Annotated in this window: 51 protein-coding genes, 2 tRNA genes, 1 pseudogene and 1 riboswitch (1 of these 55 only partly in view); of the genes and pseudogenes, 38 read left to right on the forward strand and 16 right to left on the reverse strand. The window is 63.9% G+C overall.

Annotated elements, in window-relative coordinates; translation table 11 throughout:
- Positions 1-739: 739 nt before the first annotated feature.
- From B6V73_RS20555 to B6V73_RS17520, 3 genes are all read right to left on the reverse strand, one after another.
- The gene (locus B6V73_RS20555) at positions 740-1,561 is read right to left on the reverse strand and encodes a hypothetical protein (RefSeq protein WP_143597937.1); all 822 of its coding nucleotides are present in this window, start codon (positions 1,559-1,561) and stop codon (positions 740-742) included.
- A gap of 200 nt (positions 1,562-1,761) precedes the next feature.
- Positions 1,762-3,381 carry a DUF6538 domain-containing protein gene (locus B6V73_RS17515; protein WP_143597938.1) on the reverse strand — a complete coding sequence of 540 codons (1,620 nt, stop codon included), beginning with the start codon at positions 3,379-3,381 and terminating at the stop codon, positions 1,762-1,764.
- 79 nt (positions 3,382-3,460) lie between these two features.
- Positions 3,461-3,535: transfer RNA gene (locus tag B6V73_RS17520), tRNA-Thr, on the reverse strand.
- Positions 3,536-3,653: 118 nt separating this feature from the next.
- Between B6V73_RS17520 and B6V73_RS20875 the strand changes: the two genes are divergently transcribed.
- From B6V73_RS20875 to B6V73_RS21185, 15 genes and pseudogenes are all read left to right on the forward strand, one after another.
- Entirely contained in the window at positions 3,654-3,824 is a 171-nt protein-coding gene (locus tag B6V73_RS20875; protein ID WP_167733383.1) for a hypothetical protein, read from the forward strand.
- Position 3,825: 1 nt separating this feature from the next.
- Entirely contained in the window at positions 3,826-5,094 is a 1,269-nt protein-coding gene (gene murA, locus B6V73_RS17525) for a UDP-N-acetylglucosamine 1-carboxyvinyltransferase (RefSeq protein WP_088725951.1), read from the forward strand.
- A 51-nt stretch (positions 5,095-5,145) separates the two neighbouring features.
- On the forward strand, positions 5,146-5,625 hold the full coding sequence (locus B6V73_RS17530; protein ID WP_088720320.1) for a DUF2948 family protein: 480 nt from the start codon (positions 5,146-5,148) through the stop codon (positions 5,623-5,625).
- 137 nt (positions 5,626-5,762) lie between these two features.
- On the forward strand, positions 5,763-7,076 hold the full coding sequence (gene hisD, locus B6V73_RS17535) for a histidinol dehydrogenase (RefSeq protein ID WP_088725952.1): 1,314 nt from the start codon (positions 5,763-5,765) through the stop codon (positions 7,074-7,076).
- Positions 7,076-7,552, forward strand: a complete 477-nt coding sequence (locus tag B6V73_RS17540; protein WP_075775990.1) for a UPF0262 family protein — start codon at positions 7,076-7,078, stop codon at positions 7,550-7,552. The genes hisD and B6V73_RS17540 overlap by 1 nt, the downstream gene beginning before the upstream one ends.
- Positions 7,553-7,557: 5 nt before the next feature.
- A complete protein-coding gene (locus B6V73_RS17545; protein ID WP_075775991.1) occupies positions 7,558-8,010 on the forward strand; it encodes a low molecular weight phosphatase family protein in 453 nt (150 codons plus the stop codon).
- 4 nt (positions 8,011-8,014) lie between these two features.
- The gene (locus B6V73_RS17550; RefSeq protein WP_075775992.1) at positions 8,015-8,422 is read left to right on the forward strand and encodes a ketosteroid isomerase-related protein; all 408 of its coding nucleotides are present in this window, start codon (positions 8,015-8,017) and stop codon (positions 8,420-8,422) included.
- Positions 8,422-9,003 carry a GNAT family N-acetyltransferase gene (locus B6V73_RS17555; protein WP_088725953.1) on the forward strand — a complete coding sequence of 194 codons (582 nt, stop codon included), beginning with the start codon at positions 8,422-8,424 and terminating at the stop codon, positions 9,001-9,003. The genes B6V73_RS17550 and B6V73_RS17555 overlap by 1 nt, the downstream gene beginning before the upstream one ends.
- An 8-nt stretch (positions 9,004-9,011) precedes the next feature.
- Complete coding sequence (locus B6V73_RS17560; RefSeq protein WP_088725992.1) at positions 9,012-9,905, forward strand: carbon-nitrogen hydrolase family protein; 894 nt, start codon at positions 9,012-9,014, stop codon at positions 9,903-9,905.
- An 82-nt stretch (positions 9,906-9,987) separates the two neighbouring features.
- On the forward strand, positions 9,988-10,206 hold the full coding sequence (gene infA, locus B6V73_RS17565) for a translation initiation factor IF-1 (protein WP_010397442.1): 219 nt from the start codon (positions 9,988-9,990) through the stop codon (positions 10,204-10,206).
- Positions 10,203-10,772, forward strand: coding sequence for a Maf family protein (locus B6V73_RS17570; protein ID WP_088725954.1), 570 nt, complete (start codon positions 10,203-10,205; stop codon positions 10,770-10,772). Before infA ends, B6V73_RS17570 begins: the two co-directional genes overlap by 4 nt.
- Positions 10,772-11,824 carry a ribonuclease E/G gene (locus B6V73_RS17575; RefSeq protein WP_088725955.1) on the forward strand — a complete coding sequence of 351 codons (1,053 nt, stop codon included), beginning with the start codon at positions 10,772-10,774 and terminating at the stop codon, positions 11,822-11,824. The genes B6V73_RS17570 and B6V73_RS17575 overlap by 1 nt, the downstream gene beginning before the upstream one ends.
- A complete protein-coding gene (yacG, locus tag B6V73_RS17580; protein WP_088720315.1) occupies positions 11,821-12,012 on the forward strand; it encodes a DNA gyrase inhibitor YacG in 192 nt (63 codons plus the stop codon). Before B6V73_RS17575 ends, yacG begins: the two co-directional genes overlap by 4 nt.
- Before the next feature lie 99 nt (positions 12,013-12,111).
- Positions 12,112-12,187, forward strand: a tRNA-Phe gene (locus B6V73_RS17585).
- Between the two features lie 209 nt (positions 12,188-12,396).
- Positions 12,397-12,516 (forward strand): annotated as a pseudogene (locus tag B6V73_RS21185) (integrase); the annotation flags it as partial.
- A gap of 142 nt (positions 12,517-12,658) precedes the next feature.
- Here the strand turns inward: B6V73_RS21185 and B6V73_RS17595 are convergent.
- A complete protein-coding gene (locus tag B6V73_RS17595) occupies positions 12,659-13,312 on the reverse strand; it encodes a hypothetical protein (RefSeq protein ID WP_143597939.1) in 654 nt (217 codons plus the stop codon).
- Positions 13,313-13,489: 177 nt separating this feature from the next.
- On the opposite strand from B6V73_RS17595, the gene B6V73_RS17600 reads away from it, so the two are divergent.
- From B6V73_RS17600 to B6V73_RS17635, 8 genes are all read left to right on the forward strand, one after another.
- The gene (locus B6V73_RS17600; RefSeq protein WP_088725957.1) at positions 13,490-14,842 is read left to right on the forward strand and encodes a sigma-54 dependent transcriptional regulator; all 1,353 of its coding nucleotides are present in this window, start codon (positions 13,490-13,492) and stop codon (positions 14,840-14,842) included.
- Between the two features lie 3 nt (positions 14,843-14,845).
- Entirely contained in the window at positions 14,846-16,786 is a 1,941-nt protein-coding gene (locus B6V73_RS17605) for an ATP-binding protein (protein WP_088725958.1), read from the forward strand.
- A gap of 247 nt (positions 16,787-17,033) precedes the next feature.
- Positions 17,034-18,755, forward strand: coding sequence for an OFA family MFS transporter (locus tag B6V73_RS17610; RefSeq protein ID WP_075777247.1), 1,722 nt, complete (start codon positions 17,034-17,036; stop codon positions 18,753-18,755).
- A gap of 68 nt (positions 18,756-18,823) precedes the next feature.
- Positions 18,824-19,708 (forward strand): LysR family transcriptional regulator, encoded by an 885-nt coding sequence (locus B6V73_RS17615; RefSeq protein WP_088725959.1) that lies wholly within the window; start codon positions 18,824-18,826, stop codon positions 19,706-19,708.
- A gap of 89 nt (positions 19,709-19,797) precedes the next feature.
- A complete protein-coding gene (locus B6V73_RS17620) occupies positions 19,798-20,274 on the forward strand; it encodes a formate dehydrogenase subunit gamma (protein ID WP_088725960.1) in 477 nt (158 codons plus the stop codon).
- Positions 20,271-21,779 (forward strand): formate dehydrogenase beta subunit, encoded by a 1,509-nt coding sequence (locus B6V73_RS17625; RefSeq protein WP_088725961.1) that lies wholly within the window; start codon positions 20,271-20,273, stop codon positions 21,777-21,779. The genes B6V73_RS17620 and B6V73_RS17625 overlap by 4 nt, the downstream gene beginning before the upstream one ends.
- Positions 21,776-24,670 (forward strand): formate dehydrogenase subunit alpha, encoded by a 2,895-nt coding sequence (gene fdhF / locus B6V73_RS17630; protein ID WP_088725962.1) that lies wholly within the window; start codon positions 21,776-21,778, stop codon positions 24,668-24,670. Before B6V73_RS17625 ends, fdhF begins: the two co-directional genes overlap by 4 nt.
- Before the next feature lie 192 nt (positions 24,671-24,862).
- Positions 24,863-25,066, forward strand: coding sequence for a formate dehydrogenase subunit delta (locus B6V73_RS17635; protein ID WP_088720615.1), 204 nt, complete (start codon positions 24,863-24,865; stop codon positions 25,064-25,066).
- Positions 25,067-25,265: 199 nt separating this feature from the next.
- On the opposite strand, the gene B6V73_RS17640 is transcribed toward B6V73_RS17635, so the two are convergent.
- Positions 25,266-26,267: a LacI family DNA-binding transcriptional regulator gene (locus B6V73_RS17640; RefSeq protein ID WP_168174930.1), complete on the reverse strand. Its 1,002-nt coding sequence runs from the start codon at positions 26,265-26,267 to the stop codon at positions 25,266-25,268.
- A gap of 152 nt (positions 26,268-26,419) precedes the next feature.
- On the opposite strand from B6V73_RS17640, the gene B6V73_RS17645 reads away from it, so the two are divergent.
- From B6V73_RS17645 to B6V73_RS17660, 4 genes are all read left to right on the forward strand, one after another.
- Complete coding sequence (locus tag B6V73_RS17645) at positions 26,420-27,523, forward strand: sugar ABC transporter permease (protein WP_088725964.1); 1,104 nt, start codon at positions 26,420-26,422, stop codon at positions 27,521-27,523.
- The gene (locus B6V73_RS17650; protein WP_088720603.1) at positions 27,520-28,359 is read left to right on the forward strand and encodes a carbohydrate ABC transporter permease; all 840 of its coding nucleotides are present in this window, start codon (positions 27,520-27,522) and stop codon (positions 28,357-28,359) included. Before B6V73_RS17645 ends, B6V73_RS17650 begins: the two co-directional genes overlap by 4 nt.
- A 37-nt stretch (positions 28,360-28,396) precedes the next feature.
- The gene (locus B6V73_RS17655; protein WP_088725965.1) at positions 28,397-29,683 is read left to right on the forward strand and encodes an extracellular solute-binding protein; all 1,287 of its coding nucleotides are present in this window, start codon (positions 28,397-28,399) and stop codon (positions 29,681-29,683) included.
- 72 nt (positions 29,684-29,755) lie between these two features.
- Complete coding sequence (locus B6V73_RS17660) at positions 29,756-30,847, forward strand: cellulase family glycosylhydrolase (RefSeq protein WP_206185604.1); 1,092 nt, start codon at positions 29,756-29,758, stop codon at positions 30,845-30,847.
- A 2-nt stretch (positions 30,848-30,849) separates the two neighbouring features.
- Here B6V73_RS17660 and B6V73_RS17665 read toward each other — a convergent pair whose 3' ends face one another.
- The 4 genes from B6V73_RS17665 to B6V73_RS17680 all read right to left on the reverse strand — a co-directional run bounded on the left by B6V73_RS17665 (position 30,850) and on the right by B6V73_RS17680 (position 36,316).
- The gene (locus B6V73_RS17665; protein WP_088725967.1) at positions 30,850-31,821 is read right to left on the reverse strand and encodes an oligopeptide/dipeptide ABC transporter ATP-binding protein; all 972 of its coding nucleotides are present in this window, start codon (positions 31,819-31,821) and stop codon (positions 30,850-30,852) included.
- A complete protein-coding gene (locus B6V73_RS17670; protein ID WP_088725968.1) occupies positions 31,818-33,704 on the reverse strand; it encodes a dipeptide/oligopeptide/nickel ABC transporter permease/ATP-binding protein in 1,887 nt (628 codons plus the stop codon). Before B6V73_RS17670 ends, B6V73_RS17665 begins: the two co-directional genes overlap by 4 nt.
- Entirely contained in the window at positions 33,701-34,648 is a 948-nt protein-coding gene (locus B6V73_RS17675) for an ABC transporter permease (protein WP_075777258.1), read from the reverse strand. The genes B6V73_RS17670 and B6V73_RS17675 overlap by 4 nt, the downstream gene beginning before the upstream one ends.
- 78 nt (positions 34,649-34,726) lie before the next feature.
- Positions 34,727-36,316: an ABC transporter substrate-binding protein gene (locus B6V73_RS17680; protein WP_075777259.1), complete on the reverse strand. Its 1,590-nt coding sequence runs from the start codon at positions 36,314-36,316 to the stop codon at positions 34,727-34,729.
- Positions 36,317-36,363: 47 nt separating this feature from the next.
- Here B6V73_RS17680 and B6V73_RS17685 point away from each other — a divergent pair, with 47 nt between their 5' ends.
- Complete coding sequence (locus tag B6V73_RS17685; protein ID WP_276206804.1) at positions 36,364-37,125, forward strand: DUF1028 domain-containing protein; 762 nt, start codon at positions 36,364-36,366, stop codon at positions 37,123-37,125.
- A 187-nt stretch (positions 37,126-37,312) separates the two neighbouring features.
- Here the strand turns inward: B6V73_RS17685 and B6V73_RS17690 are convergent, their stop codons facing one another.
- On the reverse strand, positions 37,313-38,068 hold the full coding sequence (locus B6V73_RS17690) for an FCD domain-containing protein (RefSeq protein WP_075777261.1): 756 nt from the start codon (positions 38,066-38,068) through the stop codon (positions 37,313-37,315).
- Positions 38,069-38,164: 96 nt separating this feature from the next.
- Between B6V73_RS17690 and B6V73_RS17695 the strand changes: the two genes are divergently transcribed.
- From B6V73_RS17695 to B6V73_RS17705, 3 genes are all read left to right on the forward strand, one after another.
- Positions 38,165-39,385 carry a M20 family metallo-hydrolase gene (locus B6V73_RS17695; protein WP_088725970.1) on the forward strand — a complete coding sequence of 407 codons (1,221 nt, stop codon included), beginning with the start codon at positions 38,165-38,167 and terminating at the stop codon, positions 39,383-39,385.
- Between the two features lie 200 nt (positions 39,386-39,585).
- A complete protein-coding gene (locus B6V73_RS17700) occupies positions 39,586-41,952 on the forward strand; it encodes a Tex family protein (RefSeq protein WP_075777263.1) in 2,367 nt (788 codons plus the stop codon).
- Positions 41,953-42,239: 287 nt separating this feature from the next.
- Entirely contained in the window at positions 42,240-43,178 is a 939-nt protein-coding gene (locus B6V73_RS17705) for a cation diffusion facilitator family transporter (protein WP_088725971.1), read from the forward strand.
- Positions 43,179-43,239: 61 nt separating this feature from the next.
- Here B6V73_RS17705 and B6V73_RS17710 read toward each other — a convergent pair whose 3' ends face one another.
- The 4 genes from B6V73_RS17710 to B6V73_RS17725 form a co-directional block, all read right to left on the reverse strand.
- Positions 43,240-43,794 carry an exopolysaccharide biosynthesis protein gene (locus B6V73_RS17710; RefSeq protein ID WP_240504171.1) on the reverse strand — a complete coding sequence of 185 codons (555 nt, stop codon included), beginning with the start codon at positions 43,792-43,794 and terminating at the stop codon, positions 43,240-43,242.
- Between the two features lie 241 nt (positions 43,795-44,035).
- Positions 44,036-44,899, reverse strand: a complete 864-nt coding sequence (gene yghU / locus B6V73_RS17715) for a glutathione-dependent disulfide-bond oxidoreductase (RefSeq protein WP_088725973.1) — start codon at positions 44,897-44,899, stop codon at positions 44,036-44,038.
- 334 nt (positions 44,900-45,233) lie between these two features.
- A complete protein-coding gene (locus tag B6V73_RS17720) occupies positions 45,234-45,659 on the reverse strand; it encodes a BLUF domain-containing protein (RefSeq protein WP_168174931.1) in 426 nt (141 codons plus the stop codon).
- Between the two features lie 184 nt (positions 45,660-45,843).
- A complete protein-coding gene (locus B6V73_RS17725) occupies positions 45,844-46,491 on the reverse strand; it encodes a 5-formyltetrahydrofolate cyclo-ligase (RefSeq protein WP_088725975.1) in 648 nt (215 codons plus the stop codon).
- Positions 46,492-46,924: 433 nt separating this feature from the next.
- Between B6V73_RS17725 and B6V73_RS17730 the strand changes: the two genes are divergently transcribed.
- The 7 genes from B6V73_RS17730 (at position 46,925) to B6V73_RS17760 (ending at position 54,864) form a co-directional block, all read left to right on the forward strand.
- Positions 46,925-49,291: a S8 family peptidase gene (locus B6V73_RS17730; protein WP_168174932.1), complete on the forward strand. Its 2,367-nt coding sequence runs from the start codon at positions 46,925-46,927 to the stop codon at positions 49,289-49,291.
- 83 nt (positions 49,292-49,374) lie between these two features.
- A riboswitch (TPP riboswitch) is annotated at positions 49,375-49,495 on the forward strand.
- Between the two features lie 114 nt (positions 49,496-49,609).
- On the forward strand, positions 49,610-51,406 hold the full coding sequence (gene thiC, locus B6V73_RS17735; RefSeq protein ID WP_088725977.1) for a phosphomethylpyrimidine synthase ThiC: 1,797 nt from the start codon (positions 49,610-49,612) through the stop codon (positions 51,404-51,406).
- Positions 51,403-52,371 (forward strand): FAD-dependent oxidoreductase, encoded by a 969-nt coding sequence (locus B6V73_RS17740; protein ID WP_088723035.1) that lies wholly within the window; start codon positions 51,403-51,405, stop codon positions 52,369-52,371. The genes thiC and B6V73_RS17740 overlap by 4 nt, the downstream gene beginning before the upstream one ends.
- Positions 52,340-52,537 carry a sulfur carrier protein ThiS gene (gene thiS / locus B6V73_RS17745; protein ID WP_088725978.1) on the forward strand — a complete coding sequence of 66 codons (198 nt, stop codon included), beginning with the start codon at positions 52,340-52,342 and terminating at the stop codon, positions 52,535-52,537. The genes B6V73_RS17740 and thiS overlap by 32 nt, the downstream gene beginning before the upstream one ends.
- Before the next feature lies 1 nt (position 52,538).
- On the forward strand, positions 52,539-53,306 hold the full coding sequence (locus B6V73_RS17750; protein WP_088725979.1) for a thiazole synthase: 768 nt from the start codon (positions 52,539-52,541) through the stop codon (positions 53,304-53,306).
- A complete protein-coding gene (locus B6V73_RS17755; RefSeq protein WP_088725980.1) occupies positions 53,306-53,899 on the forward strand; it encodes a thiamine phosphate synthase in 594 nt (197 codons plus the stop codon). Before B6V73_RS17750 ends, B6V73_RS17755 begins: the two co-directional genes overlap by 1 nt.
- Positions 53,896-54,864 carry a HesA/MoeB/ThiF family protein gene (locus B6V73_RS17760; protein WP_088725981.1) on the forward strand — a complete coding sequence of 323 codons (969 nt, stop codon included), beginning with the start codon at positions 53,896-53,898 and terminating at the stop codon, positions 54,862-54,864. Before B6V73_RS17755 ends, B6V73_RS17760 begins: the two co-directional genes overlap by 4 nt.
- Positions 54,865-54,912: 48 nt before the next feature.
- On the opposite strand, the gene B6V73_RS17765 is transcribed toward B6V73_RS17760, so the two are convergent.
- Both B6V73_RS17765 and B6V73_RS17770 read right to left on the reverse strand, forming a co-directional pair.
- Positions 54,913-55,515 carry a GntR family transcriptional regulator gene (locus B6V73_RS17765; protein WP_088725982.1) on the reverse strand — a complete coding sequence of 201 codons (603 nt, stop codon included), beginning with the start codon at positions 55,513-55,515 and terminating at the stop codon, positions 54,913-54,915.
- Positions 55,516-55,551: 36 nt separating this feature from the next.
- On the reverse strand, positions 55,552-56,229 hold the 3' portion of the coding sequence (locus B6V73_RS17770; protein ID WP_088725983.1) for a methyltransferase domain-containing protein. 51 nt of this gene lie beyond the right edge of the window; 678 of the gene's 729 nt are visible here — the last part of the coding sequence; its start codon lies off the right edge, out of view — the gene reads right to left on this strand; it ends in the stop codon at positions 55,552-55,554.

A 56,229-nucleotide genomic window follows, 5' to 3' on the forward strand; every position in this document is an offset into this window, starting at 1 on the left:
GCCGCATCGACGAACTTCTCCCGTGGAACTTCAAGCCGTCAAGCTGAACCTGAGGTGGGATGCAGCCGCCGCTTACGTTTTTCCTTGCTCATTCTGGTGATCTCTTCGATTTAAAGGGTCCACGTCGCTGGTCCCAGCCTATGCAAAATGCACAGTCAGTAGCTGCATACCTTCGCTATGGCGAAAGCTCTGCCTCAGGCCCTCACCAGCGGAGCCATGCCCCGGCGAAGAGAACCCGAGGCAGAAGCCAAGGACCAGTTGGAGGGGAAGACATGGGTGACCTCACGCGTCCCCGTCGGGACAGCAACCACCACACGAATCGCCTTTCTCCGATGGTGGGCCGCAATTGTTGGCTCAGACAGATACAGCTTTTCATCGGCCATGATCGAGCCTCCGTCCTTGCGGAGCGGGGCAGCTCCGTCGCTCGGTTTGTGGTGGAGATCTCTTGCTTGAGGATCTCGTCTCGCGGGGGCACGAGATAGAGACTGATCTCACGTACGCAGTTCGTTTGACGGCCCGGAAAACCTGTGAGCGAAGGGGTAATTCCTTTTGCGCGACTGAAATGTGGAAAGGTCGCGGAGTTCTGGTTGTTTTTTGATTGGAAACTGCGAGGGGTGCGGCTGGTCGGTTCTTACACATTTGGGTGGGCGTCACCGTCGGCCGTCGACGCCAGCGGCACATAACGGCGGCCCGCCATCGCTGAATGAAGTTGGCAATAGTGTATCCGTGTCCTTAGCTCTTAACGAGTGCCTGAGAAAACATCACACGCTTTAGTGACGTTTGCCACTGACTTCTTGAGTAAAGCCTCATCATCCATTTGATCGAATCTGAGTTGCAAAGCCCCGAGAGAGAAAACAGCTCGGGCTTTGGTGTCTTGTGAGGTGAAGGTGAAGTCGATGTTTCGGTATGTCCCAATGTTTCTATGCAATTCACGCAGAAAGGCATCAATGAAATCTATATTTGTAACCGCAAAAGCTATCATGTCACCATCATCGAGCCGCATTCCGCTGGCGGAAATTTTTTTCGCGCCCGTGTTCATTACTACATCTTGGAACTGTCCCGCTTCCGGCGTTGTTTGATCCGTTGCGAAGAATAGCATTGGCGTTTCCTGTTCTGAACAAGCGACCTTCATGAAGCCGGTATCGACCTTGGAGCTTTCTCCAGTCTTTTTCCTAATGCTCCGGGTGAGCGGTAGGAGCATCTCCGCGCTTAAGCTGTCGACTTGTATGCCGAAGGGGTAATCGCCTAATTTCGGTGTTACGATGTACCATCTATACCCGTCACATGGGAGAAACGTGAGTTGAGGAGCATCGACTTCTCGCGCTTTGCACCAGCCTTTGGCTTCGATTTGTTTTTCGAGAATCTCCGCTCGACGACAAGTTGCGTCATGCGCCGGATCGTTGAAGTCGAGATCGACGCACTTCTTAAGCGCTGCATTTCGTTCTGATATGCTAGCTAGAATTTCTTGTGGCGGCGAACTAGATGCGCAAGCTTCGCTACTGCCTATAATACCCATAAAAACGATGAGGGCGATTAAGAGAGGAAAGCTCTTTAGGTTCATTCTTCTGGTCCCAAACTAATTATTTTTTTGTATGAGGTCGCACTCAAGCCACAGCTTCTCAAGCTATCTTTCGTATCTCAAGCGTGAATATATACCATTCACCTAGATGTCGTGAAACCGCGGCACTCTCAAGAGTACTCACCTTATGCAGGCCATATGGCCGTAACGCGGAAAGCTTTAGAGTGATTAAAGCGGTGAATTCATCGTTCCGCTGACGTCGAGTGGCGTGCTTGTAGGAGTGAAGGCACTTTCCTTATTTCTCGCGCTAGGCCCGGCAGCATCACGTCGCTTTTCCCGTAGCTCTCAGCCGATCGGCCTGTTGCCCGGCCCGTGATATAGGTCTTCGCGCTATCGCTTACGCCTGCCGACATGGCAACGTCCTCGAAGAGGTGCCGCCAGCCGTGGTTCGGTGCGAGTTCGTCTCGGTCAAGGCCGACCGTATTGCGCACCCAGTCCGATACGTTCTGCCCTGCACGCTTCACGAACAGCCGCTCCTTGTGTCTGCTTTGGTGGCTCGCGGTGAAGCGCATGAGGCCTTCCTCAATGAGAAGTGGGTCGACGGGTACCCGCCTTATGCCGTAAGCGTTCTTGAGGCTCTTCCCGCCCTTCGTCGTCATGCGGTAGAACCAGTCACCCTCGTACTGGAAGAAGTCGGAGGGAGTGAGTTGTGCAACCTCTTCAACCCGCGCCCCCGAATAGGCGCAGAGCCATGGAAGCCAGCGCAGCTCAGGTTTGCCCTCGAGCCTTGCTGCTTGGAGGATTGATTTTGCTTCATCCATTCGGAGCGTTCGATCTTCGCTCGAGACCCCGTTTCTCTCTGTGAGCTGGACGAGGTCCAACGGGTTGCCCTGTGGGAAAAGCTCGCCAAAGGATTGCTTCCTTGCCCACTCAACGATGCTCCGTAAGTTCTGGAGGCGTTGCCGGACAGACGAGTTGGAGAGCTTGCCGGAAGCGAGAAGGTACTGCTGCCATTTGTCAGCTTCTCTCGCCGTGATCGTCGCGACGAGTTCGTTGCCCCGAAAGGCTACAAAATTCCGCGCCACCTTCTGGTACTTGTCCACGGATTTGTCAGGGAGGGGCTTCGATTGCTGACCAGACGCTCGCCGCTCGACTTCGCGGGCAATCGTGTCTGAGAGCGTGGTGCGTGGTTCGGCTTCAACTGACCTCTTCGCTGGTTCGCGCGGGCTGTTGAACTCAGGGTAGCGTGTGGTTTCGTCGCTCTCCGAGTAGTCGCCCTGAGCCTTCGCGATGTTGATGCGGCTCACGTCTTGCATTGCTGCTGCAACCTGCTCGATCAGCTTCCTCCGGCTGGCTTCATCCACCTCAAGCGCCCGGCGGGAAAGCGCGGCATCGACCAACCCGCCAAACCGCTTCTCCATGTCCCGCTCGCGGGTGTGTGGTGTGGGGACCGCCAACGGGTTTGCGGTGCCAGTCACCGCTTGCGCATCCGCCAAGGCCACGTCGTCCCACATCGCGACCTCTCCGGGGTTCTCGTCGAGGAAGCGGATGAAATCGCTTCTTACCTCGCCAGCGAGAGCGAGCGTCTGCCTGTGGCTGAGCTTGACCGTCCCTTGGCGCAATGCATCCCAGCGCTCTTCCAGATCACTCAGCACTTCACTGAAGCGGCGTCGTGCTTCCCCCCTGTCCTTGGTGCGGAGGGAGACCTTCACATGGCTCGTCATCTTAGGGAAGCTCGTGTGTTCGGCGACGTGCACAGGGGCGCTTTTCCCTCGTGCCAGCTCGACCACGTCGCGCGGAACGTGAAGGCGCAGGTAATACGTTGATCCGATTTTGACGGGGTTGGGCATGGTCTGTCTCATGTGTACCACCTTCGTGTACCAGTAGAGGCGGCACGAGTTCCTGTGTGGTAGGAACGCTGGTGATTTCAATGAGTTGTGGTGGTGCTGCTGGAGAGACTTGAACTCTCGACCTCTCCCTTACCAAGGGAGTGCTCTACCGCTGAGCTACAGCAGCGCCGGTTTCGGTCCGTCGCTTCGACCGTGGCGGGGATTTAGACGCAATCGCGCGGGGGTGCAAGGGCAAATCTTGCTCTCTCTCGACAGGATTTCGCAGGCGGGTTAAACGGGGCGCCATGACAGGCGGTAAGAAAGACGGATCGGGCACGTCCCGCGAGGCGGGGTTGAGCCGCGAAGAGCGTCGGGCGCAGGCGCTCCGGGCGAATCTGCAGCGGCGCAAGGCGCAGGCGCGCGCGCGCAAATCCGAATCCAAGCCGCCGAATAACAACGAATCCGAGGGCAGTTGAAATGGACAGCATCGTCGTACGCGGCAACGGGCCTCTTTCCGGCCAAATCCCGATCGCGGGGGCGAAGAACGCCTGTCTCGCGCTGATGCCGGCCACGCTTCTGAGCGATGAGCCGCTGACCCTGACCAATGCGCCGCGCCTGTCGGACATCCGCACGATGACCGAATTGCTGGCCTCTCTCGGCGCGGAAGTGACCGCGCTGCAGGAGGGAAAGGTGCTCGCAACCTCGTGCCATGGCGAGATCAACCCGGTCGCGGATTATGAAATCGTGCGCAAGATGCGCGCGTCGAATTTGGTGCTGGGGCCGCTGCTGGCACGTCTGGGCCATGCGGTCGTCTCGCTGCCCGGCGGTTGCGCGATTGGCGCGCGTCCGATGGATATCCATGTCGATGCGCTCGCGGCGCTCGGCGCGGAGATCGAGCTGAAGGACGGCTATCTGCATGCCGAAGCGAAGGGTGGACTGAAAGGCGCGACGCATGAGATGCGCTTCGCCTCGGTCGGCGCTACCGAGAACTTCCTGATGGCGGCCTCGCTCGCCAAGGGCACATCGGTGCTGAAGAACGCCGCGCGCGAGCCGGAGATCGTCGATCTCGCGAAATGCCTGCGGGCAATGGGGGCGCAGATCGAGGGTGACGGTACCTCGGAGATCGTGATCGAGGGCGTGGATCGGCTGCACGGCGCCACGCACCCGGTGGTCGCCGACCGGATCGAACTGGGCACCTACATGCTCGCGCCCGCGATCTGCGGCGGCGAGGTGGAATGTCTGGGGGGGCGAATCGATCTGCTGGAGAGCTTCTGCGAGAAGCTCGATGCGGCGGGTATCTCGGTCGAGCAGACCCATTCCGGCCTCAAGGTCGCGCGCAAGAACGGCCGCATTCGTGCAGTCGACGTGACGACCGAGCCTTTCCCCGGCTTCCCGACGGATCTTCAGGCGCAGATGATGGCGCTTCTTTGCACCGCCGAGGGCACCAGCGTTCTTGAAGAGAAGATTTTCGAGAATCGCTTCATGCACGCGCCCGAGCTTATGCGGATGGGCGCGAATATAGAGGTCCATGGCGGCCATGCGACGGTCCATGGCGTCGACAAGCTCAAGGGCGCGCCGGTGATGGCGACCGATCTGCGGGCCTCCGTTTCGCTGATCCTCGCGGGGCTGGCCGCCGAGGGCGAGACCGTCGTCAGTCGTGTCTATCACCTCGATCGCGGCTATGAGCGCGTCGAGGAGAAGCTGGCGGGCGTCGGCGCCCATATCGAGCGCGTGAAAGCGAATTGATCGGCTGGCAATCCCCGCCATCTCCCCCATATCGAATGTAGAGGTGACCCAATGACCCGTGACGCGAAATTCGAAGAGGGTGGCGAAGGCGCGATCGCGCTGCGCGCCGAGACCAAGGACGACCTGCCCGTGATTGCGGCGCTGGTGCAGGACGCCGTGCTGCCGATCACCGAGATCGCGTGGGAGGCGAAATCCCGTCGTCTCGCGCTGCTGATCAATCGCTTCCGCTGGGAAGACAAGGCGCAGGCCGAGGCCGAGAAGCGGCCCTACGAGCGCGTGCGCTCTCTGCTGGTGATCTCGGACGTCACCCATGTCGCGAGCATGGGCATCGATCGGTCGGATCGCGACGTGGTGCTCTCGATCCTCGACGTCACCTTCGAGGAGGCGGAAGACGGGGCGGGGCGTGTGACCCTGACGCTGGCGGGCGATGGTGCGCTGGCGGCGGATGTCGAATGTCTCGATGTCGATCTGCGTGATGTGGAGCGGCCTTATCGCGCACCCTCCGGCAAGGTGCCGCATCATCCCGAGTGAGCCGAGTTTTGCCGCCGGGGTTGCCTCCGGCGGAGATATTTTCGCCAAGTCGAATTGGAATTGCCTTTGCGGGCAGCGTCGTGCTTGCGGGGCAGGGCCGGAGTCTCTAATCCGAAAAGCGGAAAAGGAGACTGTCGATGCCGCATTTTCTGGACACGCGCGAAGATGGGTTTGAAGCCCGGTTTGTCGAACTTCTGGGGATGAAGCGCGAGGACAGTCCCGATGTGGATGCTGTCGTGGCCGAGATCATCGCAGATATCCGCAAGCGGGGCGATGCGGCGCTGATCGAGCTGACCGCGAAATTCGACCGGCTGGAGCTGGCGCCCGAGACGCTGGCTTTCTCTCCCGACGAAATCGAGGCCGAGGTCGCGAAAGTGCCTGCCGAGGAGCGCGCGGCGCTGGAACTGGCGGCCGAGCGCATCCGCGCCTATCACGAGCGTCAGATGCCGCATGACGCGCGCTGGATCGATGCGAGCGGGGCGGAGCTTGGCTGGCGCTGGGGACCGGTTTCGGCGGCGGGGCTCTATGTACCCGGCGGATTGGCGAGCTATCCCTCTTCGGTGCTGATGAACGCAATCCCGGCGAAGGTCGCGGGCGTAGAGCGGCTTGTGGTCGCCTGCCCGACGCCGGGCGGGGCGGTGAACCCGTTGGTGCTGCTGGCGGCGCAACTCGCGGGAGTCGATACGGTTTACCGGATGGGCGGCGCGCAGGCGATTGCAGCGCTGGCCTACGGGACCGAGACGGTCACGGCGGTCGACAAGATCACCGGGCCGGGCAACGCTTTCGTCGCGGCGGCAAAGCGCCGCGTGTTCGGGCGCGTGGGCATCGACATGATCGCGGGGCCGTCCGAAATCCTCGTGATCGCGGACGGCACGGGCGATCCGGACTGGATCGCGCTCGACCTGATGAGCCAGGCCGAGCATGACGAGAGCGCGCAGGCGATCCTGATCACCACCGACGAGGCCTTCGGCGAGGCGGTTGTGGCGGCGGTCGAAAAACGGCTCGAGACGCTGGAGCGCCGCGCCATCGCGGGCGCCAGCTGGCGCGATTTCGGGGCGGTGATCGTCGCGCGGGATCTGATGGAGGCAGCCGAGCTGTCGAACCGGGTAGCCCCCGAGCATCTGGAACTTTGCGTCGCCGATCCCGATTGGCTGGCGGAAGCGATCACACACGCGGGTGCCATTTTCCTTGGTGCCTACACGCCCGAAGCGATCGGCGACTATATTGGCGGGCCGAACCACGTTCTGCCCACGGCGCGCTCGGCGCGGTTTTCCTCAGGCCTCTCGGTGATGGATTTCATCAAGCGCACGACCATGGCGAAGATGACGCCCGGCGCGCTGAAGGCGATCGGCCCTTCGGCGGAGATTCTGGCGAAATCGGAAAGCCTCGAGGCGCATGGGCTGTCGGTGCGTGCGCGGCTCGATGCGCTCAATGACGAAGAGGAGGGGTGATGGCCCGGATTTCGCATATCCAGCTGGATACGAGCGGCCTTCCCGCGCCCTCGCCCGAGATCGAGCAGGAGCGCAAGGTCGCGATCTACGACCTGCTCGAGGATAACAGCTTCGACATCCCGGGCCGTGACGGCCAACCCGCGCCGGAAGGGCCGTTCACGTTGACGCTGGCAGTGCGCGACCGGCGGCTGGTCTTCGACACCGAAACCGAGAGCGGCGCGAAAGTGGCGGAGTTCCATCTGTCCTTCGGCCCGTTCCGGCAGGCGGTGAAGGACTATTTCCAGATCTGCGAGAGCTATTTCGAGGCGGTCAAGAAACTGCCGCCCAGCCAGATCGAAGCGATCGACATGGCGCGGCGCGGCATACACAACGAAGGCGCGCGCATCCTGCAGGAACGCCTTGAAGGCAAGGCCGAGATCGACATCGACACGGCGCGGCGCCTCTTCACCCTCGTTGCCGTTCTCGCCCCGAGGTAATCGGAATGGGCGAGATCCCCAACTCCGTTCTTTTTGCGTGCGATCATAACTCCACGCGCTCCCCGATGGCCGAGGGGATGATGAAGAAATTCTACGGCACCGAATGTTACGTGCAGTCAGTGGGCGTGAAGGCCGATCTGGAGATCGACGGGTTCACCATCGCGGTGATGGCGGAGATTGGCGTCAATCTGGAGCGACACCGCGCGCGCTCTTTCACCGAGTTGCAGGAATGGGGCGACGATCTGTCGGCCTTCGATCTGGTGATCGCACTTTCGCCCGCCTCGCAGCGTCAGGCGTTGGAACTGACGCGGTTTTTCCATCTCGACGTGGAATATTGGCCGATTCTCGACCCGACCGGGATTGGCGAGACGCGCGAGGCCAAACTCGCCGCCTATCGCGACACCCGCGACCAGATCCGTCGTCATCTCATCGACCGTTTCGGCCCCCCTCAGGAGTAAGACCATGCCTCGCGCCCGCGCTCTCGACACGATCACGCGTTACTACGATGCCTTCAACGAAGGCGATACCAAGGCGATGGAGCGGCTGCTGGGCGAGCCCTTTGCGCATCATGTGAACGAGGGGAAAATCCGCCACGGGATCGAGGCGTTCCGCGAATTCAACGCGCATATGAGCCGCTGCTATCGCGAGCAACTGACCGACATGGTGATCATGGCGAACGATGCCGGCACCCGCGGTGCGGCAGAGTTCATCGTGAACGGCGTCTATCTGGAGACCGATGACGGGCTGCCCGAGGCGCATGGGCAAAGCTATGTCCTGCCGGCGGGAGCGTTCTTCACGCTCGACGAGGGCAAGATCACGCGCGTGGTCACCTATTACAACCTCGCCGACTGGATCGCGCAGGTCTCGTGATGGAGGTGCGGCGGTTGACCGGTGAGGCGCTGGATGCGGCGCTTGACGACGTGGCGCGGCTGCGGATCGCGGTCTTCCGGGACTGGCCCTACATCTATGACGGCTCGCTGGAGTATGAGCGGCGTTATATCCAGAGCTACCGCGAGAGCGATGCGGCGGTGGTCGTCGGCGCGTTCGACGGGACGACATTGGTTGGAGCGGCCACGGGCACGCCGCTGGAAGATCACGCCGATGATTTCGCGGCACCTTTCGCAGGCACCGGGTTGCAGCTGGAAGACGTGTTCTACTGCGCCGAGTCGGTGCTGCTGCCCGACTATCGCGGGCAGGGGCTCGGTCACGCCTTCTTCGACCACCGCGAGGCCCATGCGCGCCAGCTGGGGCGCTGTCATTCGGTCTTCTGCTCGGTGATCCGGCCCGACGATCATCCCTTGAAGCCCGCCGATTACCGCCCGCTCGACGGGTTTTGGCGTAAGCGGGGCTATGCGCCGATGGAGGGCGTAATCGCGCGGTTCAAATGGACCGATCTAGGTGAGGATCAGCAGACCGAGAAGGCGCTGCAATTCTGGGGACGCCCGCTGTGAGCCGCGATGTGACGATAGCCGCCGCGGCTTATCCGCTCGACTGGTTCGACGACTGGTCGGGCTACGCGGCGAAGGTTACGACTTGGGTGACCGAGGCCGCCGGGCAGGGCGCGCTGCTTCTGGTTTTTCCCGAATACGGCGCGATGGAGTTGGCCAGCCTCGGCGGTGCAGAGGTTGCGGCTGACCTGGAAGCCGCGCTGGCGCATGTCGCCGGATTGCGCGCGGATATGGAGACGCTGTTCGCAAATCTCGCGGTAAAACATGGCGTGCATATCCTCGCCCCCTCCGGCACCGTCATCGAAGGGCCTAAGCGCGTGAACCGGGCGAGCCTGTTCGGTCCCGGCGGGCTGATCGGGCATCAGGACAAGGCGATCATGACGCGGTTCGAGCGCGAGATCTGGCATGTCGATGCGGGCGAGGGGCTGGTGCTTTTCGACACCGCGCTCGGCAAGATCGGCGTCACCATCTGCTACGACAGCGAATTCCCCCTGCTGGCGCGCGCGCTGGCCGAGGCGGGGGCCGAGATCATCCTCGTGCCCTCCTGCACCGACACGCTCGCGGGCTATAACCGGGTGCGGATAGGTGCGATGGCGCGGGCGCTGGAAAACCAATGCGTGACCGTTCAGGCGCCGACCGTGGGCGATGCGCTTTGGTGCCCGGCGGTGGACGAGAACCGGGGCACGGCTGCGATCTTCGCGCCGCCCGATGGGCTTTGGCCCGAAAGCGGGGTCGTGGCCGAAGGGGCCCCCGACTCACCCGGATGGACCTTCGCGACGGTGGACTTGGATCGCGTCGCGCAAAGCCGGACTGCAGGAGCTGTTTTGCCCTACAAACATTGGTCCGAGCAGTCTGAGGCGGCCCAAATAATCCGGATCGCCTCGGAAAACCCCGCCCAGCCTTGACATTCCCCTTGAATTTCGCGGCTTACGGGCGCATTTAAACGCTCGCCCGCAGATGGCGCGGGTAACCATTTACGGAGTGACCATGGCCAAGGAAGAAATGCTCGAATTTCCCGGTGTCGTGAAGGAACTCCTGCCTAACGCGACGTTTCGGGTCGAGCTGGAAAACGGCCATGAGATCATCGCGCATATGGCAGGCAAGATGCGTAAGAACCGCATCCGCGTTCTGGCAGGCGACAAGGTTCAGGTGGAAATGAACACCTACGACCTCACGAAGGGTCGTATCAACTACCGCTTCAAGTGAAGCTGATCCTCGGCTCGGCGAGCCCGCGGCGGCGAGAGCTTCTGGCCCAGCTCGGGCTGGAGCCTTTTGACGTGCGCCCCGCCGATATCGACGAAACGCCGTTCAAAGGCGAGGCCGCGCGCGACTATGTCGCTCGCATGGCCCGCGAGAAAGCGATGGCGCTTGATGTGGCAGACGACGAGGTGCTGTTGAGCGCCGATACCACGGTGACCTGCGGGCGCCGCATCTTGGGCAAACCCGAAGACGAGAAGGAGGCGGCGGAGTTCCTCTGGCTGCTCTCCGGGCGTCGGCACCATGTGTTTACCGGCGTGGCGATCCGCACGGCGCAGGGCCTGCGCGAGCGGCTCGTCGATACGGTGGTGAAGTTCAAACCGCTTAGCGACGAGGACGTGAACGGCTATCTCGCCTCGGGCGAATGGCACGGCAAGGCGGGTGGCTACGCCATCCAGGGGCGCGGCGGCGCGTTCGTGCCGTGGATCCAGGGCTCGTTCACCGCTGTAGTCGGGCTGCCGCTCGCAGAAACCGCAACGCTGCTCGCAAGCGCGGGCATTCGAGGGGAAGTGTAATGCAGGGGCGTGTGGTTCTGCTGGACGAAATCGCCGGTCGCGAAGCGGCGGCGCTGATGGTCGACGGGCAACTCGAAGACCTGATCATCGACACTTCCGACGAGATCAGCTTTGCCCCCGGCGCGATTCTGCGCGGCACGATCGGTCGCCAGATGAAAGGGCAGGGCGGCGTCTTCGTCGATCTGCCCGAAGGCGCGCGCGGCTTCCTGAAAGAGGTGAAGGGGCTCGCCCCCCGCCAGACCGTGATCTGCATGGTCTCCGGCGGCACCGAGCCCGGCAAGGCGCTGCCTGTGACGCTGCGGGTGCTGTTCAAGTCGCGCTACGGCATCGTCACCCCCGGCGCGCCCGGCATCAACGTCTCCCGGCGGATCCATGAAGAGAATCTGCGCGCCGATCTGCAGGCAGCAGCCGAGGCGGTGATGGAAGGCTCGGATATGGGCGTGATCCTGCGCTCTGCCGCGGCCCATGTGTCGCTCGAAGAGGTGGCAGAAGATGTCGCCGCGATGCGCGAGCTGGCCGAGGCCGTGACTAACGATACTGAAGGCGGGCCGGAGTTGCTCGTCGACGCGCCCGATCCGCATGAAGAAGCCTGGCGCGACTGGGCCGAACCCCTGCCCGACGAGGTGATCGAAGGCGGGTTCGACGATCACGGCGTCACCGACGCGATCGAAGCGCTTCTGCACCCGCGTGTCGATCTGCCAGGCGGCGCTCATCTGATGATCGAGCCGACCCGCGCCCTGATCGCGGTCGACGTCAACACCGGCAACGACACGACGCCCGCCGCGGCGCTGAAGGCGAATATCGCCGCGGCCCGAGAGTTGCCGCGTCAACTGCGCTTGCGTGGCCTTGGGGGGCAGGTCGTGATCGACTTCGCCCCGATGCCCAAGCGCGACCGTCAGGCGCTGGAGCAGCAGCTGCGCCGCGCCGTAAAAGGCGAGCCAGAGACCTCGCTCGCAGGCTGGACGCCGCTGGGCAATTTCGAGATGCAACGCAAGCGCGACCGCGTGCCGCTCGCACGTCTCTTGCGGGGCCAGACGACGGAGGCGATATGAGCTGCCCAATCTGCGGCAAGGAGGCCGACCCGAAATACCGCCCCTTCTGTTCAAAGCGCTGTGCCGACGTCGATCTGGCGCGCTGGCTGAACGGCTCCTACGTCATTCCCGGCGATATCGCCGAGGAAGAAGAGCGCGCGCCGACCGGCCTCGCGGGCGATGATTTGCCCCCCGGCAAGCCGCACTGAAAACCTTTCGCAAGATCGCGGAAATTTCTGCGAAATCCCTCTGGACAGCCCCCGCGCCCTCGTCTAGTAACCGCTCCACCAAGACCGAAAGGTCGAAGTGCCCGGATAGCTCAGTTGGTAGAGCAGCGGATTGAAAATCCGCGTGTCGGTGGTTCGAATCCGCCTCCGGGCACCACTTAAATCCCTGAAATTGAGCGAAGCTTTCGCCTTACCTTGTGTTGGGTCAGCTGGCATATTGGCCGTAATCGGCCTGGGACTCCGCCGGGGCTCCTTTTCCCAAACTACCAGATATCCAACACGTCATGCGGGTCGGGCAGCGAATCTTCTGAGAAGTTCGCTTCCCTTGCGCGGCACGTCGAAAGCGAGATTGTCAGATCTGCGCCGCCTGCTTTATTCGGCACGCATTCTTTCCGCCGGATCAAAGTTGCCCGGTTCCACCGTAAGACAGGAAATCAGCGCGCGGTTCGACTGCTCGGTCGCACGAAGATGGACAGCACCCGATAGTCTGGTTTCGAACTCGAAGAAGACCTCGCGATTTCCGAGGCTATAGCGATCTGATTATTTGGGCCGCCGTTCATAGCGCCCGCAGCTGCCATGCGCCGAAGACTTCTAAGTTTCTATGGGCTGAACTTTCTGCGGCTTGTGGCTACTGCCGGATCAGGCGCACCGTGAACCCACCGGCACTCATGGCGAATGTGGCGAGCTTGCGGGCGGTATAAGCAAGCTGCACATCGAACGACTTGAAGTAAAACGGAAAGACATACCCAGGCCCCATGGCAACTTTGTAGGACATGTCGCAGATCACCGTGTCATCGTTTTGCTTCTTCGCCGTCGTGGCCATCTGAACCACGCGTCGGCCATCATACATGGCCATCGGCGAAGGACAGGTTTTACCGTTTGCCAGCTTTGCGAAGAATTCGGTCGGGGAGATCACGCCGGGGGGAACTTTTCCAGCGTCCGTCATCTCGGTCATTTCAGAGTGTGGGGTAATCGTCACGGCAGTCACGGTGTCCGCTTTACGGACGATCGCGATATCGCGTGTTTCGCTGCCCCGGCTCGTCCCAAGGTAATCGACCTCATTACCTTTGGCCTGCGTCACCGCCTCGAAGGTTCCGTCGTCCAAGCCGAACGGCGTGTTGTCGAGCGATAGCCGCAGCGTCGCATTGCTGCCTTGTCCTTCGAATTTCAGCGAGCCCAAGGGGCGGCGGCCCAGCGTGACATTGTAGATTTGCTTTTCGGCCGCAGCCGGTCCGGCCAGCAGGCCGGACAAAGCCGCAGCAAGAAGGAGAATACGTGTCATGAAATATCCGTAGTTTGCCGACATTCGCCGCGAAAGGTAAATCTTGCCGATAAATGCGCTTCCGAAAAAAGGAATGCCAGCCTTGAATTTCTGACCGTTTGGCGCATGAGATATAGTGTGCGGGAAAACTTGCAGGAAATTGCATAGTCTTCTGGCCGCAGCAATTGGGAGGAATGCATGCTGCAAGCGCCCGAGGACGGGAGTGATCCGCTCAGGGCGGCGCGTATTCTCATCGTCGATGACGAGCCGGGGATGCGACATTTCCTCGTCAACACTCTGAATCCCCTCGCACGCCATGTGGACAGCGCAGAAGACACCCGCGCCGCCGAAGCGATGCTCGCGGTGCGCCAATATGACATAATGGTTCTCGACAATATCATGCCGGGGCAGAAAGGTCTCGACTGGCTTCAGGCGCAGCGCTCCAAGGGCGGCTTTACCGATACGATCCTGATAACGGCCTATGCCGATTTGCAGACGGCGATCGAGGCCATGCGTGCGGGTGCCTCGGACTTCCTGATCAAACCTTTCCGCTCGAACCAGATCCTGAACGCGCTGCGCAAGTGTCTGGAACTGGCGAAGTTGAGACGCGAAAATGCGCTTTTGCGGCGGGAACTGGAGACGGCCGCCAGCGGCAATCGCCGCAAGGAACTGATCGGGGCCTCGCCTGTAATTGCTGAGGTCCGAGCGCTGTTGGAGCGTGTGGCACCCTTGTCGACGCCGGTGCTCATCACCGGCCCGTCCGGGTCGGGCAAAGAAGTCGCCGCGCGCCATCTGCATGGCCGGTCCGGGCGCGGCGCGTCCCCATTCGTCGCGATCCAGTGCGGCGCCATTCCGGCGGACATGATCGAATACGAATTGTTCGGTCACGGCGCCGGAGCCTTTAACGGCGCTCAGGCCGGACGCGAGGGATTGCTTGCTCAGGCCTCGGGAGGGACCGTTTTCCTCGACGATGTCAGCGAGTTGAGCGCAAACGCGCAGACGGCGCTTCTGCGCGTGCTTGAAGACGGCATGATCCGACCCATCGGCACCGGCCGCGACGTGCAACTGGATCTGCGTTTTGTCATCGCGTCCAGCAAGTCGCTGCAAAAGGCTGTCCAAGAGGGTCATTTCCGCGAGGACCTGCTGTTTCGCATCAACGTCATCGAGGTGGCCATGCCCCCTCTCAAGGATCGCGGCACCGATGTTCTGGACCTCGCCGAGCTGTTCCAGACCGAAATCGCGGCAGCGCTCAACCTACCGATGGTCGAGATGACCTCCGCAGTCAGGTCGGCCATGCTGCGCCACGACTGGCCTGGAAATATTCGTGAGCTGCACAATTTCGTCGAGCGCGCGCTTATCTTTGGGCGGTTCCCGCTGGAAACGCTCGGGGACGCCATTGCGCCGGGCGAAATCGCGCCTCTGGAGGACATGGAAAAGCGCGAAATTCTTCGCGCTCTCGAGGCGCTTGGCGGTAACAGGGCCGAGGCCGCACGGCGCTTGGGTGTCTCGCGCAAGACGATTGACCGAAAATGCGCGGCCTGGGGCCTGTAGGTAATGCTGCGCGCGCCAAAAGCCTTGCGATCCGTCCGCGTGCGCTTGCTGGTGATCGCGCTGCTGCCGATGCTTGTGCTCTTGCCGGTCTTGCTGGGCGGCACCATCTGGCGCTGGTCGGGCAAGGTGGACGCGATCCTGCTCAACAAGGTCACCGGCGACCTGACCATCGCGGATCAATATCTCGGGCGGCTGGTTGAGACCTCTGGTGAGCATATCGATGCCGTCGCGCGGTCTGTGGCGCTGCAAACCGCGCTCGAGAACGGCACGACCGACGCCTTCCTGGAGCAGGAGCGTGCGCGGCTCGGGCTCGATTTCCTGCATATCACGCGGGATACGACGTGGCCCGTCGTAAAAGATGCGCTCGATGGGAAGTGGCAAAGCAAGATCGACGTGTTCGATGCAGATGCGTTGGCAGCGATATCTCCCGATCTGGCTGCGCAAGCGGAAATTCCCTTGGTTCCCACCCGCGGCGCGGTGCCCACGGAGCGCACCGTCGAGACGCGCGGCATGGTCATTCATTCAGCCGCCCCGCTGACGCTTCCGGACGGGACGCGGGTGGCCTTGGCGGGGGGCGTCCTGCTGAACCGGAACCTCGGTTTCATCGATACGATCAACGCACTCGTCTACCGCGCCGAAAGCCTGCCCGAGGGCAGCCAAGGCACGGCGACGCTGTTTCTGGATGACGTGCGTATTTCCACTAATGTCCGCCTCTTTGAGAATGTGCGGGCGCTGGGAACGCGTGTCTCTGCCGCGGTTCGCGCACGGGTTCTGGGCGAAGGATACATCTGGCTGGATCGCGCCTTTGTCGTCAATGACTGGTATATCTCGGCCTATGAACCCATTCTCGACAGTTTCGGCACACCGGTCGGGATGCTTTATGTCGGCTTTCTCGAAGCGCCGTTCAGCGCGGCCAAGCGCAATTCGGTCATCACGCTGAGCCTTGCGTTCCTGTTCATCGCACTGGCGTCGGTTCCTGTTTTCCTGCGATGGGCCCGGCGTATCTTTCGCCCGCTCGAAGGGATGACCCGCACCATCGACCGGGTGGAAAGCGGCGATCTGGGGGCACGCAACGCTCCGGTCGAAACGGATGGCGAGATCGCACAGGTCGCACGACATTTCGACAGCCTGCTAGACCGGCTCCAACAACGCGACCGCGAGCTGCGACAATGGGGTGAGACGCTGGAGCACCGCGTGGAGGAGCGCACCCGCGAGTTGCACGAGGCCAACCAGCGGCTGGAGCGAACTACCGAACGCCTGATCATCTCCGAGAAACTGGCCGCCGTGGGCGAGATCACGGCTTCTGTCGCCCATGAAATCAACAATCCGGTCGCGGTGATCCAAGGCAATTTGGACCTTGCGCGCAGCAACCTTGGCGAGGACGGCCGCCGGGCCGAAGAAGAGTTCCGCCTGATCGACGACCAAGTCTATCGCATTGGTGTCATCGTCTCGAAGCTGCTGCATTTCGCGCGCCCCGAGGAGTATTCCGGCGCAGACAGGCTGGTGGACCTCTCGCAAGTAGCCCGAGATTGCCTCGTCTTGACCCGGCACCAGATTCAGGCGGCGGGCATCACCAGTGTGGTTGAGACCGAGAGCAAGTCGCAAGTACATATGTCGCGGACGGAATTGCAGCAGGTCATCGTCAACCTGATTCTGAACGCAGTCCAAGCCATGCCCGGCGGCGGGACACTTCGCGTGGCCACGGCCGAGGAGGCCGGTGAGGTCATTCTGAGCGTAGAGGATACCGGCACCGGCATCGACCCGTCGGTGCTACCGCGCATCTTCGACCCGTTCTTCACCACCAAGCAGGCGCAGGGCACGGGACTGGGCCTGTCGATCAGCCAGCAACTCGTGAGTCGCGCCGGCGGACGGATTTCCGTGCGCTCGATGCCCGGAGGTGGCAGCCGGTTTGAAATCGTCCTGCCCGCCGCTGTTGCCGATTGATCCGGACACAATGACCAGATTTCGCGGACCCGCATCGCGTGGGTCGGGACAAAATGTCCAACTTATTCGAAAGCGAGAGAGCGCGGCAGGACATTGTGTCTTCATAAGTAACTGATAACAAATAATAATTTTCTTGACAACGCAAGGACTGAATTGCCTGCTTATGTCCGCGCATGCCGTTGCATGCCGCCGGAGCGGCTCGGGGAGGAGACCGGGGCGTTCCGTCAAGAACATGGGAGGAAACTAAATGAGCAACGCTTCTGGCGGGGCGCTGGGCTTTTTGCACAAAAGCCACATCGTCGCCGAACCCGGTTTCAACCGCTGGCGGGTTCCGCCGGCATCCATCGCCATTCATCTGTGCATCGGCTCCGTCTACGCCTGGTCGGTGTTCAACCCGGCGCTGACCCGCGCGTTGGGCGTGGTCGCGCCCGCAGCCGAAGACTGGTCGCTGAGCTCGGTCGTCTGGATCTTCTCGGTCGCGATCGTGTTTCTGGGCCTCGCCGCGGCCTTCGCGGGCAAGTGGCTGGAAGACGTCGGACCGCGCATGGTCGGCGTGGTGGCCGCGTTCCTTTGGGGCGGCGGTTTCATCATCGGCTCGTTCGGCATCGCCGCGCACCAGCTTTGGCTAATCTATCTGGGTTACGGCGTGCTGGGCGGCTGCGGGCTGGGGCTGGGCTATGTCTCGCCGGTGTCGACGCTGATCCGCTGGTTCCCCGACCGGCGGGGCATGGCGACGGGCATGGCGATCATGGGCTTCGGCGGCGGCGCGATGATCGCGGCTCCGGTGCAAGGGTGGCTGCTGGGCGTGTTCCAGAAGGCCCCCGACTTCCTCGGCGCGCGAGACGCTGTCGCGACCGTGGTCGAGAACGGTCGTGTCTTTGCCGAAACCGCCGCGGGCAAGGTCGAGGTCGTGGTGGCCAGTGCCGCGCAAGCAGCGGATTTCGGCGGTCAGGCGGGTGTCTATGTCGTGGGCACCGGCAATACGGGTGCGGCACAGACTTTCATGACGCTGGGCATCGTCTATTTCATCGTCATGATCCTGGCCTCGTTCCAGTATCGCGTGCCTGCCGAAGACTGGAAGCCCGCCGGATGGCAGCCCAAGCCCGTCGCCTCGGGCATGGTGTCTCAAAACAACGTCCATATCGATCAATCACTGAAGACGCCGCAGTTCTGGCAGATGTGGCTCATGCTGTGCTTCAACGTGACCGCCGGTATCGGCGTGATCGGCGTGGCCAAAACCATGATGTCGGAAATCTTCGGCACGGTGATGCCGTTGGTGGTCACGGCGGCGTTCGCCTCGACCTACGTGCTGATGATCTCGGTCTTCAATATGGTGGGGCGTTTCTTCTGGGCGTCGACCTCGGACTACATCGGGCGCAAGGCGACATACATGTGCTTCTTCGTCTTGGGCACGATCCTGTATCTGTCGATCCCCTATTTCGCCACAGCCGTGGCCACCAACCCGTCGATCGTCTACCTGATCGGCTTCTACGCCGCGACGATGATCATCTTCTCGATGTATGGCGGCGGGTTCGCGACGATCCCGGCATACCTCGCGGACATGTTCGGAACCATGCATGTGGGCGGCATCCACGGGCGGCTGCTGACGGCGTGGTCCACCGCAGGCGTGCTGGGGCCACTGGCCATCACCTCGCTGCGGCAGATGTCGGTGACGAACGCGATCCAGGATCTGGCCGCCAAGGTCGATCCGGCGGCCTTTGCCGAGAAATTCGGCGCCCCGTTGACGCAGTTGGATCAGCTGGCCGCGGCCAAGACCGTGACTATCGCCAAGCTGATGGAAATCGCGCCCGCCGGCACGATTGACCCGACCCCGTCGCTCTACAACACCACCATGTATTGCATGGCGGCGCTGTTGGTCGTGGCGTTCTTTGCCAACCTGATGATGAAGCCCGTCAAGGAACACCACCACCACGACGAACCGGAACTGCAAGCCGTTCCGGGTGAATGATGAAATCGGGCCGGGGCGTGCGTTGCGCGCCCCGGCCTTCTACGAGAGCGCCGCAGGAAAGACCGCCGATGCTGGACAAGCTGGAAATGTTCATCGCGCTGGCCAAAGAGGGGCATTTCGGGCGTGCGGCCGAGCGGATGAATATCGCGCAACCGACGCTGTCCGCCGGGATCAAGCAGCTGGAAGCGCAGCTGGGCGTGCAGCTGGTGCATCGTGGCTCGCGGTTTGGGGGGCTGACACCTGAAGGCCAGACCGCCTTGTCCTGGGCCAAGCGCATCGTCGAGGACGCGCGGCAATTGCAAGACGAGATGCGGAACAGTCGGCACGGCTTGACTGGCGAGGTGCGGCTGGCGGTGATCCCCACAGCGCAGACCTGGGCCGGGCGGCTTTGCACCACCTTCGCCAAGCGTCATCCGGGCGTGCGCTTCACCATACTGTCGCGCAACTCGCGCGAGATCCTGCAAATGCTCGACGATTTCGAGGCCGATGCCGGGATTTCCTACTTGGAAAACGAGCCTCTCGGCCGGGTCGATACCGCAGAACTCTATGACGAAAGCTATATACTCGTCTGTGCCCGCAATTCTCCATTTGCGGATAAGCCCAAGATGTCGTGGTCTGACTTGAAAGGGCAGACGCTGGCACTGCTGACACCTGACATGCAGAACCGGCGGATCATCAATCGGCTCTTTGCCGAAAGCGGCGTGACCCCGGCGACCTGTATCGAGGCGAATTCCATCATCGCGCTGGTCGCGAGCGTGGCGTCGGGCCATTGCATGACCGTGCTGCCCCAGGACGTGGCCGAGTTCGTCGCGGGCGGCAAGGACGTCGCGCTGGTGCCGCTCGAAGGCGCGTCGCGGCCACAGAAGGTCGCGCTGATCCTGCCGCAGCGTGACCCGCGAACCCCCGTTCTGTCGGCGCTTCTAGCCGAAGCCAGGCGCCTGCCCGCCGCTTGATCCAAAATCCCTATCGCCCCACGGAACGCCGTTATTGATCAGCGCTCCCTACCGTGTGCCAACGTATGCCAAATTGGAGGACGACAGCCATGGCCCAGCCTGCCACCGTTATCGACGGCGACGAGATCGCTCGGATCGTCGACGCCCACCGCGCCCTCGAAGGGCCGCTTCTGCCGATGCTGCATGCTTTGCAGGAGGCGTTCGGGTATATCCCCACGCAGGCTCATGGGCCGATCTGTGATGCCCTGAACGTCACCCGCGCCGAATTGCATGGCGTGATTACTTTTTATCATGACTTCCGCGAAAAGCCCGCCGGGCGTCATGTTCTGAAAATCTGTCGCGCCGAGGCCTGCCAATCGGTTGGCGGCGCGGCGGTGGCCGATGCGCTGCTGGCCAAGCTGGGGCTCGAATGGCACGACACCACCGCCAATGGCGCGGTGACGATCGAGCCGGTTTATTGCCTTGGGATGTGTGCGTGTGCGCCCGCCGCGATGGTGGATGACCGGGTGGTGGGGCGCGTCGATGCCGCGAAACTGGACAAGCTGCTGGCGGAGATGGACGCATGAAAATTTACGTTCCGATGGACAGCGCGGCCAAGGCACTGGGGGCCGAGGAAGTGGTTTCCGCCCTGCGGGCTGCGGCCCCCGAGGCACAGATCGTGCGGACCGGCTCACGCGGGATGATATGGCTGGAACCGCTGGTCGAGGTCGAAGTGGATGGCGTGCGCCACGGTTTTGGTCCTGCCGAGCCGTCCGATGTGGCGGGTATTCTGGATGGTAGCAGCGCCAAGGCGCTTGGCCCGGTCGAAAACCTTGACTGGATGAAGCGCCAGACCCGCCTCACCTTTGCCCGTGTCGGCGTGATCGATCCGCTGTCGCTGGCCGATTATCGGGCGCATGGTGGCCTTGCCGGGCTGCGCCGCGCGCTGGCGATGACCGGGCAGGAGATCGTTGACGAAGTCAAGACGTCCGGCCTGCGCGGAAGGGGTGGCGCTGGCTTCCCGACCGGCATCAAGTGGCAGACCGTGCACGATGCTGACGCGCCGCAGAAATACATCGTCTGCAACGCCGACGAAGGCGACAGCGCGACCTTTGCCGACCGCATGCTGATGGAAGGCGACCCCTTTACCCTGATCGAGGGCATGACCATCGCCGGGATCGGCGTCGGTGCCACCAAGGGCTACGTCTACCTGCGCTCGGAATATCCTGACGCGATTGCCGTGATGACCCGTGCGGTGGAGGTCGCCCGGGCCGAAGGGCTGCTGGGCCCTGACGTTCTGGGTTCTGGCCGCGCCTTCGACATGGAAATCCGCAAAGGCGCGGGCGCCTATGTCTGCGGCGAGGAAACGTCATTGCTCAACTCGCTCGAAGGTAAGCGCGGCGTGGTCCGTGCCAAGCCGCCGCTGCCCGCGCTCGAGGGGTTCCTTGGACGCCCGACCGTGGTTAACAACGTCATCAGCCTCGCTACGGTGCCGGTAATCTTCGAAAAGGGCGCGCAGGCCTATGCCGATTTCGGCCTTGGCCGGTCGCGTGGGACCGTGACGCTGCAGATCGCAGGCAACGTGGCGCGCGGCGGGCTGTTCGAAACCGCCTTTGGCATCAGCCTCGGAGAGGTGGTCAACGATCTCGGGGGCGGCACTCTGTCGGGCCGTCCGGTCAAGGCGGTGCAGGTTGGCGGGCCGCTGGGGGCCTACATGCCGCTCAGCAAGTTCGACACACTGCTGGGCTACGAGGAGTTCGACGCGGCGGGCGGGTTGATCGGCCATGCGGGCCTGACCGTCTTTGACGACACCACCGACATGCTGGGCATGGCGCGCTTCGCGATGGAGTTCTGCGCCGTCGAAAGCTGTGGCAAATGCACCCCCTGCCGGATCGGCGCGGTGCGCGGTGTCGAAACCATCGACCGCATCGCACAGGGCGACGCCGCCGCGCTGCCGCTGCTGGCCGACCTGTGCGAGACGATGAAGGACGGTTCGCTCTGCGCGCTGGGAGGCTTTACGCCGTTTCCGGTCATGTCCGCCGTCACCCATTTCCCCGACGATTTCGCTCGCCTGAAGGAGGCCGCCGAATGAAGGATTTCATCATTCCAGTCGACCGCGACATGGGCACGCCCGCCAGAAAGGGCAAGCCGGTCACCCTGACCATCGACGGGTTCGAGGTCACGGTGCCCGAGGGCACGTCGGTGCTGCGCGCCGCTGCCGAAATCGGCATCCAAATTCCAAAACTCTGTGCTTCGGACAATCTTGAGGCGTTCGGATCCTGTCGCCTTTGCGCTGTGGAAATCGAAGGCCGCCGGGGCACCCCGGCCTCCTGCACGACGCCGGTCGCGCCTGGCATGGTGGTGGACACCAACTCGACCAAGGTGCGCAAGATCCGCAAGGGCGTGATGGAGCTTTATATCTCCGACCATCCGCTGGACTGCCTGACCTGCTCGGCCAATGGCGACTGCGAGTTGCAGGACATGGCGGGCGCTGTCGGGCTGCGCGACGTGCGCTACAAGGCGCCGGAAAACGGCGGCTTGGCCAATCACTTCTCCGCCCGCAACACCAGCGGCGAGGCCAATCCCGAATGGCTGCCCAAGGACGACTCCAACCCCTATTTCAGCTACGATCCGTCCAAGTGCATCGTCTGCAACCGCTGCGTCCGCGCCTGCGAAGAGGTGCAGGGCACCTTCGCTCTGACCATCGCGGGGCGCGGGTTTGACAGCCGCGTGTCGGCGGGTGGCGCCGGCGATGACTTCCTGTCGTCGGATTGCGTGTCCTGCGGAGCCTGCGTGCAGGCCTGCCCTACCGCGACCTTGCAGGAAAAATCCATCATCGAGATGGGCACGCCGGATCGGTCCGTCGTGACCACCTGCGCCTATTGCGGCGTGGGCTGCTCGTTCAAGGCGGAAATGCAGGGTGACGATCTGGTCCGGATGGTCCCCTACAAGCACGGCAAGGCCAATCGCGGGCACAGCTGCGTCAAGGGCCGCTTTGCCTATGGCTATGCCAACCACCGCGACCGCATCCTCAACCCGATGATCCGCGACACCATCGACGAGCCGTGGCGCGAAGTCAGCTGGGATGAGGCGCTGACCTTTGCCGCGAACCGCCTGCGCGCGTTGCAGGACACCTATGGCAAGAAGTCCATCGGAGTGATCACCTCCAGCCGCTGCACCAACGAGGAAACCTTCCTCGTGCAGAAACTGACCCGCGCGGTGTTTGGCAACAACAACACCGACACCTGCGCCCGCGTTTGCCATTCGCCGACCGGCTACGGGCTGGGCCAGACCTTTGGCACCAGCGCTGGCACACAGGATTTCGACAGCGTCGAGCAAACCGATGTGGTGATCGTCATCGGCGCGAACCCGACCGACGGCCATCCGGTCTTCGCCAGCCGCCTGAAAAAGCGCCTGCGCGCCGGGGCCAAGCTAATCGTGATCGACCCACGCCGCATCGACCTTGTGAAATCGGCGCATATCGAGGCCTCTCATCATCTGGCCCTGACGCCGGGCACCAACGTTGCCGTCGTCACCGCCCTGGCACATGTGATCGTCACCGAAGGCCTGATGGACGAGGCGTTCATCCGCGAACGTTGTGACTGGGACGAATTCCAGGTCTATGCCGAGTTCGTCTCGGAGGCCCGACACAGCCCCGAGGCGACCCAGCTTCTGACCGGCGTTCCCGCCGAGGAACTGCGTGCTGCGGCCCGTACCTTTGCCCGTGGCGGCAACGGCGCGATCTATTACGGGCTGGGCGTGACCGAGCATTCGCAGGGTTCGACCACCGTTATGGGGATTGCCAACCTCGCAATGCTGACCGGCAATATCGGCCGTCCCGGTGTGGGCGTGAATCCGCTGCGCGGGCAGAACAACGTGCAGGGCTCGTGCGATATGGGGTCCTTCCCGCATGAGCTGCCGGGCTATCGCCACGTGAAACTGCCCGAGGTGCGCGAGATTTTCGAAACCACCTGGGGCGTTCAGATCGACCCGGAGCCCGGCCTGCGCATCCCCAACATGCTGGATGCGGCAGTCGAGGGCAGCTTCAAGGGGCTCTATTGTCAGGGCGAGGACATCCTGCAATCCGACCCCGACACCAAACATGTGGCGGCCGGGTTGGCGGCTATGGACTGCGTTATCGTGCATGACCTCTTCCTGAACGAGACGGCGAATTACGCCCATGTCTTCCTGCCGGGATCGACCTTCCTCGAGAAGGACGGAACCTTCACCAACGCCGAACGCCGCATCAATCGCGTGCGTCGGGTCATGGCACCCAAGAATGGCTACGCTGACTGGGAAGTCACGCAACTCCTGGCGAATGCCATGGGGGCAGGGTGGTCTTATACCCATCCCAGCCAAATCATGGACGAGATCGCTGCGACGACGCCCTCCTTTGCGGGTGTGGACTACGCCCTTCTGGAGGAAAAGGGCTCCATCCAATGGCCCTGCAACGAAGACCACCCGGAGGGCACACCGTTGATGCATGTCGACGGCTTCGTGCGGGGTAAGGGGCGTTTCATCGTCACCGAATACGTGGCCACAGACGAGAAGACCGGCCCGCGCTTCCCGCTGCTGCTGACCACCGGGCGCATCCTGTCGCAATACAATGTGGGGGCCCAGACCCGGCGCACCGACAACGTGGTTTGGCATGACGGCGACGTGCTGGAGATCCACCCGCATGACGCCGAGAACCGTGGCCTGAACGATGGTGACTGGGTAAAGCTGGCCTCGCGGTCGGGCGAGACGACGTTGAAGGCAAAGGTGACTGATCGCGTCAGCCCTGGCGTTGTCTACACCACCTTCCACCACCCCGATACGCAGGCCAACGTTATCACCACCGACTATTCCGACTGGGCCACCAACTGCCCGGAATACAAGGTAACGGCAGTCCAGGTCTCGCCCTCGAACGGGCCGACGGGCTGGCAGGAGGATTACGCGGCACAGGCCGAACGCTCGCGCCGCATCCTGCCCGCGGCGGAATGAGGATGCGGACGCATGCCGGGGCGCCGGGCCGGGCGCCCGCGCAAACTGGCGCTGATCCAGGCGGGCCACGGCGCGGTTGCAATCAGCTCCCAGCTCTCTGTCGAGCGGGCTGGGATCACACTTGCCGCGTTCACCCGCGGCCGGTGGCTGGCCTTTGTTCTCATCCAAATCGTATCAATGAAGAGGCTGCAAATGTCGCCTGACAAGATGATCCGCATGGCGAACCAGATCGCCACCTTCTTCAAGACCCAGCCGGGCGACGATGCCCCCGCCAAAGTTGCCGCCCACATCGCCGACTTCTGGGAGCCGCGCATGCGCGCGCAGTTGCGGGACTATGCAGCCGCCGGCGGCGAGGGGCTGGACGACATTGTCTTGAAAGCGGTTCCACTGGTCTGAAAGGTCATGAATGGCGTCTTCGTCGAAAGCCGGCCTGTACCGGCTCGGCGGACGCCGGACACACCTTTGATATCGCTCCGTCAATAGGCGCCCGAGGTCGGTGCTTGAATGCCAGCTTCCAGCGCGGGAGGGATGTGGCCGAGAGGGTCAGACCGAAGGGAAGGCTCCATGGAAGCGCGGTGCCAGCCGAAGCGAGGATTTAATCCGTCGTAAGTGGCGCTCTCAAATGCGACTGCCGCGCAACGAAAGGGCAGGCCATGCGCTCGACGCGCGGAAGCAGGGTCGATTTCGCCCGCAGCTGCCGGGCGCACCATCGTCCCATCTCGCCATGCGGAAGAAGCACCGTCGAGAGCGCGGGCGAGAGGTGCTGCGCAATCTCCTGGTCGTCGTAGCCGACCACGGCGATATCCGCTCCGACGCGCACGCCGTGTTCCTTCAGTGCTTCGTAACACCCGAGCGCGGTCAGGTCGTTGGCGCAGAAAATCGCCTCGGGGGGCGCATCGAGGGAGAGCAACTCGCGGGTTTCGCGGTAGCCGCCGCTCGGCATGAAATTCCCCTGTCGGATCAACTCGGGTTCAGGCTCCAGACCGCTTTCGCGCATTGCGCGGATGAAACCCTCCTGACGCTGCTCGGACGCCTCCATCCAGGCTTCGCCCGCGATGAAGGCGATCCGTCGATAGCCTTCGCCGATCAGAGCCATGGTCGCGGCGTGGCCGCCGCGCCGCTCCGCAGGCACCACCGCGCGGAACAGGCCTTCCTTGTCATGGCAATTGAGCAGCACAGCGCGATGCTTGCGAAGCGCGAGATGTGGTGACACCTCGCGCGTCAGGATCGAGGCATAGACCACCCCGTCGATCCCATCGCGTTGCCATTTCTGCAGGACCTGCTGCTCGTAGCCCGGATCGCCACCGGTCATTGCTATCTCGACAAGCGCGCCGTCGGACCAGGCCTGCTCCTGGAACGCCTCGATGGAGATGGACGCGAAGGGGCTCGTCGCGATTTCGTCGATCATGAAGCCGTAAGTCGTCGGGCGGCTGCGCGACGGCGGGCGCCCGGCAGAACGGTATCGGTAATCCAATGTCTCGGCGGCCTTGAGAACCCGATCCCGAGTCTCCTTGCCGATCCGCATGTCTTCCTGCCCGTTCAGCACGAACGATACCGTCGATTGCGACACCCCGGCTGCGAGAGCCACGTCTTTCATCGTCACTTTCGCTGTTTTTTGCTTTTTCTTTTCAGGCTCTTGCATCGGGGAATTCCAGGGTCCGAGGAAAATTTGTTGACAGGCGACGGTCTCTATCTGACATTGCTAATATTATTAGCACAAGGGCTAATGCGAGCTTTGGGAGGAGGCGCATGGCACGGCAAACGATCGGGAAACGCAAAAGGACGCTCTCGCAGCAGCAGGCGGCATGGGCGCTTCTGGCCCCATTTCTCGCCACCTATTGCGCCTTTCTCGTCTACCCTTTCTTCAAAGGCGTCTGGATCAGCCTGCATGACTGGAACCTCCTCGCAGTGGCGATGAACCCCGCGGCGGCGAAATGGGTCGGGCTGCACAATTACGTTCACATGCTGTGGGGACGAAACATCACCTGGGGGCCGGTCTCGCACCCCCTCATTCAGCTTCTCGCGCTTGCCGTTCTGGCCGGTGCGTTTGGACTTCACCGGGCGGGTCGTTTGAGTGGCCGCAGCGCGATCCCGATCGCGATCGCGGCGCTACTCATCTTTCTCCTCCTCGGCTTCACGCCCGGTGAAGGCGGTCGCTGGTTCGATCGCAGGTTCTGGCCGACCGTCGGCAACACGGTGCTGTTCGTGGCGCTCGCAGCCCCCGGCACCACGATTGCGGCGCTTCTGCTGGCGGCAGCGCTCAATCGCGAGACCCGGATGATGGCCGTGTTCCGCACCTTGTTCTTCCTGAGCCAGGTTCTCTCGGTGACGGTCGTAACCCTGATCTGGCAGATCATGTTCTCGCCTACGCAGGGGCTGATCGACAACGTGATCAAGGTATTCGGCGGGTCTCCGGTCAGCTGGCTCACGGATCCGCATTTCGCGATGCTGGCGATCGTGGTCACGACGATCTGGTGGTCGCTCGGCATCGCCATGATCCTGTTCCTCGCCGGGATGCAGGACATCAACCGCGAAATCTACGAGGCGGCGGCCCTCGACAATGCGCGAGGATGGAAATCGTTCTGGTTCATCACCCTGCCGAACCTCAAACGGACCATCACGCTCGTCGTCGTCTTGCAGATCATCCTGCATTTCCAGGTCTTCGGGCAGTCGCACCTGATGACGCAGGGCGGCCCGGATGACCGCACGCAGGTGCTGGTGCGCTACATCTACCAGTCGGCTTTCCGCGACAGCGAGATCGGACGCGCCTCGGCCATGGCGGTCTTTCTCTTCGCGATCATGAGCGTCTTCGCCGTGATCCAGTTCCTCATCGGTCGGGAGAAAAGCGAATGACGTCGAAACGTAGCTATTACTGGCTTTGCATAGCGCTCGCCGTTCCCGCCTTTATCTGGCTCGTGCCGACGCTCTGGATGGTATCGCTCTCGTTCCAGCCGAACGAGGTTCTGGCGCGAACAACCGCTTCGACTTGGCTGGGGATGATTCCGATCCCCTTCACGTGGGACAATTACGCAAAGCTCTTTTCCTTCGGGGATACGCCGCGTTGGTTTCTCAATTCGATCGTCGTGGCGGGGGGCATGACCTTCGCGGTGCTCGCCGTCTCGACGACTGCAGGTTATGCGCTCGCACGGCTCCAATTTCGGTTCAAGACGGCCATCACCATCTTCATCCTGCTCGGTCTGATGGTGCCGGAACAGGCGATCTTCATTCCGCTCTATACGATGTTTGCCAATTTCGGTTGGCACAACAGCTATGGCGCGCTGATCCTGCCGCGGGTGGCAGTGCCGATCGGCGTCTTTCTGATGATGCAGTTCTTCAAGGCCGCGCCGAAGGATATCGAGGATGCTGCGCGCATCGACGGGGTAGGGCCGTTCCAGATCTTCTGGTTCGTGATGCTGCCCCTCGCGCGTCCCGCAATGATGACCCTCGCGATCCTGACGTTTCTCTACGCGTGGAACGACTATCTCTGGCCGCTGGTTTCGGCGAGCCACAAGGAGATGTTCACCATCACGCTGGGCCTTGCGAGCCTGCAATCGAACTTCGCGCAATCGGAAGGGCTGGGCCGCGTGATGGCCTCGGGTGTGATCGCCTCGCTTCCGGTCGTCGTCCTTTTCCTGATCTTCCAGCGCTACGTCGTGCAAGCGATGACCGTAGGCGGAAGCAAGGGATAACCGGGGCGCACTTGCCCCATTCAAACGGGAGGAAATCATGAAACATCTTGCTCTGGGCCTGGCGCTTGCGGCGGGGCTGGCAAGCCCGGCTGCGGCCGAGCCCGTCACCGTCAATCTCGCGCGGTTCTTCGGCGCCTGCGAGGATGCGGGAACCGACACGCATACCAGCGTCGGCGAAGCCTGCATCATCCAGTCGATCATCAATGCGGCCAGCCAGGAAATTCCCGATGTGACGGTGAAGACTCTGCCGACCGATTGGGGAAATTACTACGACCACGTGAAGGCGATGTTCGCGGCGGGCGATCCGCCCGATATCTTCGTCATTCACCGCTCCTCGATCCCCGAATTCGCCTCGCTGGGCGCTCTGGCCGATATCGGGCCGGACCTCGAAGCCGCGGGCATCGACACGTCCGACTGGACCGAGGGGGCGAAAAAGGCCGTGACATATGACGGCAAGATCGTCGCCGTGCCGATGGATTTCCACGCCAACCTCTGGCACGTGAACATGGACATCATGAAGAAGGCGGGCCTCGTGAAGGACGGCAAGCCGATCCTTCCCCACAGCCCCGAGGAACTGCTCGCCCAAGCCAAGAAGGTGAAGGAAGCGACCGGCAAGGACTATCTCGCCGCCGATTTCTCGCAATTCCCGATCGGTGTGCGGCTGGTCCTGTCTCTGATCTGGCAGCAGGGCTCGAACATTTTCGACGGCGATACTGCGACGATCGATACGCCCGAGGCCCTCAACGCGGTCAAGGCGATCACCCAGCTCTTCGATGGCGGCTATGCCAACCCCAAGCTGAACTATGCCGACAGCCAGCAGGAATTCCTCAATGGCAATGCGGCGGTGCTGGTCAACGGCACTTGGGTGGTCAACGAATATACCAAGCAGGCTGAGAACCCCGATACCGGGCTGAAGGACTACTACGTCTCCGATTTCCCGCAGCTCTTCGACCAGCCAGCCACCTGGGCTGACAACCACACCTGGGCGATCCCCTCGACGCTGAAGGATCGGAACCCCGAGAAATACAAGGCCGCGCTGAAGGTCGCAGCCTTCATCTACAATCACGACGCGGATTGGGCGCGCACGGGCCACATGGCGGTGCGTAAGTCGGTGCTCGAGAGTAAGGCGTATCGCGATCTGCCGCACCGTGCCGAATACGTGGGCACCGAGAAGATCGCGCGCGATACGCCGGCGTCGCCGGAATACAGCAAGATTCAGGACGCGCTGAACCGCAACCTGCAATCGATCTGGCTGACCGGAAAGGACCCGAAGAAGGCCCTCGCCGAAGCGCAGAACGAGGTGCAGGACATCCTCGACCAGTAACCGGCTGCGTTCGCAGTCACCCCCGGAGGCGTCCGACCGGCACGCCTCCGCACCTCCCAGCCCCATGAGGATATGATGAAAGACGACAGGCTTGAGCAGGCAGACCGGTGGAGCGTTGAACGCGCCTGGGCATGGCGTCGCGAGATCGGATGGCTTTGTGGCTTCAACTACCTGCCGAGCGTCGCAGTCAACTTCGTCGAGTTCTGGCGCGGCGCGGATTTCGCTCCCGAGGTCATCGAACGCGAACTGGGCTGGGCGCGCGAGATCGGGTTCAACGTCGTGCGCGTCAACCTGCCCTTCGTCGTCTGGCAGGCCGAGGGGACCGGGCTGCTCGACCGGGTGGACCGCTTTCTGGCCATCGCGGTTTCGCACGGTCTTGGCGTCATTCTCTGCCCGTTCGACGATTGCGAATTCTCTGGCGAGCCGGCCACGCCCGGGCCACAGCCCGACCCCGTGCCCGCCGTCCATAACAGTCGCGCCGTGGGCAGCCCCGGCAGAGCGATCGTCGAGGATCCGTCCCGTCGGCCCGAGCTGGAAACCTATCTGCGCGCGATCGTCATGCGGTTCCGCGCAGATTCCCGCGTCATCTTGTGGGATCTCTATAACGAGCCGGGAAACCGGATGATTTTTCGCTCCGGTCGCTATGAGAGCTACTCAGAAAGGCTTGAGCAAGCGAGCCTGTCGCTGATGCGTGATTGCTTCGCCTGGGCGCGGGAGTGCGCCCCGAGCCAGCCGCTTACCGTGGCCGCGTGGTCGGTGCCTGGAGAGGGCACATCCTACGCGACGGAGATTGACCGAACCGCGCTCGCGCTCTCCGATGTCGTGACCTTCCACGCCTATGTGCCGCGCGCGAGAATGGAGGCGACGATCGCGGCGCTCAACGCGCTGAAGCGGCCCTTGATCTGCACTGAATGGATGGCACGCAGTCTCGACAGCACGATCGCCGAGCAGATCCCGCTGTTTCGCGAAACCGGCGTCGGAGCGCTGCAATGGGGCTTCGTGCGCGGCCGCAGTCAAACCTGGCTGCCTTGGCCCGACGGTGTGTCAGGCACGACCAAGATCGGCGAGGACGGCGCTTGGTTCCACGACCTCGTGGACCAGACTGGACAGCCCTACTCGCCTGCGGAAATTCTGGAAATCAACGCCGCCACCCGATCAGGGTAATGTCAGAGGTGCCCGGGTGTCGGCAGGGGGTGATAGCAGGCGACCCTCTGATCGGCGCCCATTTCGATCAGGGGCGGGGGAGCGCCGAGGCATTGCTCGCTCGCATAAGGACAGCGTTTTGCGAAGGCGCAGCCCTTCGGCGGATTGAGCGGGTTCGGCAGTTCCGCTTGGCCCTGCTCCGGGTCCGATAGCGCGCGACCGACTACGGGCGCACTTTCCGCCAGCAGCTTCGTGTAGGGGTGGCGCGGATGGGCGAAAATTTCCTCGGCCCGGCCTTCCTCGACCACCGAGCCAAAATAGAGAACCGCGATCCGGTCGCTGACCGCCTCGACCACTGCCAGATCGTGGCTGATGAACAGGTAGGTCAGTCCGAATTCGCGTTTCAGATCGGCCAGCAAGTTCAGCACCTGCGCCTGCACCGAGACATCGAGCGCGGAGACGGGTTCATCGAGGATCAGGATGCGGGCCTGCGCCGCAAGCGCGCGTGCGATGCCGATGCGCTGCGCCTGACCGCCGGAGAACTCATGCGGATACCGGTCGAGGAAATCGGCGCGCAGGTTCACGCTGTCGAAAATCTCGAGAATACGTTTCTCGCGCGCGGCGCGGTCCATTCCGTGCAATAGCTTCAGCGGCGCATCCATGATCTGCCGGATCGTCTTGCGCGGGTTGAGACTGCTGATCGGGTCCTGAAATACATATTGAATGCGCTTGCCGAATTCGGCCGGGTCCGCGTTGTCGAGGGCCGAGCCCTCGATTTCGATCGTGCCGGTGGTGGGCGGCAGGAGGCCCACCAACATCCGCGCCAGCGTGGACTTGCCGCAGCCGGACTCGCCCACGATGCCGAGCGTCTCGCCTGTCTGCACGCTCAGCGTCATCGGGTGGACCGCTTTCACGGCTCCTTTCGTGCCGCCGAACAGCTTCTTGCCGACGGGGAAGGTCTTCGACAGGTCCGTGATCTGCAGGGCGATGCTCATGCGGTCTCCTCCGCGAAACTGGGCTCGGGATAGAGGCAGCGCACGGTGCGCGATCCGGTCCCCTCGAGCAGTATCTCGCCTTCTTTGCAGGCTGGTTGCGCCTTCAGACAGCGATCCGCAAAGGCACAGCCTGCCGGCAGATTGTCGACCGAAGGCGGCAGGCCCGGGATCGCCTCGAGCTTGCGTTTGCCCTCGCCCAGTTCAGGCACGCAGGCGATCAGGCGCGACGTGTAGGGGTGGGCGGGCGCGCGCAGGATCTCCATCGTCGGGCCTTCCTCGACGATCCGGCCCGCATACATCACCGCCACGCGGTCGCACAGCTGGGCCACCACGCCGAAATCATGGGTAATGAAGATGATCGCGAGCCCGCGTTCCCGCCGCAGATCGTCGAGCAGCGAAAGGATCTGCGCCTGCACCGTCACGTCGAGCGCGGTGGTGGGCTCGTCCGCGATGATCACGTCCGGGTCGTTGGCCAGCGCCATCGCGATGCCGACGCGCTGACGCATGCCGCCCGACATCTCATGCGGATAGCTGTCCACGCGGCTCTCCGCATTGGGGATGCGCACGGATTTCAGGAGTTCGATCGCCTTTTCGCGCCCTTCGGATTTCGAGATCGGGTGATGGCACGAAATAGCTTCCACCAGTTGATCGCCAACCTTGTAGAGCGGGTGTAGCGTCGCCAGCGGGTCCTGGAAGATATAGGCGACGCGGCGACCGCGTAGACTTCGCAGATCGCCATAGCGCGCGCCGATCATGTCGCGGCCTTCAAGGCGTGCAGCGCCCCCGGTGATGACGCCGGGCGGTGACGCCACGAGCCCCATGATCGACAGTGCCGTCACCGATTTCCCCGAGCCGCTCTCGCCGATCACCCCGAGACATTCGCCAGGTTTGACCGAAAGCGAGACGCCCGAAACAGCCTTGTAGATGCGGTCCTTCACTTGGAACTGGGTGTGCAGGTCCTCGAGGCTCAGGATGCCGTCGGTCGGCTGTTCAGGCGCAGGACGGTCCTTGCGTTCAACGCGGGTCGCGGCCATCGGACGGCTCAGCGCGCCCGATTTCAGCCGAGGGTCGAGCGCGTCGCGCACGCCGTCGCCCAGCAGGTTGATGCTCATCACGATGATCAGGATCATGAGGCCGGGAATGACCGAGGTATGCGGGTTGGTAATCAGTGCCGAGCGCGCCTCGCCCAGCATGCTCCCGAGATCGGCTTGCGGCGGCTGTGAGCCGAGGCCGAGGAAGCTCAGGCCGGCGGTCTCGAGGATCATCCAGCCGATCGTTGTGGACATCGCGATCACGATGACGGGCACCACGTTGGGCAGGACCTCCGAGGTGATGATGCGCGCATTGGACATGCCCGCGAGCTTCGCCGCATCGACGAATTCCTTATGTGCGAGGCCCACGGTGATGCCGCGGATGTTGCGCGCAAAGAAGGGGATATTGACCACCGCCACCGCGATCAACGCATTCACGAGGCCGGGGCCGAGAGCGGCCACGATCGCCAGCGCCAGCAGGATATACGGGAACGCCATCAGCATATCGACGGCGCGCATGATGATGTTGTCGGTCCGCCCGCCATAGAAGCCCGCGATGATGCCGACCGCAGCGCCCGCGACGGCCGCGAAAAGCGCGGCGGCAAAGCCCACGGCCAGCGACAACCGCGTGCCCCAGAGAAGCCGAGAGAGCAGATCGCGCCCCAATGCATCCGTGCCCAGAAACGCGCCCTCGGAAAACGGCGGCAGGAAGCGGTTCGCGGTGTTCGTCGCATCCGGATCGGCGAGCGGCAGCAGCGGCGTGATCAGCGCCATCAGAACCACCAGTCCCATCACGATCAGCCCCCCCAGCGCCAGACGGTTGCGCGCGAGAAGTTTGAAGAACGCGCTCATGTCTTGATCCTCGGGTCTAGAAGGCTCTGGGCGACATCGACGATGATGTTGAAGATGACATAGCAGCTGGCAACGAAGACGACGCCGCCTTGGACGAGCAGGATATCACGCTGCAAGATCGCATCGACCAGCATCCGCCCGATGCCGGGCCACTGGAAGACGATCTCGATATAGACGGCGCCCGACAGCACGAAGCCCGCCTGAATGCCCAGCACCGGAATGATCGAGACCATCGCCGCACGGAGCGCATGGCCCCAGATCACGCGGCCCTCTTTCACACCCTTGGCGCGCGCGGTGCGGATGAAATCCTGCCGCAGCACCTCCAGCATGGCCGAGCGCGACAGCCGCGCCACCACGCCGGTCGCCACTACCGCAAGTGCCAGCGCGGGCATCGTGAGATGATGGATCAGGTCGGGCAGGTCGCCGCCGCCATAGATCGCATACATCCCCGAGACCGGCAGCCATTGCAGGTCCACCGCGAAGATCAGGATCATCATCATTCCGAGGAAGAAGGACGGGATCGAGATGCCCAGAAGCACCACGAAGGTGATTGCCTTGTCGGCGAATCCATACTGACGCGCGGCCGAAATTACGCCTGCGAGAATGCCGAAAACCGTGCATAGAACGAAGGAGGTGCCCGCAAGGATCAGCGTGTTGTTGAACCGCTCCAGCACCTCGTCGATAACGGGACGGTTGAGCGAGAAGCTCTGCCCGAAATCGCCGTGAAGCATGTTCCCCAGCCAGATGAAATAGCGCGCCACCAAGGGCTGATCGAGGCCCAGATCGCGGTTCAGCCGCGCCACGTTCTCGGGGGTGGCATAGCTTCCAAGGATCGCGGTGGCCGGGTCGCCCGGGATCATCGCCATGATCAGGAAAACGATCACCGTGATCCCGAGGATCACCGGCACCGCGAGCAAGAGCCGTTTGAGGATATAGCTGCCCATTGGTCTCCCTTTGGGTGACGCGCAAAAGATGGAAAAAGGGGTGCGCGGGCCTGTCGTGGCCCGCGCACCCCGGAAAGATCAGGCCTTCGTTACGTCCTTGAGGAGCAGGAAGAACGAGGGCTGCAGCGTGAAGTCCGACACTTTGTCATTGGTCACCGCGTTCTGCTTCCAGTTCGCCACGAAGACCCAAGGCGCGTCGTCATGCACGATCTGCTGCATCTTCTTGTAGAGCTCGGCGCGCTTGGACTGATCGGTCGCGGTGCGCGCCTCTTCGAGCAGCTTGTCGACCTCGGGGTTCGAGTAATAACCCGAGTTGAACCCGCCCTTGTCGGGCCAGGCATCGGTGCGCAGCGCGAGATAAGGCAGGGTGTCGGGGTCGTTCGTCATCCATGCCATCTCGGCCATGTCGACATGTTGCCCGTTCGAGTCGAGCCCCGGGTTCACCTTTCCGAGGAAGGTGTTCCACTCGAAAGTCTCGATCTTTGCGTTCAGCCCCACCGCCTTCAGGTCGGCCTGGATCGCGGTGCCCATCGCCACCGGGTCGAGCATCCCCGAGCCGCCATCGGTGACGTAGAAGGTCACTTCCGTGCCCTCGGCCACGCCAGCCTCTTTCAGAAGCGCTTTGGCTTTCTCCGGATCGTAGGGATAGGGGTCGAGGCTGTCGTCATGCGCCCAGGCGAAGGCGGCGGGCGTCGGGCCGTTGGCGACCGTCGCCGTGCCTTCGAGCACGTCGTTGACGATCGCTTCCTTGTTGATCGCGTAGTTCGCGGCCTGACGGGCCTTCTTGTCCTTGAACGGCCCCTTGGCGCAATCGAGGATCAGGAACCACAGATGCGGCCCCGCCTGCTCCACAAGGTGATACTTGTCGTTCTGGAACTCCTTGAGCGCCACGGGCGGCACCTCGACCATCAAGTCGATCCCGCCCGCCAGCATCTCGGCCACGCGGGTATTGGCATCCGTGATCGGGCGGAAGATGACCGCCTTGAGCGCGGTGGGCGTGTCCCAGTAGTCGGGGTTGCCCTCGACCACGACGGCCTCGTTCGGGCGCCATTCCTTGAAGGTGAAGGGTCCGGTGCCGACGGGGTTGCGACCGAAATCCTTGTCGAATTTCTTCACCGCCGTCGGCGAGACGATCAGCCCCGTCGGATAGGCGAGGTTCGACAGGAAGGGTGCATAGGGCTCTTTCAGCGTGAACACCACGGTTTGCGGGTCTTTCGCGTCGATCGTGTCCACGCTTGAGAAGAAGAAGGCGAGCGGGAAGGGGCCGGTGTGGTAATAGGGGTGGTTCTCGTCGAGCATCCGCTCGAAGTTGAACTTCACCGCCTCGGCGTCGAAATCCGAGCCGTCATGGAATTTCACGCCCTGACGCAGATGGAACGTGTAGGTCTTGCCATCGTCGGAGATGTCCCAGCTCTCGGCGAGGGCCGGTTCGACTTCGAGCGTGCCGGATTTGTAGCGCACCAGCCCGTCATAGAGATTCATCAGGATGCGGAAGTCGTTCACAGCGGTGACCGCCGCCGGATCGAGCGCCTTGGGTTCCGCGATCTGGCCTACGACCAGAACGCCTGGCGGGGTCGCCGCCATCGAGGGCAGACCGGTTCCCATCAGGACGCCCGTCGCCACGCCCGAGATCAGAAGACCGCGCCGCGTAAGGGTGAGTTTCGTCATGTTACCTCTCCTGTTCAGCATGGCTGATTTTTATTGGTGATGATTGCATGAGGGCAAATTATCATGATAAATGCAAGGGCGCAGATCAACGGAGTTCCGCCGTGACGGTATCAATTCTGGCATATGACGAAAAAACAGGCACCTTTGGCGGGGCGGCCATGACGGGCAGCCTGTGCGTCGGAGGCTGGGTGCTGCGCGGCGGGGCCGAATCGGGATTGTCGGCAAGCCAGGGCACCGCGCCTTCGACGCTCTGGGGCGAGGATGTGCTGGAGAAGATGAAGACCGGGATGTCCGCCGGCGACGCCGTGGCCCAGGTGACGGACCCGGATACCGGACGCGCCCACCGCCAACTGGCCGCGATCGATCTGCACGGGGACACGGGCCATTTTACCGGGGAAATGTCCGTTCCGATCTGTGGCGCGCTGGAAGGGCGGGGCGTGGTGGTCTCGGGCAATATGCTCGCCGATTGGTCGGTAATCGCCGCGGTGCGCGATACCTACCTGTCAACGAAGGGCGCGATGCCCGACCGGCTGATGGCGGCCCTCGTCGCGGGCGCGCGGGCAGGGGGCGACAGTCGCGGCTTGGTCTCGGCAGCGTTGCTGGTTGCCTCGCGTGCAGCCACGCCGCTGACGCTGCGCATCGACCGCTCCGCCAAACCGCTCGAAGATCTGGCCGACCTGCTCGCCGCCGCCCGGGCCGAGCCCTATCACGGCTGGACGCGTGTCGTGCCGACCCTCGACGACCCTTATCGCGCGCCCGATCTGGTCGAGCCCGAACCCCTCCCGCTGCCCGAGACCGGGACTGAGTAGGTCGGAACTTGGCGCGGGGTGACCGGCCCCGGGCCGCGCCCAACCCTCCCCCCCCCCGGAAGGGCGCATTGGCGGCGTTGGCGCAGGCATCACCGATTCTCGGATTTGCGAAAAAAGTCACTAAGCGACACGCGTTGCAAAGCGCCCACCCGAGGCTCGGGCGCGGTGCTCGGCGCGAAGACCCGCGTCACTCGGCGATGAACCGTTTCATCACCTCCGCCTCCTGCGCCTCCATGAAGCGCTGGGCGGTGGCCATGTGATCGGCCATGATCTTGCGGGCGTCCTCGGCGCGGCCCTCGCGCAGGGCGTCGATCAGGGCGATCTGGTGGTTGCGCCCGCTCTCCCAAAGCTCGCGATTGGGCGGGGCGTATAGTTTTTTGTAGACCGTCAGGTCCGACAGGATCTGCGCCATGAAGCGGATCAGGAAGGACAGGAGCGGATTGTCTGAATGCCTTGCCAGCGCTGCGTGGAACTGCAGAGATTGCACATGCTGCTCGCGTTCTTCCTCGGGCGTGGATGCAGGGACGGAGTAGCGCGCGACCAGCGCTTCCAGCTCGGCCAGATCGTCGGGGGACAGCCTGCCGGCAAGACTCGCCGCCACCTCGGGCTCCAGCGCACGGCGGATCTGGTAGATATCCGCGACGGTGAGATCCTTGAAATAGAAGTAGTTGCCGAGAAGCGCTCTGGCGCGTTCTTCGCTGACTTCCCCCACGAATGAACCGCCGCCCGGCCCGGTGCGCGTGGTCACCAGTCCCTGGGCCTCCAGCAGTCGCATCGCCTCCCGGATCGTGCCCTTGGCCATGCCGAACCGTTCGATCATCTCCGTCTCGCCAGGCAGGCGATCGCCCTTCTTCAGGCGCTGCGCGACAACCCAGTCCTTGATCTGATCGGCGACGCGGGCGGGGCGAGAGCGTCTCGGTTCGGTGGCGGGCTTGCGGGGCATCGGATCTCTGTTGGGGAAACACACTGGCGTTTCTCCTAGACCAATTCACGTCAAAAGAGTAGACAGCTATTTATCATGATAAATAGGGGTGGTGCCATGCAGGATTGGGGTGCAGTAGCGCAAGAGCGGCTGGAGACGATCGCGAAAGTCTCCGAGCCGGGTCCCGGCGTGACCCGGCTGCCTTTCGGTCCCGAGCACGAGGCGGCGCTGGAGATCATCACGGATTGGATGCAGAAAGCGCGCTGCAAGGTCACGCTCGATGCGGCGGGCACGCTGATCGGGCGGAGGGAAGGGCCTGAGGGGGCACCCACGCTGCTGATCGGCTCTCATCAGGACAGCGTGCGTGCCGGTGGTGCGTTCGACGGGATCATGGGGGTGGCGCTGGGATGCCTGGCGCTCGAGGCGATTGGCGATCGCGCTCTGCCGTTTTCCGTGGAAGTGCTGGCCTTCGCTGATGAGGAAGGCGTGCGTTTCCCGACCGCGCTGATCGGACCGCGCGCCTTGGCCGGCACGCTCGACCCGTCCGTTTTCGCGATGGTGGACAAGACGGGCGTAAGCCTCGGCGCGGCGCTCGAGGCCTTTGGCGGAGACCCGGAGGGCACGGCGGCGCTGGCGCGCGAACCGGTCAGTATCGCGGGCTATGTGGAGTTGCATATCGAACAGGGCCCGTTGCTTGAGGGCGAAGACAAGCCGCTCGGCGTCGTCACCGCGATTTCCGGGATCGAGCGGCATCGTGTCACGATCACCGGCGAGGCGGGACATGCGGGCACCGTGCCGATGGAGATGCGCCACGACGCGCTGCTGGCAGCCTCGGATCTGGTGCGCGGCGTGCACGATATGGCGCGCGATCACGGTATCCGGGCGACGGTCGGGCAGCTCGATGTCTCGCCCAACGTGGTCAACGCGATTCCCGCGCGGGTCGATCTGACCATCGAGATCCGCGCCGCCGAAGACCCGGCCCGTGCCGCAATGGGCGCGGCGCTTGGCCCGCTCTGCGCGCAGATCGCGAAGGCGACGGCGACGCAGATCGAGATCGAGAAGACCTATGCGCAGCCCGCCCAAGCCTGCGATGCAGCGCTGCGAGAGGGGCTCGCCGCAGCTGTGCGCAACGTGACCGGAGAGGCCGCGCCGGAGCTGCCCTCGGGGGCCACGCATGACGCTTCCGCCATGGCCGATCTCTGCCCGATCGCGATACTGTTTTTGCGCTGCAAGGGCGGGATCAGCCATAACCCGGCGGAATATGCGAGCGCCGGCGATATGGGGCAGGCGGTCTCCGCGCTCGCCGCTTTCCTGTCCGATTTTCGTCTCAAGGCCTGAAACGGAGTCCCGAACCACGCTAACTGCGTCGGATGAAAAGCTTTCGCGACAAGAGGCGCAGCCAATCTCCCTGCAAACACCAATATCGAACCGATCCGTCCGTCAACAGACCAGCGCAATCCGGCCCGCCCCCGGCCTTGCCCCTTTTCCCCGCCCGAGGAGGCGGGTATTGCTGGCGGCCCGACTTTCAGGAGACAGCCTTGGCCCACACCGATTCCGCCCCCGTCCAAGCCCGCATCGCGCAGACCATTGCCACGGATATCGCGGCGCAGCCCGCGCAGGTGACCGCGGCGATCGGGCTTCTCGATGGCGGGGCGACCGTGCCCTTCGTGGCTCGCTACCGCAAGGAGGTCACGGGCGGGCTCGACGATACGCAGCTGCGGACGCTCTCGGAACGGCTGGGTTACCTGCGCGAGATGGAGGCGCGGCGCGAGACGATCCTCAACTCGATCCGCGAGCAGGGCAAGCTGACCGACGATCTGGCGCGCTCGATCGCGCGGGCCGAAAGCAAGGCGGCGCTCGAGGATATCTACCTGCCCTTCAAGCCCAAGCGCCGCACCAAGGCGATGATCGCGCGCGAGAACGGGCTGGAGCCGCTGTTGCGCGCCATTCAGGAAGACCGGAACGCCGCGCCTGAAGTGCTGGCCGAGGATTACGTTACCGAGGCCGTGCCCACGCCGAAGGACGCCCTGACCGGCGCGCGCGACATCCTGACCGAGGAACTGTCGGAAAACGCCGAGCTGCTTGGCAATTTGCGCGATTTCATGCGCGCCGAGGCCTTCATCGCCGCGCGCGTCGTGCCGGGCAAGGAAGAGGCGGGCGCGAAGTTCTCGGATTATTTCGACCATCGCGAGAAATGGGCCGACATTCCCGGCCACCGGGCACTTGCCATCCTGCGCGCCGCGAAGGAAGAGATCGTGACGATGGAGATCGCGCCCGATCCGGAGACCGGTGAAGACCGCGCGATCGGCAAGATCGCAGCGACCCTCGACACGCAGGCCGGACGCCCGGGCGATCTGTGGCTGCGCGACGTGGCGCGGTGGGCGTGGCGGGTGAAATTCTCGGTCTCGCTCTATGTGGATCTGCTGGGCGAGCTGCGTCAGCGCGCCCATGACGAGGCGATCAAGGTCTTCGCGCGCAACCTGCACGATCTGCTTCTGGCTGCCCCGGCCGGTCCGCGCGCGACGCTCGGCCTCGATCCGGGCATCCGCACCGGGGTGAAGGCGGCGGTGGTCGATGCGACCGGCAAGCTTCTGGAGACCGCGACGCTCTACCCGTTCCAGCCGAAGATGGACCTGCGCGGCGCCGAGGCGAAGATCATCGACATGGTCAAGCGCCACGGGATCGAGCTGATCGCGATCGGCAACGGCACCGCCAGCCGCGAGACTGAACGGATGGTCGCGGATACCCTGAAGCTGCTGCCGCCGGGTGTGCGCGCGCCGACGAAAGTGGTGGTCTCGGAAGCCGGGGCGTCGGTCTATTCGGCTTCGGAACTGGCCGCGCGCGAATTCCCCGATCTGGATGTCAGCTTGCGCGGCGCGGTCTCGATCGCGCGGCGCCTGCAGGACCCGCTGGCGGAACTGGTGAAGATCGAACCGCAGAGCATCGGCGTCGGGCAATATCAGCACGACGTGGATCAGCGCCGCCTGTCGCAGGCGCTGGAGGCGGTCGTCGAGGATGCGGTGAACGCGGTGGGCGTGGACCTGAACATGGCCTCCGCGCCGCTTCTGGCGCAGGTGGCGGGGCTTGGTCCCGCGCTGGCTCAGGCCATCGTCGCGCATCGCGACGCGCATGGCGCCTTCCCCTCGCGCCGCGCGCTGATGGAGGTGGCGGGGCTCGGCCCCAAGGCCTTCGAGCAATGCGCGGGCTTCCTGCGTATCCGCGATGGCGAAGAGCCGCTCGATGCCTCGTCCGTCCACCCCGAAGCCTACGCGGTCGCGCGCAAGATCGTGCAAAGCTGCGGCCGCGACATCCGCGAGATCATGGGCCAGCCGACGGCGTTGAAAGGCCTGCGTGCAGAGCAGTTCGTGACCGACGAGTTCGGCCTGCCCACCATTCGCGATATCTTTGCGGAACTGGAAAAACCCGGTCGCGATCCGCGCCCCACCTTCAAGACCGCGCAATTCACCGACGGGGTCGAGGACATCAAGGATCTCAAGCCGGGTATGAGCCTCGAGGGCACCGTGACCAACGTCGCAGCCTTTGGCGCTTTCGTGGATATCGGCGTGCATCAGGACGGTCTGGTGCATGTCAGCCAGCTCGCCGATCGCTTCGTGAAGGATCCCCATGAGGTGGTGAAGGCGGGCGACGTGGTGCGCGTGCGCGTGACCGAGGTCGACATCCCGCGCAAACGGATCGGCCTGTCGATGCGCAAGCAATCCGAGGGCGGCGCTCCTGCGCGGGGCAACGGCCCGGCGCGGCAAGACAAGGGGCAGGATCGGGGTAAACCCGGCCCGCAAGGCCCCCGTGGCAAAGGGGCCGGCAAGGGGCAAGGCAAGGCGCCAGCAAAAGACAGCGGCAATGGTGCCTTCGGCGCGGCGCTGCGCGATGCGATGAACCGGCGCTGAATCCGGGCAGGCGGGGCAGGGCGTGAGGGGCGGCTGCCTCGCGGGTCTATGCTATGCTCGCGGAAGGCTCCGCGGGACGAAATGACCACGGAGCCTCCGCCTGCAGCACGCCTTTCGCAAAGTGGCGTCATCGCGAGGCTTCGCTCGCCGTCTCAACCAGGCTATGCGAACCTTTGCCATGGCTCCGCGCCCGATGCGCCACGGGGCCGGACCCAGGCCAAGGAACCTTCGGCCCCTTCCGTCGTTGCCTCCACGAGCTCAGCAGCAACGCCGGAACACGCGCCGACATGGCACACGACCACAGTCACAGCCACGACCATGGACATAGCGGACCGGGGCATTCCCATGCGCCGGCGACATTCGGCAAGGCGTTTGCCATCGGCATTGCACTGAATACGCTCTACGTCTGTCTTGAGGCCGCCTTCGGTCTGATCTCGGGCTCGCTCGCGCTGCTGGCCGATGCCGGGCATAACCTGTCGGACGTGTTCGGCCTCGCCATCGCCTGGTTCGCGACCTGGCTGGAGCGCAAGCCGCCCTCGGGACGCAAGACCTATGGCTACAAACGCGCGCCGATCCTCGCCTCCCTGGCGAATGCGGTCATCCTTCTGGTCGCGGTCGGCGCCATCGTCTGGGAGGCCGTTCGCCGCCTGCTCGACCCGCAGCCCGTGGGCAGCGACACCATCCTCTGGGTCGCCGTGGTGGGGCTGATCGTCAACACCGGCACCGCCCTTCTGTTCATGCGCGGCCGCAACAGCGACCTCAACATCAAGGGCGCCTTCCTGCACATGGCCGCCGACGCCGCCGTCACCGCAGGTGTGATCGTCGCGGCGCTGCTGATCATGTGGTTCGGCTGGCAATGGCTGGACCCGGTTTTCAGCTTGGTGATCGCCGCGGTGATCCTGGTGGGCACATGGGGCCTGCTGCGCGACAGCGTGAAGCTGGCGATGGATACCGTGCCTCCGGGGATCGATCTGGAGGACGTGCGGGCCCGGCTGGAGAACCTGCCCGGCGTCGCCAGCCTGCACGATCTGCACGTCTGGGCGCTGAGCACGACGGACACCGCCCTCACCTGCCATCTGGTGATGCCGGAGGGTCGGCCCGATGACGCTTTCCTGCTGAACGCGGCCGATGAGCTGCACGAACATCACGGGATCGGACACGCTACCTTGCAAGTCGAGACCGACCCCGCCAAGGCCTGTCGCCTTGCGCCCGAGGACGTGGTGTAGGCGGAGGCGGGGGAGGCCGGATCAAGCGATCCTTGGCCCGAACTGGTGCTGCGATTGCGGCTCAGAGCATCAGCCAGACGGCGCCGCCAGCGATCAGGAGCAATGCGTAACCGACGGCCACGATCACCCCGTCACGCGCCAGAATCCCAAGCGAGAACGCCGCGATCGGAAGCCCGACCAAGGGAACCGTTACCGGTATGGCCCCGAGGATAAGCAAGGATCCCCCGGTCACGATGAGGATCACCGCGATCGCGGAGATCGAGACGTTGCCGCGGGCGAGGGGCTCCCATCTGCGATGCATATGCCTGCGCAGCCAGTCAGCGGCCGGACGCAGTCTTTCGGCCGCCTTGCGAACGCGGTCCGCCGGGATCTCGCGTTTGGCCAAGAAGCCCGGCAACCAGATGCCGTTTCGACCGAGGAGCGTGTAGAACCCGATAAGCGCGACCAGTGTCCCGAGCGCACCGCCAATGCCGGGGATCATGCCGACCGGGAGGATCATGAAGATCGCGGCGATCATCAGCAGCGGCGCATGGCCCTGCGAGCCGATTTCCCTGGTCAGTTCGCCGAGCGTAATGGTTTCTTGCCCCTCGGTGAGCCGCTGCAGCCGCTCGATCATTGTCGGGACAGCTTCGGGCCCCGCTTGAGCGTCATTCGAGGTCGCAGCGGACCCGTCCGCGTGGCTTGCCGATGGTTCGATCTTCTTGCTCATTCAGAAACAACAGGTCCGGAGGCCGCGTGTTCCCTAAGACAGGCCTCGTGCCGGTCGGTTTCGTCGCGATCGCGTTCATATCGCTTCATGCAAAGGCCCCGGCGCGAAAGTTGCGCCGGGGCCAAATCATCCAAAACGGGTCGGTCGCTCAGACCTTGTCTTGCGTCTTCGTCTCGAAGTCGCGCGCGGAATGGCGTTCGTGGAGTTGTTCCGCCGGATCGCCGTTCGTGCGGTTGACCATCCGGCCACGCTTCACCGCAGGACGCTCGAAAATCGTGTCGGCCCAACGCAGCACGTTCTTGTATTCATGCACCGACAGGAACTCCGCCGCGTCATAGAGCCATCCCTTCACCAGCCCGCCATACCATGGGAAGACCGCGATATCGGCGATGGTGTACTCGTCGCCCGCCAGATACGGCGTTTCGGCGAGGCGGCGGTCGAGAACGTCGAGCTGGCGTTTGACCTCCATCGCGAAGCGGTTGATCGGGTATTCCATCTTGGTCGGCGCATAGGCGTAGAAATGCCCGAAACCGCCGCCCAGATAGGGCCCGCTGCCCATCTGCCAGAACAGCCAGGACAGGCACTCGGCGCGCTTGGCCGGCTCGGTCGGCAGGAACGCCCCGAATTTCTCGGCCAGATAGGTCAGGATCGCACCGGATTCGAAGACCCGGATCGGCTCGGGGCCGGAGCGGTCCATCAGGGCCGGGATCTTGGAGTTCGGGTTGATCTCGACGAAGCCGGAGCTGAACTGGTCACCCTTGCTGATATCAATCAGCCAGGCGTCGTATTCCGCGTCCTCGTGACCAAGTTCGAGAAGCTCCTCGAACATGATCGTCACCTTCTGACCGTTGGGGGTCGCGAGGGAATAGAGCTGGAAGGGATGCTCGCCCACGGGCAGCGACTTGTCATGGGTCGGCCCCGCAATGGGGCGGTTGATGCTGGCGAAACGTCCGCCGCTTTCCTGAGACCAAGTCCATACCCGGGGGGGCACGTAATCGTCGCTATCACTCACCTTGAAATCTCCGTCTTGTTGGTGCGTCAGGCTCGGCAATGCACAGCCGGACGCCGCAATTCCATCGGCACGACGATCATCCGACCGGCGCCCCGTTTCTGTCTCTCCGCCTTCGCATCGCCTCGAAGAGTCCTCGTAGACATAGCGGGACTTTGGCGCTGTCCAAGGAAAGAGCCGGGAAGATCCGTGTGATCCGGGCGCTATGGCCGTCCTAGGAGCGGTGGCCCCGATCTGCGGATGTCGCCCACTGGGGCGTGACGAACCTTTGGAGATGCAGGGCGGACGCCTCAACGAAGGCTGGTATCTTCGGAACGATCGGCGAGGTCGTTTCCTGCTAGGCGGCGATATCTTCCCAGTCGTCTTTCGACAGAACCTTGCAGAGATCCTCAATGGCCGCTTGTGTCATCTTTTCCGGTGCGAAGCTGCCGTCGATTTCGTAGCGGCTCAGGATCTCCCGTTTTATCCCGGACGTCTGGATCAGGTGCATGCTCCATTCCGCGAAGAGGCGATGTTCCGCGTCCCCTGCACATAAGATACGGATATCGTCGTGCCGAGGATCGCCCAGCAGGCGGAGCAGACATTTTGCGACCGCGTCCCGCTCACCCTCGAGAAGTTGCATGAAACTGCGATCACTGACGATCAGGGCGCCCGTGATGCCATCACGCAAATTATTGATGCGGGATTTCTCGAGGATATCGTCGACGGTTTCAGGCTGCAGATCGCGGTGCCTGGATGAATAGACAAGTCTGGTCAACTGCAAGATGCAAACCCTCCGGCATTTTCATTTTTTTAAGACCGAATGCTCGCGCGCGCCGACGCTGTCAAGCGCCATGGCTGCGCACGTCCCCGCTGAGAGCACTGAATGTCGCGGGCTGCCGATCGTGGCGATCGGTGAACGTTGAGGGGAGCTTTTTTGTCACCTGACAGGCAGATACTTCAGCGCGCTACCTCTTCAGGTGCGTCCCATCCGACAAGAGCGCCTCGTCCATCGGCACGTCCCAGGGCATCGGATAGATCGTGGGCAGTTGGCAGCCCGCAAACCCAACGCCGATGGTCCGCGGCGGCGTCTCGATCCGTGCCAGCGTCCGGTCGTAATAGCCGCCGCCGTTGCCGAGGCGGTGAAGGGTCTCGTCGACACCCACGAGCGGCGCGATCACCACGTCCGGGCGTCTGGGTTCGCCAGAAGCCGGCACGAGGATGTTCCAGATGCCGCGCGCCATCCGGCAGTCCGGGCTCCAAGTGTGGAATTCCAGCGGCGCATCTTTCGCGGTGACGACGGGCAACAGGATCTGCGTCCCCGCCTCGTGGACCCTGCACATCCACGGTCGCAGGTCCGGCTCGCCCCTGATCGGCCAGTAGACGGCGACGGTCTGGCCCGCTCGGGGGGCGACGATCGGGTCGAGACCTTCGATCAGGCAGGCGGTCGCGCGCTCTCGATCGTCCGCGCACAGGGTGCGCAACTTGAGCAGCCGCGCGCGCTCGGCCCGTCTGAACCGCGCCACGTCGCGGGCGGTCTCGGGATCGACGGGGTGTCCGTCGACCAGCAGATGGGCGAAGCAGGCGGGGCTGCCTCCGGCGCTGTCCTCTTCCATCGTCAAGCCATCCCTGCGTGCTGCGCCCTCGATAGTCGGACCCGCGCGCCGGATTTTCAAGCACGCCTCGCGGCGACCGCGCCGGAAGGGCACCGTTCAGACCTGCTGACCACTGGGGACGGGCTTCAATTATTCGTGTTCGGCGTTTTTCCGACAGGCACCCTTTTGCGATTTCGGTCATAAGGCGTTCGCGAAAGCGACCTCGGGAGGTTCGGCGAAGGATCGTCGGCACCTCGTTCGCCTCAAAGTGACCCCCCTTACGAGTTCTCGGTGGCGCGATAGATCGCCGTCAACAAATCCCGACGTGTTGGATTGGCACCGGAAACAGGCGCTGTCGACGCGTGTGGGGACGTACAGGAACGCAGCTCCCATGCAGGCAAAGATGACCGGAATATCCTCTCAACGGGCTGAATTTTCAGCGAAAGGGCTTTTGATGAAAGGCGGATATTTGCTGGCGGCGACGGCTTTGACGTCGCTTGTCGTGACCGCGGCCCATGCGCGGGACCTCAGCGAGCGCATCCGGCTGGCGGGCCGTGCGACGGTCTCCTACGGGCTGGTGCAGGACCGTCCCGCGGCGCCCGGCGCGGCCGACACCTCTTCGCAGGGAATCGCCGCGAATTCCACTACGGTGACCGGCTCCAACAGCATGCTGCTTCTCTTGGGTCTCGGTGCGGTGGGGCTGGCCGCGGCTGCGGGGGCGGGCGGCGGCGGTTCCTCGGGTTCTTCAGGCGCGAGCGACACACAGCCGCCATCGCCGGGCATTGCGCCGCGTCTTGGCACCGGCGGCAGCGTCAGCAGCTTCGAGACCAAGGAATATTACGCGAGCGGCGGTCTCGCTCAGACCGAGGCGGCGTATCGTTATGCTGAAGGGGCCTACGGGTTCGGCACACTCGTGTCGGTCTACGACACCGGGACGGATGTGACCCATCCCGATCTCGCCGACAATATCGATGGTGCCCTCTCCTACAGCTATTTCGACAACAGTTCCGATGTCACCGACACGGACGGGCACGGCACGCACGTGGCCGGGATCATCGCCGGTGTGCAGAACGGGCAGGGGATCGAGGGGATCGCTTGGGGGTCCACGCTGATGATCCTGAAAGGCGTCGGAGGCTCGGTGCCTGCGGGCAGCTATGCGGATGCGATCACGCGGTCGGTCAAGGCCGGGGCCGCCTCGATGAACAACAGCTGGTCCTATGTGGACAGCACGGACAAGACGCTTACGATCGACCAGTTTTCGAGCGCCGACCAGATCCGTCTGCAGCTCGGGTCGGCCACGATCGACGCGCTCGATGCAGCCGCGAAAGCGGGCATGGTCAGCGTGTTCGCTGCGGGTAACGATGGCGGCGCCAATCCCAGCGTGATGGTCGGCCTGCCGGAATACTTCCCGGAAATGGACGGCTCGATCCTCGGCGTCGTGGCCGTCGACAACAACCATCAGATCGCGAGCTTTTCCAACCGCTGCGGCGAGGCGATGAATTACTGCCTCGCGGCGCCGGGCGTGAACATCCTCTCGACCTATCCGAGCGATCTCGGCGGCGATTACGCCTACATGAGCGGGACTTCCATGGCGACGCCCTATGTCACCGGCGCGGTCGCGGTGCTCAAGAGCGAATTCCCCGAGCTGACAGGTCAGCAAATCGTGCAGATCCTCGAGACCAGCGCGACCGATCTCGGCGCGGTCGGCATCGACCCGGTTTATGGCTGGGGAGAGCTCAATCTGCGGCAGGCACAGGCACCTACCGGGACGCTGAAGGTCGAGACGACCAGCTCTCTCGACGGCCCCTCCGTGCCCGCAGCCCGAAGCGCGATCAGCGCAAGCCGCGGCGTCGCCGGGGCCCTGCGCGCGACGCTCTCCAACCAGCGAATGATCGTCACCGATGCCTTTGATCGGGGCTATCATGTGCCGACCAGCAGCTTCGTGGCGGATTACGCGGATGCCAGCGCCGCCCGAGCCGCGACGGAAGCCTTCGCGATGGGACGGACGGATGCGATCAATCTGAGCGCGGGCACCGGCACCTTGTCACTGTCGCGCGGCGACGGTTCCGCGATTGCCGGAACAGGCTGGGTCGACAGCGCCGCGATGGCCGCGCCATACCTGAAATCTTTCGATGCCACATCCGCGCTGCATTACGAAATCGGCCTCGGCGACGGGCTGTCCGCGTCGATTTCGCAGGCAGGCGGCGGGGCTGGCGATATCACCTCGCATTACGTCGCCGGCTCGCTCAGTGCCCGGTTTGGCACCGGCAAGCTCTCGATGACCGTCGGCAGCCTGCATGAAGACGGCGGCTTCCTGGGAACCTCGGTGGGCGGCGCGTTCGGTGGCGGCCTGTCCAGCGATACCCGCTTCGTTCAGCTCGGCATGAACGTCGCCCTCGGTGACGGCACCTCTCTCGCGTTCACCGCGGCCAATGGCAGTTCGAACTTCTCCGGAGACGGTTTGCTTCGCTCCGGCAGTGGGCTGCACTCGAACGCCTATGCCGTGGGCCTGAGCAAGACAGGGTTTCTGTCCGGCGATGATCGTGTCTCCATCGGGATTTCGACGCCGATCTCGCTTGCCTCGGGCAAGATGACGATGAGCGTGCCGACCGCCGTCGGGGCCGCCGTCGGAAACGCGCGCTCCGACAAGGTGGTGATGACGACCTCCTCGGTGAATATCGAAAGCGCAGCACCTCAGCCCGACCTTCAGTTCGGCTATTCGCGCACGGCCGGGATCGGTCGTCTCGGCGCGGGGCTTGTCTACGAACCCGGGAAGCGTTCCGCGATGGGGGTTTCGCTGGGATGGACGGCGCGCTTTTGAACCGCTGACGCCGGGCGCGCCTATCACGACCGCCGGATGTCGCGCGGACGCGCCTTGCCAGGTTCGCACTTCGCTCCTACAACAGGATCACGCAGGGGAGTCCCGCTTAGGGGACTGAGAGGCTGACAGGGTGAAAACCCGGTGACGCGACCCTTTGAACCTGACCCAGTTGATACTGGCGTAGGAAGCTAGGCGCGCAGACCGGGAAGAGTCTTTCTCTCGTTGCGAGCCATGACAAAAGGCCGTTCGGCCTTTGGTTTCCCAAGCGTCTCTCAATTGGTGTCCTTTGAGATCGAATGCTTGAGGAGCACCGAAACGATGAACATTCCCAACCCCAAGATCACCACCGGTCCGCTGCCGGCGTCGCGCAAGATCTACGTCGAGGGCGCTTTGCATGAAGGTCTGCGCGTGCCGATGCGCGAGATCGCCATGCACCCCACTGCCGGGGAAGCACCGCTGCCGGTCTATGACAGTTCGGGCCCTTACACCGACGCCGAGGTCACGACCGATATCAATGCCGGTCTCGCGCCGCTGCGCCGGGCATGGATCGAGGCGCGCGGCGATGTCGAGCGATATACCGGGCGCGATGTCCGGCCCGAGGATAACGGCTTTGCCCAAGGGGCGCGGCTGACGCCGGAATTCCCAGTCAAGCCGCACCCGACGCGGGCCAAGGGCGACCGCGCGGTGACGCAGTTGGCCTATGCCCGCGCAGGCATCATCACGCCCGAGATGGAGTTCGTCGCGATCCGCGAGAACCAGCTGCGCGAGGCCGTAGGACCGCACGACGGGCAGGACTGGGGTGCAAACCTGCCTGATTACGTGACGCCGGATTTCGTGCGCGACGAGATCGCAGCGGGTCGCGCGATCATTCCGGCCAATATCAACCACCCGGAATCCGAACCGATGATCATCGGGCGCAATTTCCTCGTGAAGATCAACGCCAACATGGGCACTTCCGCCGTCACCTCCTCGATGGAGGAAGAGGTCGACAAGCTTGTCTGGGCGATCCGCTGGGGCGCCGACACGGTGATGGACCTCTCGACCGGGCGCAACATCCACAACACCCGCGAATGGATCATCCGCAACAGCCCCGTGCCGATCGGGACCGTGCCGATCTATCAGGCGCTGGAGAAGGTGAACGGCATCGCCGAGGACCTGACATGGGAGGTCTTCCGCGACACGCTGATCGAACAGGCCGAGCAGGGCGTCGACTACTTCACGATCCATGCAGGGGTGCGTCTGCACATGGTGCCAATGACGGTGGAGCGCGTGACCGGGATCGTCAGCCGGGGCGGCTCGATCATGGCGAAATGGTGCCTGCATCACCACAAGGAGAGCTTCCTCTACGAGCATTTCGAAGAGATCTGCGACATCTGCCGCCGCTACGACGTCTCGTTCAGCCTCGGCGACGGGCTGCGTCCGGGATCGATCGCGGATGCCAATGACGCCGCGCAATTTGCCGAGCTGGAGACGCTGGGCGAACTGACGAAGATCGCTTGGGCGAAGGACTGTCAGGTGATGATCGAAGGCCCCGGTCACGTCGCGATGCACAAGATCAAGGAAAACATGGACAAGCAGCTGGAGTGCTGCCACGAAGCGCCGTTCTACACACTCGGTCCGCTGACCACGGATATCGCGCCGGGTTACGACCACATCACCTCGGGGATCGGGGCGGCGATGATCGGTTGGTTCGGCTGCGCGATGCTGTGCTACGTCACGCCGAAGGAACATCTGGGCCTGCCCGACCGCGACGACGTGAAGACCGGCGTGATCACCTACAAGATCGCCGCCCATGCCGCCGATCTGGCCAAGGGGCTGCCCGGCGCGCAGCGGCGCGACGATGCGCTGAGCCGCGCGCGTTTCGAGTTCCGCTGGGAAGACCAGTTCAACCTCTCGCTCGACCCCGATACGGCGCGGGAATTCCACGACGAGACGATGCCGAAAGAGGCCCACAAGGTCGCGCATTTCTGCTCCATGTGCGGGCCGAAATTCTGCTCGATGCGGATTTCGCACGACATCCGCGCCGAGGCGCAGAAAGAGGGGATGGAGAGCATGGCCGCCAAGTTCCGCGAAGGCGGGGAGCTTTATGTGCCCCTCAAGGGGTCGGGCGAATGATCACCATCGCAGGCGGCGGCCTCGCGGGGCTGTCCTCGGCGCTCGAACTGGCGCGCGCCGGGGCTGCGGTGCGGGTCTTCGAGGCGGCAGAGGAGATCGGGGCGGGCAGTGTGTCGCGCTATGCGGGCGGGATGCTGGCGCCGTGGTGCGAAGCCGAAAGCGCCGAGGAGGCGGTGGTCACGCTGGGCGCGCGCGCGGCAGACTGGTGGGCCGAGATCACGCCGGTCACGCGGCGCGGCACGTTGGTCCTCGCCCCACCGCGCGACAGTGCGGAACTGACGCGCTTCGCCCGCCGCACCTCCGGCCATCGCACGCTCGATCAGGCGGCGATCACCGAGATGGAGCCGTCCCTCGCGGGGCGGTTCGCACGCGGGCTGTATTTCGCGGAGGAGGCGCATCTCGACCCGCGCCGCGCGCTGCGCGATCTGGCGCGGGCCGCGCGTGACGCCGGGGTCGAGATCGTGTTGGGAACCACGGCCCCCGCGCAGGTGGATCTCGATTGCACCGGCTTTGCCGCCGACCTGCCTGACCTGCGCCCGGTGCGCGGCGAGATGGCGATCCTGCACTGCCCGGAGGTCGAGATCACCCGCACCCTGCGCCTGCTGCACCCGCGCATCCCGCTCTATCTCGTGCCGCGCGGGCAGGGCGTCTACATGATCGGCGCGACGATGATCGAAAGCGCCGCGACGCGCCCGATCACGCTGCGCTCGCTGACCGAAATGCTCAGCGCCGCTTTCACGCTGCATCCCGGCTTTGCCGAGGCGAGCGTGATCGAGACCGGGGCAGGGCTGCGCCCGGCCTATCCCGACAACCTGCCCCGCCTCGAGAGGCACGGCGGGACGCTTCATCTCAACGGGCTTTATCGCCACGGCTTCCTGCTTGCGCCTGCGATGGCGGCCCGTGTCCCGCAACATTTCTTTCCGGAAGGCTCCGATGCAGATCATCGTCAACGCGAAACCGCATGAGATTGCCGCGCAGGACCTCGCAGCCGCGCTGGCGGAGCTGGGCTTTGCCAATCCCGCCATCGCCACCGCGCTGAACGGACAGTTCGTGCCCCGGGCCAACCGCGCGGCGACGCGGCTCACCGAAGGCGACCGGCTCGAAGTGCTCGCACCGATGCAGGGGGGCTGAGATGAAACTCTATGACACCGAACTCACCTCGGCGCTGCTTCTGGGCACGGCGCAATATCCCTCGCCCGCGATCTTGTGCGAGGCGATCCGCGCCAGCGGCTGCGAGGTCATCACCGTAAGCCTGCGCCGCGAGGCCACGGACGGCGCGGGCACGCAGTTCTGGGACATGCTGCGCGAGACCGGGATGCGGGTGCTGCCCAACACCGCGGGCTGCCATTCGGCGCGGGAGGCCGTCACCACCGCGCGGATGGCGCGCGAGGTCTTCGGCACCGATTGGATCAAGCTGGAGGTGATCGGCCATGCCGACACGCTGCAACCCGATGTCTTCGCGCTCGTCGAGGCGGCGCGGACCCTCGCGCGCGATGGCTTCAAGGTCTTTCCCTACACCACCGATGACCTGATCGTCGGCGAGCGGCTGCTGGAGGCCGGCTGCGAGGTGCTGATGCCATGGGGCGCGCCGATCGGCTCGGGGCAGGGGCTGCGCAACCCCGATGCGCTGCGCGCGATGCGGGCGCATTTCCCGACCGTGCCGCTGATCGTCGATGCGGGGGTCGGGCGCCCCTCGGATGCGGCGCAGGCGATGGAGCTGGGGATGGACGGGGTGCTCTTGAACACCGCTGTGGCGAAAGCCGGCGACCCGGTCGGCATGGCACGCGCGATGGCGCTCGCGGTGCAGGCGGGTCGTGCGGGGCATCTTGCCGATCCGATGGAGCGGCGCGACATGGCCGTGCCCTCGACCCCGGTTCTGGGGCTGGCGGAGTTGATGTGATGGAGCGGTTCTACCTGATCGCCTCGAATGTCGCGCAGCTGGAGCGTCTGGTGCCGCAGGGCGTCCGGCTGGTGCAGCTGCGGCTCAAGGACGTCCCGCCCGCCGAGACCCGCCGCCAGATTGTGCGGGCGCGGGATATCTGCGCCGTGCATGGTGCGCAGCTGGTGGTAAACGACTACTGGCAGGAGGCGCTCGACCTGCGCTGCAGCTTCGTCCATCTCGGGCAGGAGGACATGGACACGGCGGACTGGCCCGCGCTGCGCCGCGCCGGGATACGCTTTGGCCTGTCGACCCATGACGAGGCAGAGCTGGACCGGGCGCTAGGGCAGGACCCTGCCTATGTGGCGCTCGGGCCGGTCTATCCGACGAAGCTGAAGAAGATGAAATGGGCGCCGCAGGGGCTGGAGCGCGTGACCCGCTGGAAGGCGCTGACGGGGGGCGTGCCGCTGGTCGCGATCGGGGGGCTTACGCCAGAGCGCGCGCCCGGTGTGTTCGCGGCAGGCGCTGACAGCCTCGCGGTCGTCACCGATATCCAGCAGGCGCCCGACCCGGAGGCGCGGGTGCGCGCGTGGCTGAAGGTCTGCGCACCATGAGCCGCTATGCCCGCCAGATGATCCTGCCCGAGATCGGCGCGGCGGGGCAGGCGAAGCTGGCTGCCGCGCATGTTGCCGTCATCGGGGCCGGGGGCTTGGGCTGTCCGGTGCTGCAATATCTCGCCGGGGCGGGCGTGGGACGGCTGACGATCTTCGATTCCGACATGGTCGAGGAAAGCAACCTGCACCGCCAGCCGCTCTATCGGATGGCCGATCTCGGACGCCCCAAGGTCGAAGCCGCGCGCGACGCGCTGCGCGCCCTCAACCCACAGATCGCGGTCGAGGCGCGCGCTACTGCGCTCGGGCCGCAACGGGCAGAGAAGATCGCGGCGGAGGCAGATCTGGTGATCGATGCCGCCGATAGTTTCGCGGTGTCCTACATCCTTTCCGATGCTTGCCTGAGGGCGCAGACCCCGCTGATCTCCGCGAGCGTTCTGGGCCAGACCGGCTATGTCGGCGGCTTTTGCGGTGAGGCACCCTCGCTGCGCGCGGTCTTCCCGGACCTTCCCGCTTCCGGCGCGAGCTGCGCCACGGCGGGCGTGCTGGGCCCGGTGGTTGGTGTGATCGGCTCGCTGCAGGCGCAGATCGCGCTGCGCGTGCTCCTTGGGGCCGACCCGCCCGCCTTGGGCCGGATGCTCACCGCCGATCTGGCGGAGCTTTGCTTCGGCGGGTTCAGCTTTCTCGGCACGCCCGAGCCGGAAAGGCCGCTGCGGTTTGTGTCGGCCGACATGCTGTGTGAAGGCGATCTTGTGGTCGACCTGCGCGGTGAAGACGAAGCGCGCTCGCCGATTTCCGCCGGGGCCGTCAGGCTGCCCGGTTCGGAACTGACGGCGCTGGAGCCCACCTCCGGTCAGCGGGTCGTTCTGTGCTGCGCCTCGGGCCTTCGGGCGTGGCGGGCCGCGCGCGTTCTTCAAGAACGCGGTTTCGAGGCGCTCGCCTTGCTTGCCGCCAAGGCGGATGGGTGATGCAGCGCCGGAGGTTCCCGCGTCGAGGCCGCGTGCGGCGCGGCCGGTTCAGTTCAGCCGCTGCAGATGGCGCGTCAGAATTGCGGCGGCGGACTTGGCGTCCTGACGCCGGATCGCGCTCATGATGCCGTGGTGATCCTTGTCGATGCGCGGGCGCCAGCGCGCGCGGTAATGGACGAGGATATAGCGGGCCGCGAGGTTCTGCATGTTCTCGACCGCTTCCAGCAGGCGCGGCATCTCGCAGGCCTCGTAGATCTTGATGTGGAACGCGCGATTCTGCTCTTCCCAGTCGTAGATATTGGAGGCCTGATCGCAGGCCTGACGCAGCTCGTCTGCCTGTTGCACCTGTGCTGGCGTCAGGTTGGGCACCGAGTGCAGAAGCGTGAGCGGTTCGAGCGCCAGCCGCATGAGTTTCAGCTCGCGCTGCGCCAGCGGATCCAGCGGCGCGACTTGAACCCCCTTGTTGGGCCGGGACACCACCAGCCCGCGCGCGGACAGCTTGAGCAGGGCTTCGCGGACCGGCACATGGCTCACGTTGAACTCTGCGGCGACATAATCCTGCCGGAGACGTTCGCCCGCGATCAATTCGCCGCGAATGATGCGGCGGGCCAGTTCGTCGGCGATCAGGTCGGGGGTGGGCGCGGCAGGAATGGTCTCGGACTTTCAAGGGGGCGTGTGGGCCGAAGGTCAGGGCATGCGGGCAATACAGCAGGACGGATGGTAGGTCAAAGTCAGAGGGCCGTCTCGGTCCATCCGCTTCATCAGGTGACGCAGGCGCGGCGCCGACAGTTGCCCGCCCATCAGCCCGTTGACCCCGGTCGCGCGAAGATGCCCGAACAGTGCCCGCGCATCGGGGAAATCCAGACGGATGGTCTCGTCCCACGCGGCGATCACCTCCATGTGCCGGGGCATGTCGTGGCTCAGTCCGTCCGCGTCACGATAGGAGGGGGCACCCGCGGCAAGCCCCAGCCGTGCGAGTTCCGGGAAATTCCCGGGACCGAAACTGGTGACGGCGAGAAGCCCGCCGGGGACGAGGGTGTCGGACGCCTTGCGAAGGAGTTCACGCGGCGCGGCCAGCCATTGCAGCATCGACGTCGAGGCGACCAGATCGAGGCGATCCGGCAAATCGATTTCGGTCGCATCCCCGCCGAGGGCGTGGACGCGGGTCCGCTCTGGCCATTGCAGATCGGGCAGCGGCGCTGCGAGGTCGTTGAGCCAGATTTCCCGTGGCTCCAGCTGCAGAAGGTGGCGCGTCAGAAGGCCGGTGCCATGGCCAAGCTCGATAACCCGCGCCCCGCGTTGCATCATCGGGGTCAGGCGTTCGCTCAACCGTGCCGCGATCCGGGCCTGAACCGAGGCTGCCCC

Origin of the sequence: Thioclava sp. JM3 (assembly GCF_002213185.1) — a bacterium.
Taxonomy (GTDB): Bacteria; Pseudomonadota; Alphaproteobacteria; order Rhodobacterales; family Rhodobacteraceae; genus Thioclava; species Thioclava nitratireducens.

What these genes read in the sequence shown, in the direction of transcription:
- B6V73_RS20555 (WP_143597937.1), bottom strand. Translation starts at nt 1,561, where the DNA reads ATGAACCTAAAGAGCTTTCCTCTCTTAATCGCCCTCATCGTTTTTATG.
- B6V73_RS17515 (WP_143597938.1), bottom strand. Translation starts at nt 3,381, where the DNA reads ATGAGACAGACCATGCCCAACCCCGTCAAAATCGGATCAACGTATTAC.
- B6V73_RS20875 (WP_167733383.1), top strand. Translation starts at nt 3,654, where the DNA reads ATGACAGGCGGTAAGAAAGACGGATCGGGCACGTCCCGCGAGGCGGGG.
- murA (WP_088725951.1), top strand. Translation starts at nt 3,826, where the DNA reads ATGGACAGCATCGTCGTACGCGGCAACGGGCCTCTTTCCGGCCAAATC.
- B6V73_RS17530 (WP_088720320.1), top strand. Translation starts at nt 5,146, where the DNA reads ATGACCCGTGACGCGAAATTCGAAGAGGGTGGCGAAGGCGCGATCGCG.
- hisD (WP_088725952.1), top strand. Translation starts at nt 5,763, where the DNA reads ATGCCGCATTTTCTGGACACGCGCGAAGATGGGTTTGAAGCCCGGTTT.
- B6V73_RS17540 (WP_075775990.1), top strand. Translation starts at nt 7,076, where the DNA reads ATGGCCCGGATTTCGCATATCCAGCTGGATACGAGCGGCCTTCCCGCG.
- B6V73_RS17545 (WP_075775991.1), top strand. Translation starts at nt 7,558, where the DNA reads ATGGGCGAGATCCCCAACTCCGTTCTTTTTGCGTGCGATCATAACTCC.
- B6V73_RS17550 (WP_075775992.1), top strand. Translation starts at nt 8,015, where the DNA reads ATGCCTCGCGCCCGCGCTCTCGACACGATCACGCGTTACTACGATGCC.
- B6V73_RS17555 (WP_088725953.1), top strand. Translation starts at nt 8,422, where the DNA reads ATGGAGGTGCGGCGGTTGACCGGTGAGGCGCTGGATGCGGCGCTTGAC.
- infA (WP_010397442.1), top strand. Translation starts at nt 9,988, where the DNA reads ATGGCCAAGGAAGAAATGCTCGAATTTCCCGGTGTCGTGAAGGAACTC.
- B6V73_RS17575 (WP_088725955.1), top strand. Translation starts at nt 10,772, where the DNA reads ATGCAGGGGCGTGTGGTTCTGCTGGACGAAATCGCCGGTCGCGAAGCG.
- yacG (WP_088720315.1), top strand. Translation starts at nt 11,821, where the DNA reads ATGAGCTGCCCAATCTGCGGCAAGGAGGCCGACCCGAAATACCGCCCC.
- B6V73_RS17595 (WP_143597939.1), bottom strand. Translation starts at nt 13,312, where the DNA reads ATGACACGTATTCTCCTTCTTGCTGCGGCTTTGTCCGGCCTGCTGGCC.
- B6V73_RS17600 (WP_088725957.1), top strand. Translation starts at nt 13,490, where the DNA reads ATGCTGCAAGCGCCCGAGGACGGGAGTGATCCGCTCAGGGCGGCGCGT.
- B6V73_RS17605 (WP_088725958.1), top strand. Translation starts at nt 14,846, where the DNA reads ATGCTGCGCGCGCCAAAAGCCTTGCGATCCGTCCGCGTGCGCTTGCTG.
- B6V73_RS17610 (WP_075777247.1), top strand. Translation starts at nt 17,034, where the DNA reads ATGAGCAACGCTTCTGGCGGGGCGCTGGGCTTTTTGCACAAAAGCCAC.
- B6V73_RS17615 (WP_088725959.1), top strand. Translation starts at nt 18,824, where the DNA reads ATGCTGGACAAGCTGGAAATGTTCATCGCGCTGGCCAAAGAGGGGCAT.
- B6V73_RS17620 (WP_088725960.1), top strand. Translation starts at nt 19,798, where the DNA reads ATGGCCCAGCCTGCCACCGTTATCGACGGCGACGAGATCGCTCGGATC.
- B6V73_RS17625 (WP_088725961.1), top strand. Translation starts at nt 20,271, where the DNA reads ATGAAAATTTACGTTCCGATGGACAGCGCGGCCAAGGCACTGGGGGCC.
- fdhF (WP_088725962.1), top strand. Translation starts at nt 21,776, where the DNA reads ATGAAGGATTTCATCATTCCAGTCGACCGCGACATGGGCACGCCCGCC.
- B6V73_RS17635 (WP_088720615.1), top strand. Translation starts at nt 24,863, where the DNA reads ATGTCGCCTGACAAGATGATCCGCATGGCGAACCAGATCGCCACCTTC.
- B6V73_RS17640 (WP_168174930.1), bottom strand. Translation starts at nt 26,267, where the DNA reads ATGAAAGACGTGGCTCTCGCAGCCGGGGTGTCGCAATCGACGGTATCG.
- B6V73_RS17645 (WP_088725964.1), top strand. Translation starts at nt 26,420, where the DNA reads ATGGCACGGCAAACGATCGGGAAACGCAAAAGGACGCTCTCGCAGCAG.
- B6V73_RS17650 (WP_088720603.1), top strand. Translation starts at nt 27,520, where the DNA reads ATGACGTCGAAACGTAGCTATTACTGGCTTTGCATAGCGCTCGCCGTT.
- B6V73_RS17655 (WP_088725965.1), top strand. Translation starts at nt 28,397, where the DNA reads ATGAAACATCTTGCTCTGGGCCTGGCGCTTGCGGCGGGGCTGGCAAGC.
- B6V73_RS17660 (WP_206185604.1), top strand. Translation starts at nt 29,756, where the DNA reads ATGATGAAAGACGACAGGCTTGAGCAGGCAGACCGGTGGAGCGTTGAA.
- B6V73_RS17665 (WP_088725967.1), bottom strand. Translation starts at nt 31,821, where the DNA reads ATGAGCATCGCCCTGCAGATCACGGACCTGTCGAAGACCTTCCCCGTC.
- B6V73_RS17670 (WP_088725968.1), bottom strand. Translation starts at nt 33,704, where the DNA reads ATGAGCGCGTTCTTCAAACTTCTCGCGCGCAACCGTCTGGCGCTGGGG.
- B6V73_RS17675 (WP_075777258.1), bottom strand. Translation starts at nt 34,648, where the DNA reads ATGGGCAGCTATATCCTCAAACGGCTCTTGCTCGCGGTGCCGGTGATC.
- B6V73_RS17680 (WP_075777259.1), bottom strand. Translation starts at nt 36,316, where the DNA reads ATGACGAAACTCACCCTTACGCGGCGCGGTCTTCTGATCTCGGGCGTG.
- B6V73_RS17685 (WP_276206804.1), top strand. Translation starts at nt 36,364, where the DNA reads ATGAGGGCAAATTATCATGATAAATGCAAGGGCGCAGATCAACGGAGT.
- B6V73_RS17690 (WP_075777261.1), bottom strand. Translation starts at nt 38,068, where the DNA reads ATGCCCCGCAAGCCCGCCACCGAACCGAGACGCTCTCGCCCCGCCCGC.
- B6V73_RS17695 (WP_088725970.1), top strand. Translation starts at nt 38,165, where the DNA reads ATGCAGGATTGGGGTGCAGTAGCGCAAGAGCGGCTGGAGACGATCGCG.
- B6V73_RS17705 (WP_088725971.1), top strand. Translation starts at nt 42,240, where the DNA reads ATGGCACACGACCACAGTCACAGCCACGACCATGGACATAGCGGACCG.
- B6V73_RS17710 (WP_240504171.1), bottom strand. Translation starts at nt 43,794, where the DNA reads ATGATCGAGCGGCTGCAGCGGCTCACCGAGGGGCAAGAAACCATTACG.
- B6V73_RS17725 (WP_088725975.1), bottom strand. Translation starts at nt 46,491, where the DNA reads ATGGAAGAGGACAGCGCCGGAGGCAGCCCCGCCTGCTTCGCCCATCTG.
- B6V73_RS17730 (WP_168174932.1), top strand. Translation starts at nt 46,925, where the DNA reads ATGAAAGGCGGATATTTGCTGGCGGCGACGGCTTTGACGTCGCTTGTC.
- thiC (WP_088725977.1), top strand. Translation starts at nt 49,610, where the DNA reads ATGAACATTCCCAACCCCAAGATCACCACCGGTCCGCTGCCGGCGTCG.
- B6V73_RS17740 (WP_088723035.1), top strand. Translation starts at nt 51,403, where the DNA reads ATGATCACCATCGCAGGCGGCGGCCTCGCGGGGCTGTCCTCGGCGCTC.
- thiS (WP_088725978.1), top strand. Translation starts at nt 52,340, where the DNA reads ATGCAGATCATCGTCAACGCGAAACCGCATGAGATTGCCGCGCAGGAC.
- B6V73_RS17750 (WP_088725979.1), top strand. Translation starts at nt 52,539, where the DNA reads ATGAAACTCTATGACACCGAACTCACCTCGGCGCTGCTTCTGGGCACG.
- B6V73_RS17755 (WP_088725980.1), top strand. Translation starts at nt 53,306, where the DNA reads ATGGAGCGGTTCTACCTGATCGCCTCGAATGTCGCGCAGCTGGAGCGT.
- B6V73_RS17760 (WP_088725981.1), top strand. Translation starts at nt 53,896, where the DNA reads ATGAGCCGCTATGCCCGCCAGATGATCCTGCCCGAGATCGGCGCGGCG.